Source organism: Pyxidicoccus trucidator (assembly GCF_010894435.1).
In the GTDB taxonomy this organism is placed as follows: Bacteria; Myxococcota; Myxococcia; order Myxococcales; family Myxococcaceae; genus Myxococcus; species Myxococcus trucidator.
The window spans coordinates 402,610-460,142 of sequence record NZ_JAAIXZ010000006.1 but is presented as its reverse complement, the minus strand read 5'-3'; the positions used below and the strand labels follow the sequence as shown (position 1 = coordinate 460,142).

The following is a 57,533-nucleotide window of genomic DNA, read 5'->3' as shown; positions in this document are numbered from 1 at the left end:
GCTGCCCGAGTCCGGGAGCGAGTCGTATGCCGTCTACCCGGTGCAGGGCGCCCTGCGCGTCGGCTGGCGCCCGGCCGTGGCGCAGGTGGCGCAGAGCGCGAAGCAGCAGGTCCGCCCGCCGCTGGAGCCCCGCATCACCGAGGCCACCGCGTCCTGGGTGTCCACGCTGGAAGGCCGCGCCACCCTGCGCGTGAGCTACGCGCTGAGCCTGGACCGCGAGCAGCCGCTGGAGCTGGAGCTGCCGGAGGGCCACCGGCTGGAGCGCATCACCGTCAACTCCATCCCCGTGCCCGTGGAGACGCAGGAGGGCACGCTGAAGCTGAAGGCCGCGCCCGCGCGGCTGGGGGAGACGAGCGGCACGCTGGAGGTGGTGCTGGCGCGCGAGCTGGGCGTCTTCCACCTCTCCGGTCGGCTGACGCTGGCGCTGCCTCGCGTGTCGTGGCCCGTGGCCGAGCTGCGCGCCCGCGCGCACTTCCCCGCGGTGTTCAACTACCGCCGCGAGGGTGGCAGCCTGGAGCAGGTGGAGACCGCGGCGGCGGCGGACGCGGCCTCCGCGGGCCTGCCGGGCAAGGAGCTGAACTTCCGCCAGTACCTGGTGGCCGCCTCGGCGCCCACGTTGGAGCTGGGCTACTCGGTGGACATCTCCAACAGCTACTTCCGCTGAAGCGAGTCCACGGGCGCCGCCACCAGGGCGAAGGCGGCGCCCGGGGCCGGGGCCCCTGTCGCGGGCAGCAGCTCCAGCCCGGCGCCGAAGGCCCGCAGCATGGACTGGGAGATGGTGAGTCCCAGTCCGGTGCCACCCCGCTCGCGCGCGGTGGTGAAGAAGGCGTCGAAGATGCGCGCCCGGTTGGCCTCGGAGATGCCGCGCCCGTTGTCCCGCACCACCACGCGCACCGGGCCAGCGCCGTCCGCCTCCACCGCCAGGTCCACGCGCACGCCCTCACCGCCGTGCTGGCGCGCGTTGGTGACGAGCTGCCAGAGCACGTCGTCCAGCACCTCCGCCGGTAGCGGCAGCTTCAGCCCGACGGGCACCGGCGCCACGTGCACCTCCGTCATGCCCTCCGCGCGGGCGCGGGCGGCGAGCGACTCCAGCAGCGGGCCCAGCTCCGACTGCGCGGGCGTGGCTGTCATCGAGTCCGCGCGCGCCAGCTCCAGCAGCCGCTGCACCAGTCGCGTGAGGCGCCGCGCATCCGCGTCGACGTTGGCGAGGAAGCGCGCCCGCTGCTCCGGCGACATGACGTCCGCGCTGTCCCGCAGCAGCTCCACCGCGCCCTGGATGGAGGCCAGCGGGGTCTTGAACTCGTGCGACACGTTGGCCGCGAACGAGCGGATGTACTGGTTCCTGTCGCGCAGCGCGGTGGCCATGCCCGCGAGCGCCTCGGACAGCTCGGCCAGCTCCGCGACGATGGGGCGCGCCATCGGCTCGAAGCCCGAGGGCGCGCTCGCGGCGATGGCGCGCGTCTGCTTCACCAGCGCCCGCACCGGACGGCCCACCAGCGCGCCCGCGGCCAGCGACATCAGCGCCACCGCCGCCATCAGCACCAGGCCGGTGGCCGTCAGGTTCCACCGGTCCGCGTAGATGGCCTTGGCGAACGTCATCGGCGTGCGCGCCAGCACCACCGCGCCCCAGACGCGGTCCTCCGCCAGCACGGGGATGGCCACCGAGACGCGGATGCCCGTGTCCCGGCTGAGCGAAGCCATGGGCGTGTCCTCGGGCTCGGCGTAGCGGCGGCGCAGCACGCTGGTGGGCTCGCCGCGCAGGGCCCGCTGTACCTCCACGCGGTTCGCCAGCGAAGTGCCGAGCAGGCCCGGGCTGCTGCTGCCCACCACCACGCCCTCGGTGTCCACCACGCGGATGCCGGCCAGGGTGGTGGCCCGCACCTGTTCGAGCAGCGGGCCCATCTTCGCGCCGGCCTCCCGGGCATGGGGCTCCGCGGGCACGCGCGAGGCGGCCGGCGCCTCGTCGGGTGGCAACGACACGTCCGACGCCTTGAGCGAAGGGAGGATGGGCTTGAGCCGCTTGTCGTCGGGGACGGGGAAGGGCCAGCGGGCGATGCGCTCCCGGCCGTAGTCCTGGACGCCCACCGCGTCGCGCAGCCGCTCACGGTAGACGCCGGCCACCACCGCGCCCTGGGCGATGAGCTCCGACTCCGTCTGCCGGATGAGCTGGTCGTCATAGACGCGCACGAAGGACAGGCCCGCGAGCGTGAGCACGAAGCCCGCCACGCCCACCGCGGCGAAGACCATCCACAGGCGCGGTCGCGCCCGGTGGCTAGGGGAGGGCGAGCCGATAGCCAAGGCCATGCACCGTCTCGATGACTTCTCCGCCAGCAACGGCGAACTTCTGCCGCACCCGGCGCACGTGGCTGTCGATGGTGCGGTCGCTCACCACCACATCGTCATAGACGCGCGTCATCAATTCGTCGCGCGTGAACACCTTTCCGGGCACCCGCAGCAGCGTGGCGAGCAGCTGGAACTCGGTGACGGTGAGCACCACCTCGCGCTCGCTCCACCACGCTCGCCAGCGCTCGGCGTCCATGCGCAGCGGGCCGCGCTCCTGCATCCGGGACGCGGGCGGGCCAGGCTCCGGCGGAGCGGTGGGGGAGGGGCGGGCGCGTCGCAGCACCGCCTTCACGCGCGCCACCAGCTCGCGCGGGCTGAAGGGCTTGGTGAGGTAGTCGTCGCCCCCCAGCTCCAGGCCGAGGATGCGGTCCACCTCGTCATCGCGCGACGAGAGGAAGACGATGGGCAGCTCGTGCTTGCGCCGGACCTCGCGGCACACGGCCAGCCCGTCCAGCTCCGGCATCATGATGTCCAGGACGATGAGCGCGGGAACGGCGCGCTCCACCCGTGCGAGCGCGGCGCGGCCGTCCGCGGCCTCGTCCACGTGGAAGCCGCCCTGCTCCAGCGCGAAGCGGACGATTTCCCGCAGGTGCGGATCATCATCGACGACCAGGACGGTGGGACGTTCAGCCACGGAGTCTCGGAGGAGGTGAGGGTGGGGCGGGCGGAGTCTACACCCACCGCGCAACCACTACCTTTGGGGCGCGCTGTGCCTGCCCCGGGGGCTCCTCCGAGCACCCTCGAAAGCGCCCGCTCAGTGAGTGAAGCGGGCGGAAGGGCGGGGCACCTCATCGGGTACCCCGCCGGTGCCTACCACCGCCGGGACCGCCGGCGGGGACGTGGAATCGCCACCGCCGCGGCGAGCAGCAAAATGACTGGAATGAATACGAGCATCGTCTGAGCCATCACCGTCGCCCTCCTTTCAGGAAGTCGCGCACTATGGCGCCCCCCTCTGACGTGCCGTCCGAGGCTTTCCTGAAAACACCGTCAAACGGGGTTGTGACATTCGGGGGCGATGTGGGCCGCCCCCTCCCGTTCGCGGTGGGTACGTCAGCTCTACGACGGTGCCGGCGCCCCATTGCCTGGGGCGTCCTGGCGGGCAGGGCCGGCCCGCTGTCCGGGCCGTGACACCTACAGCAGCTCGCGGGTGATGACCTCGGAGCGCTCCGAGTCGCTCCAGGTCACCTTCCGCGTCTCGCGGCCGTTGAAGTACATGGCCTCCTTGTCGCTGATGAGCTTCCGGATGGTGACGCGGGAGAGGTACTGGCTCTCGTCCAACCCGTGGGTCAGCTCGTAGCGGGGCACATCCGTGGGGGCTTCTCCCAGGCGGACGCGAATCTCGCCCACGGTGTCCACGTAGTCCGCCAGGTACTCCAGCTGCGTCAGCGCCCGCCGCATCACCTTGTCGGCGCGCTTGCTGATGACCTGGTCCCAGAACAGGTAGCCGGCGCCCAACGTGGCCGCGCTGGTGAAGAACATGAAGAAGGTCAGCGCCGGGTCCAGGTACCGGTTGTGGGTGAGGCCCTTGTCGCTCGCGGCCTCGGTGAGGATGTCCTTCATGGACTCCACCGCCGTGCGGTGTGCCATCAGCGTCCACTCGCGCGCGTCCTTCTCCGCGCCGAGCAGCAACCAGCACAGGCCCAGGTGCAGCGCGATGAGGGAGATGCGCGCCTTGTCCCGCTCCATGCCCAGCGCGTCCGTGAAGCTGGCGCGCGCGGCCTTGAGCAGCTCCATCTGGTCGTCGCGCATGCGGTGGGGCTTCAGCGCTGCTTCCAGGTGGATGCGGCCCGCGTGGAAGGGCCCCTCCTGCAGCTGCCGCACGTCCCGGTGAAGTTCGCGCAGCAGCGTGCGCTGCTCCTCCTCCGTGCTCAGGAGCGTCTCCAGCAGCAGCGTCGTGGCCTCGTCCTTCAGCCTGCCGCCCGCGGGCCTGGGCACCGCCATGACGAGGTCATCCCACTTGGCCATGCGCGGACTCCGATGTGCTGTGGCGACCAATGTGCTTGAAACCCCCTGAGGAAGGAGTCTGCCACAACGGACACGCGGACAAGTTTCGCGCGCCCTCGGACGCGCGCCTCACACCGGAGGTGCGGCGCCGAGTGCCGCGAGGAACCTCAAGGCTTTCATGCTCGGCATAAAAAAATACCCGCCTCCCCGCGTGGTCACGAAGCGCCGCAAGTCGGCCACGCACTGGCGTACGGGTTTCTGGGGAATGAGCAGCCTTCCACCCCCATCTCCGGACAGTGGGTCCTCCGCGCCCTCCACCCCTCCAAGCTGGTCGAAGTGGACCCAGCTGCGCTGGATGAACTCGAACTGGCGGCCCAGGCTGGCGTTGAGCGCGAGGAAGAGCAGCCCCTTGCCGCTCGCGTCGTCGTAGTTGAAGCCGCGCCTCACCAGGCGATGCCGTCGCGTCACCTCCAGCGAGACTTCACGCGAAGGGGGCAGGGCGTCGCGCGGGTTGCAGCGCCGCGTGTGCGCCGTCATCGGGCAGCCGTAGCCGTGCGGGTCGTCACGCGCGTAGAGGAAGCTGTTGTCCACGTCCTTCGCGCTGCTCTGGGCCACGAGCGGCGGCTTCGCCTTCTCCCGGCGGAACAGGAAGGGCAGGAAGCGGTGCAGCGGGCAGCGCTTCGCCGACAGCGGCGCGCCATTGCGCCAGCGGCCCACGAGCTTCGCGGCCAGCCACTCGCGCCTGTTTCCCGGCGTGCCCTCCGGCGCGAGCGCGGCATCTCCTTCGAGGAAGCGCTCGAACTCGCCCACGTCCTGCTCCAGCTTGCGCACCACGAGATAGCTCCCGTTGTGGCCCAGGTCCCTCCAGCCGTCGCGGCCCGGGCTGTCAGGCAGCGTGCTCCCGGGGTCGAGCCGTGCCGGCACGCAGGGCGACAGCGGACGCTCCGCGTACTCGTTGAGGTAGCCGAGGATGAACTCGCCGCGCTTCACCGGTCGGTCGTAGTCGCGCGGGTGCCCTTCGGGGTCCTTGAAGCCCTCGATGCGCGGCTGGGACAGTCCGTCCAGGAAGCCGAAGTGGTCCCGGAAGTAGCCGGGTGGGTCCCCAGGGCGGTGCTCGCGCCGGCCTCGCTGCACATGAATCCCCCGCAGGCCCTGCTGGGCCGCGCGCATGCTGTAGTCATGGAGGAGCCGCTCCATTCGCGGGCCATCCACCGCGTAGAGCAGGAGCAGCACGTGGATTTCGTCCTCGTGCTTCGTGCCGCCCAGTTGCCATTCATCCGGGTCATTGGCTTCCACGTCGCGCAGGTGCTCCCGCGCGCGGCGCGCCATGCCCTCGCGCAGCTCGAAGGGAAGGGTGGCCAGCACCTCGTCGGGGATGCCGAGCGCCGCGAGCCCCCGGGGTGTCAGCGCGACGTTGATGCGCGAGTAGCCCTGGCCCTTCTCGCGGGCCCGGCGCTGGTGCTCCAGCGGGTCCGCGGAGGTGATGGCCCCATGCGCCAGCTCTCCGAGCCACTGTCGGCACAGGGCCGCGTCGTCGATGCGCAGGAACAGCAGCGCTATTTCGTGCATCTGCCGGTAGCCGTGCAGCAGCAGGCCCTGCACGTCGCCCAGGTCCAGCTCGGGCCGTGCGTCAGGCGAGGGGCGCCGGCCCGGCGAGGGGAGGCGGCTCGAATCCAGATGGGGTGAGTCCACGGCGGTTCCTCCAGAGGACTCGCCGCCGCCCGCGAAGGGCGGTGGTGAGCCAGGACAGTGAGTGGGTGACGAGGGCAGGCAGCCGGAGCAGCGCGCGGCCCGGGTCGCACGCCCCTCGGGACAGGAACGCGGCGAAGGCCCGGCGCGCGGACCAGTCCCGCAGCGGCCGGTCCAGGTGCTCGCGCACCAGCAACTCCCGCAGCCGGAGCGCGTTGTGCAGCAGGAGGACGGAGTGCCGCTGGCGGGGGCCTCCGTCCAGGGCGGCGCTGTACCAGACGCGGGTGGGCACCTCGTGCCCGCGCAGCCAGGCCTTGAAGGGCTCCACGGACAGCCGCTTCTTCCACCCGCCCCACCAGGTCCGCCGGGGCGCGTGGCCGCGCGTCTTCGCAGGGAAGCCGTCGGTCCGGCTCCAGATGAGCTCCAGGAAGGCGCGCACGTCCGCGTGGTCCACGAACGCGTCGATGTACGCCTCCCAGCTGTCGTCGTAGTTGCTGAAGAAGATGAGGTGGTGGGGCCCGCCGTCCCCGTCCGAGTACAGCAGCCACCGCGCGCAGTGGATGGTCTGGATGTGGTTCATCCCCACCACGTAGCGGCTGAGGCGCTGGTCCACGCTGCGCAGGGCGACCTTCACCAGCTTCACCGCCAGCGGGCCTCCGGTGACTCGCGCCACGTGCACCATGGGGTTCTGCACCAGGGCGTCATGGGGTGCCGGAGGGCTGCGGGTCGCCGACAGCTCCGGCGCGCACGCGCTCCACTCCTTCACGGGCGGCTTCGGTCCGCGCAGGGAGAGCCACGCCTTCAACCCCAGCACCACCGGCAGCGAGCCGAGGTAGCGGGTGAAGGGGTACGCCAGCGTGGCGGAGGCCGCGGCGTCCCGGGCGGCGGACAGCCGCTGCTTCCAGTCGGGGTCGAAGACATGGGACGAGACGGACCTCGCCACGTCGCACAGCTCACGGTGCAGGTACGGCAGCTCGCCCCGACCTCCGCGCCAGGGTGTCTCCGCGAGCAGCCGGGCCCGCGCGTCCAGGTGCTGGTTCACCGCGCGGAGCACGTCCACGGAGTCCCGCAGCTCCTCGGGGTGCGCGAAGCGATAGACGAAGTCCACATGCCGGGTGGTGGCATCCGCGCGGTGCCGCAGCAGGTACGCCTCCACCGCGTCCGGGTCCTCCAGCCCCGCTTCCGGATAGTCGCGGCAGGCGCGGTAGAGGTCATCGAACAGGCTGGCCTCGCGAGCCCCCTGCTCGCGCAGCCCCCACAGCCAGGAGATGAGCCCGTGGAGCAGCCACCGGTCGAGCGCGACAGGGGCTCCATCCCCATCCGGTACGGTGAAGTCGGCGCCGAAGATGAGCCGCTCGTCCCTCGGCCCCTGGGTGTGCTCCGGCGGCGTCAGGTCGATGATGGCCCAGCGCGCGAAGTGCAGGCCGGGCACGCCGGAGAAGAGCGCGGTGCGGAGCCGGGAGGCCTCCGCGAGGGTCGCCTCCAGCGCTTCGCGCTCGCCCGGCAGGACGCGCGTGATGACGGTGGTTGTGCCATGGCGCATGGTCGTCCCCCCTCCGGGCTCGGGGTCCACCGGAGCGAATCCCCGTGCCGTTGATGTGACGCCGGCCCGCGTGGGAGAGAACGGGCGCGGCTCCTGGGACGCGCCTGCTTGTCCAGCCCCGGGGAGCGAGGGCAGGCAGGTGCGGAGATGCCTGTCTCGGCCCCGAGGGTGATGCGAGCCCCCGGGCGTGGGCGGACGACCAGGGCAGGCTCCAGGCGATTCCTTGTTGAGCCCGGGCACCGTTCCTAACGTGAACGCAGGTGGCCGCCGGACGCGCGCCGTGACCGGGGGAGAGTCGGCGATGCCAGATTGGACCGGTGACGAGAAGGGACATGAGGGCTCCGCGCCGGGGGTGGAGCCGGACGTGGAAGCGCTCGACCGGGAGGACTTCGAGGACACGTTCCTAAGGCGCGTGGCACGGGCCTCCGTGCCTCCGCGCCTGCCCGTGCCCGGCATGCGGATGGGGGACCGCGACGGGCGGCGCTACGAGGTGCTCGAGGAGCTTGGCGGCGGTGCCATGGGACAGGTCTTCCGTGCGCGCGACACCGTGCTGCAGCGGCTGGTGGCGCTGAAGTTCCTCATCCCCCACGAGTCCCTGGCCGAGGCGCCGATGATCGAGCTGCTGCGGCAGGAGGGCCGGGCGATTGCCCAGCTGGACCACGAGCACATCGTCCGCATCTTCAACGTGGACGTCTGGAGCAGTGAGCCAGGGGAGCCCCCGGTCCCCTTCCTCGTCATGGAGTGCCTGGAGGGCGAGTCCCTGTCCGCCCTGCTGCGGCGCGGAAGGCCGGGGCCCCGACGGGCCCTGGAGATTCTCGACGCGGTGGCCGCGGGGCTGGCGCACGCGCACGAGCACCACATCGTCCACCGCGACCTCAAGCCCAGCAACGTCTTCATCACCCGCAAGGGCGTGGTGAAGATTCTCGACTTCGGCCTCGCCTGGCTCGCCGCCGCCAGCGCGCCGCCGGACGTGTCGCTGTCCACCGCGGGCACGCCGCCGTACATGTCGCCCGAGCAGTGGCGGGGGGAGGCGCAGGACGCGCGCACCGACCTGTGGTCGGCCGGCGTCCTCCTGTTCGAGCTGCTCACCGGAGAGCCGCCGTACGTGGGCTCGCCAGAGGAGATTCGCGCGCGCGTCATCTCCAAGGCGCCGGCCCCGTCCGCGCGGGAGCGGGTCCCCGCGCTGACGGAGGAGGTGGACCGGCTGCTGATGTCGCTGCTGGCCAAGGCTCCCGAGGAGCGGCTCGGCTCCGCGGTGGAGCTGCGCGAGCGGCTGCGCCAGGTGGAAGAGGGGCCCTCCTCCCGGCGGCAGGTGTCCCGAATCGCGGCACCGCAGCGGCGGCAGGTGACGCTGGTGGCCTGCCGGCTCGCGGACGTGGCCGGGCTGACGTCGCACCTCGACGCGGAGGACGTGGGCGAGCTGGAGGCCGCGTTCCACCGGAGCTGCACGGAGGTCTTCACCGAGCACGGGGGCACCGTCGTCCTGTGCGTGGGGGAGGAGGTGCTCGGCTGCTTCGGGCACCCGGCGGCGAGGGAGGACGACTCGGAGCGCGCGATGAACGCGGGGCTGCGGCTGGCGACCACGGTGGCGCCGGCGCTCCAGGAGTCCCTCCTGCTGGCCCCGGGCCGCGAGCTGGCCCTGCAGGTGGGCATCCACACCGACATGGTGGTGCTGGACGACACGTCCATCCAGGGCGAGGCCCCGCGCATGGTCACCTGGATTGCCCGGCAGGCGAAGCCCGGCACCGTGTACCTCAGCGACTCCACGCTGGCGCTGGTGCGCGGGGCCTTCGTCACCCAGCCCCTGGACTCGATGCGCTTCACCGGGCTGTCGGGCGTGCGCGACGTGAAGCTCCACCAGTTGCTGCGCCCACGCCGCACCGCGAGCCGGTTCGACCGCTCGCTGGTGGCGCGCCCGCTCACCCCGCTGGTGGGGCGGCGCTCGGAGCTGCAGCGGCTGATGGGCTGGTGGCAGGAGGCGCGTGGGGGGCATGGCGTCTGCGGCCTCATCACCGGCGAGGCGGGCATGGGCAAGTCGCGCCTGCTGCGCGAGCTGCGCGAGCGCGTGCCCTCCTTCATGGCCATCCGCCTGCGGTGCCAGTGCTGGCCCCAGGCGACCACCAGCGCCTTCGCCCCCATCATCGACCTGCTGCGCCACCTGCTCCACCTGGACGTGGAAGGCTCGCCGAACCAGCACCGGGCGCGGCTGGAGGCCGGGCTGGGCGCGCTCGGGCTGGGCCACCAGCGCACGTGGGTGCTGTCGAGCCTGGTGGGCCTGTCCGGTGAGGAAGGCGCGCCGCACCTGCGCTACACGCCGGACCGGCTGAAGCAGGACACGCTGGAGGCGCTGACCGCCCTGCTGCTGCGGTTGGGAGAGGACCGGCCGGTGCTGGCCGAGGTGGAGGACCTGCACTGGGCGGACCCGTCCACGCTCCAGCTCCTGGGCGTGCTCCTGGAGCGGCTCCCCCGCACGCGCACGTGCCTGCTGCTGACCGCGCGCCCGGACTTCCGGCCGCCCTGGCCCGTGAGTGGGGACATCCGCCGGCTCGCGCTGGAGCGCCTTCCGGCCGCCATCGCCGGAGAGCTGGTGCGCAGGGCCGCCGGACGTCAGGGACTGCCCTCGGAGCTGGTGGCGCACCTGGTGGCCAAGACGGACGGCGTCCCCCTCTTCGCGGAGGAGCTGACGCGCACGGTGGTGGAGCGTCCTCCCGGCGAGCAGGGGGCGCCCGCCACGCTGGCCCTCTCCGTTCCGCTGTCCCTGCGCGAGCTGCTCATCACCCGGTTGGATCGGCTCCCCGGGCCGCGCAAGGAGCTGGCCCAGCTGTGCGCCGTCGTGGGGCGGAGCTTCTCGTACGCGCTCATCGCCGCGCTGTCCGGCTGGAGTGACACGGCGCTGCGCAATGACCTGGCCGAGCTCGTCTCGGAAGGGCTGCTCCAGCCCGAGGAGGGACTGGAGCCGCGCTTCGGCTTCCGGCACGCCCTCATCCAGGACGTGGCGACGGACTCGCTGCCCAAGCAGCAGCGGCGGCTGTACCACCGGCGCGTGGCCCGCGTGCTGGCGGAGCAGTTCCCCGAGGTGTCCGAGGCGCAGCCGGAGCTGTTGGCCTGGCACTACTCGGGGTCGGGACAGACGGAGGCGGCCTTGCGCTGGTGGGCCCGCGCGGGCGAGCTGGCCAGCCGGCGCTCGGCGAACGTGGAGGCCCTCAGCCACTTCCGGCAGGCGCTGGAGCTGCTGCTCACGCTGCCGCCCTCGCGCGAGCGCTCCGGACAGGAGCTGAAGCTGCTCTGCGCCATGGGGCTGCCGCTGGTGCAGGTGCAGGGCTACCACTCGGCCGAGGGCGAGCAGCTCTACACGCGGATGCTGGCGCTGATGCGCGAGCTGGAGGACGACCTGCCCCGGCTGGAGCCGCCCTACTGGGTGCCCTTCTCGTACGCCTTCGCGCGGGCGCGGTGGAGCGAGGCGCACGAGGTGGCGGAGCGGCTGGTGCGGCTGGGCCGTGGCCACGGCCAGCGGGAGCTGCTGGCGCTGGGCTACCGGATGATGGCCGTCGACTTCTTCACCTGGGGGCAGGTGCCCGCCGCGCTGGAGCATGTGGAGCTGGCGCTCGCGTTCTCCGACTTCGGGCTGGAGCATCACCAGGTGCTGGCGGTGAAGCACTGGGTCAACCCCCGCGTGGCGGCCCTGGCGTACGGGGCGGTGGTGCACGCGGTGGTGGACGCGCCGGAGCGCTCGCGGGAGTACGGGCGCCAGGCGCTCCGGCTGGCCATGGACATCGGCCACCCCAACACGACGGCCTTCGCGCTGCTGTACGTGTCGCTGGCGTGCCAACTCCGCCGCGAGCCGCACGAGGCGCTGGAGCTGTGTGACAGGAACATCGCGCTCTCGCGCGAGCACCACTTCCGACTGTGGCTGGGCTGGGCCTCGCTCATCCGGGGGTGGGCGCAGGCGATGATGGGCAGCGCGCGCGAGGGGCTGGCGCTGATGCAGTCGGCCCTGACGCAGTGGCGGCGCTCCGGCTTCGCGGCGGGGCTGCCCCACTTCCTGGGCATGCTGGCCGAAATCCACCTGCTGCTGGGGCAGGCCGAGGAGGCGCTGGACACCGTGCGCGAGGCGCTGGCGCTGGTGGAGTCGACGGAGGAGCGCTCCTACGAAGCGATGCTGCGGGGACTGGAGGCGGAGGCGCTCGGGGGCCTGGGTCGGGACAGGGAGGCGGAAGCGGCCTTCGCCCGGGCGCTGAGCGTGGCGGAGGCGCAGGGGGCTCTGGGCTACGGCAGGTTGGTGCGGGAGGGGCGCATCGGCCACCCGCGGGTGGAGCTGCCAATGCCCTCCACCACGAGGTTGGAGGACTCGGCGCCTGGCTCCTGAGCGAGCGGGCCTGGAGTGGGCGCGTCACGGCGCGCTCGGGGAGCCTCCTCCCGTCTGGGGAAGGGAGGAGTGTGACGCGATGATATCTCCGACGACGGATGTGGATGGAGCGATGGGAGCGGGGCCACCTGCCGCGCGCGAGCAGGTGGAGGCGCAGCTCCATGTGCTGTGCCAGCGGGAGGAGTATGGCCTGGCGGTGGAGCTGGCGATGCGCGCCTATGGGCCGGAGATACGGCGGCTGATGACCTCCGTGCTCCACCACCCGGAGCTGGCGAAGGACGCCTTCAGCCTCTTCAGCGAGAACCTCCTGAAGGGGCTGCCGGGCTTCCGGTGGGAGAGCTCGTTCCGCACCTGGGCGTACCGGCTGGCGCGCAATGCCTGCTACCACCAGCTCCACATGCCCGCGGCCCGCGAGCAGCCCGTGAGCGAGCCCGCGGCGAACGAGCCGCAGCGCCACCGCACGGACACCCATCCCTGGCAGCGCACCGCCGTGAAGGAGCGCTTCCGCGCGCTGCGGGAGCAGCTGGAGCCCCACGAGCGGATGCTGCTGATGCTGCGCGTGGACCAGCGCCTGCCCTGGACGGAGATTGCCCGGGTGATGGCGGAGCCGGACGAGCCCGTCACCCGTGACGCGCTGAACCGCCGCGCCACGGCGCTGCGCCAGCAGTTCCAGCGCGTGAAGACGCGGCTGCGGGCGCTCGCCATCGAACAGGGCGTCATCTCCGTCGAGAAGCTGGACGCGTAGCTAGCGCGCCGCCACGCTCCGGAGCAGGGGGCGCGCCTTCTCCAGCAGGGAGAGGAACTCCTCCCGCTCGGCGTTGCCGGCGGGCGTGGCCGCGCGGGCGATTTCGCGCACCTGCTCGAAGCTCCAGCGGTCCGCGTGGGGGCTGCGCCGCAGCAGCTCCGCCGCGCCCATCACCGCCGACGCGAAGCGCAGGTCGGCGCTGGCCTCCTTGAACGTGCTCGCGAGCGCCCGGGCAGGGAAGCGATGTGCGCGCTCGGTGGCGGACTCGCCGCGAGGCCGCTTCGCGCGCATCCGCACCGTGGCCAGGCCTTCTCCCGCGCCGGGCTTCAGCTCCAGCTCGTACAGCGCGGTGACGGTGTGCCCGGAGCCAATCTCCCCCGCGTCCACGCGGTCGTTCCGGAAGTCGCGGTCCGCGATGTCCCGGTTCTCGTAGCCCACCAGCCGGTAGCGCGCCACCTGCTCGGGGTCGAACTCCACCTGGAGCTTCACGTCCTGCGCGATGACCTCCAGCGTCCCGCCGAGCTGCTCCTGGAAGATGCGCCGCGCGGCCAGCAGCGAGTCCACGTAGTAGTGGTTGCCGTTCCCCTTGTTCGCGAGCTGCTCCATCATCGTGTCCTGGTAGTTGCCCATGCCGAAGCCCACGGTGGTGAGGGTGACGCCCTCCTTCACGTGGCCCTGGATGGTCTTCAGGATTTCCTGGTGGCTCGTCGCGCCCACGTTGGCGTCGCCGTCCGAGAGGATGATGACGCGGGAAATCGAAGCACCATCCAGCGTCTGCATCGCCTGCTGGTAGGCGAGGTCGATGCCCGACGCCATCGCGGTGGAGCCGCCCGCGGACAGCTCCTCGATGGCGGTGTGGATGCTCGCCTTGTGCTCCATGCCCGTGGGGGGCAGCACGCGCCGCACGTTGCCGGCGTACGTCACCAGCGCCACGGTGTCGCCGTCGCGCAGGTTGTCCACCAGCATCCGCAGCGCGCGCTTCGCCAGCGGCAGCCGGTCCGGGGACTGCATCGAGCCGGACACGTCCACCAGGAAGGTGAGGTGCGCGGGCTTGCGCTCGGACACGCTCAGCCGGCGGCCCTGTACGCCCACGCGCAGCAGGTGGCGTCCCGGCGTGTACGGCGAAGGCGCGGCGTCCAGGTGCACCGCCAGCGGGCCGTCACTCGCGGCGGGCTCCGGGTAGGCGTAGCGGAAGTAGTTGAGGAACTCCTCCACGCGCACGGCCTCCCTCGGAGGCAGCGTGCCTTCCAGCACCTTGCGCCGCGCCAGCGTGTACGAGCCCGTGTCCACGTCCACCGCGAAGGTGGACAGCCGGTCCTCCGCCGCCGTGACGAAGGGATTCACCCCGTAGTCGCGGTAGCCCTCGCCCACGGTGGAGGACGGAGGCTCGGCCTGCGCGGAGCTGTGCATGCGAGTGCTCTTGCCGGCCTTGCCCCCGAAGGACATGGAGCCCTGGCCCTGCGCGACACCGCCGCCACTGCCCGAGCCGTAGAGGGAAACCCCGGCGCCGTAGCTCGCGCCTCCGGCGCCACGGCCCCTGGTGCCGAGGCCGCTGATGCCCTGGCCCATGCCGATACCCCCGCCACCCGCGCCGGTGCCTCGCTGCCCGAGCTTACCCATCAGTCCCTCCGAGGGCTTCGAGGAGGACCCCTGGGCTCCCTCGCTCTGGGCCAGGATCTTCAGCCCCGAGGGCGCGGGTCCAAGGCGCGCCGAGGAAGGCGCGGGTGCGGGTGCGGGCGCGCTCGCGGGGCTGTCGGCCCGCGCCTCCTCCTTCTCAACCTCAACGAGCTTCGCGACGGTGGGCGCTGGTTCCGCTGGCCTCGCTTGGGCCAGGTGGGTGGAGTCGGACTGCCGCGCTGCCGCTGCCTCGGTGTCCTCTCGTGAACGGCAGCCCGACACCGTGCTCCCCAGCAAGAGCGCGCAGACGACTCCCATGACGGCCAGGTGGATCCGCCTCATTCACTGCCTCCGTTGGCTTGGATTCGCGAAGTCATCCGACAACGGCACGTGAAAAAAGGTTCCGGCTACGTCGCGGCGCGGCCTGAAAATAGAAGAGGTCCGCCCTTGTGAGCGGACCTCCTCTCAGTGGCGGCACACGTGCTCGCCTTCGGCCCGCGTGGGGCCGCCTACAGCTCGTTGCCGGGCGCGACGGGCGGGATGCAGTCCAGGCACGCATCACCGCAGTACGTGCTCAGGCCGTCGCACGACGTGCACAGGTACTGGTTCTTCGGGCAGCCGGCGGCGGCCGAGACTTCACCTCCAGGCGCGACGGGCGGGGTGCAGTCCAGGCACGCATCGCCGCAGTACGTGCTCAGGCCATCACACGAGAGGCACAGGTACTGGCCCTTGGGACACCCGGCGGCCTCCTGCACCTGCTGGGTGTCTTGCGGCTCCTGCGTCTCCGGCGCCTGGCTCGGGCCGCAGCCGACAGTCAGGACCAGCGTGAGTGCCGCGGACCAGGCGAGCAACTTGGAGTTCATGGTGTTTCCTCGCTGTTGGGGGGACTTCGCCGTGAACCTAGCTGCTCGCTCCAACAGCGGAGAAGCGTGTGCCGTCTCGCTGCAATCCGACAGGAAGAGCGCGGCTTCCGTGGCAGTGACAGTGGAGCGCGTCTAGGTTCGTGGAATGACGCGCGCGGAATCCGACACGTGGACACTGCCCTGGCGTGGCCTGGGGCTGAGCAGCAACCTGAGCACGGCGGACGTGCCTCAGCCGTACCGGATGCTGGACGAGTCCCCGGGCCTCTTCGACTTCGTCGAGTACAGCGCGCCCCTGTCGCTGGACGAGGCGCGAGCCCAGGCGTCGCTCTTCCCGGAGATGTGGCGGCGGCGCCCGGAAGTGCCCGTGCTCTTCCACCCCGTCCACCTCAACCTCTGGGGCCCGGAGCTGGAGCCGGCGTCGGCGCTGGCCGAGCTGGACGCGCACGCGCGCGCGGTGGGCAGTCCGTGGGTGGGCAACGACGTGGGCTGGTGGCACGTGGGCGGCCAGCCCTTCCCGGGCTACCTCTACTTCACGCCGCCTTTCAACGAGGCGGGCCTCCGCGACAGCGTGGCGCATGCGCTCCACGTGCAGCGGCACCTCTCACTGCCCCTGGTGCTGGAGAACCCCGCCGTGCTGGCGCGGCGTGGGGACTGGCACGTGCTGGACTTCATGGCCCGGCTGCACTCGCGCACCGGGTTGCCGCTGCTGCTGGATTTGGGACACCTCTTCAGCCACCAGCTCTCCGCGGGCCTGCCGCTGGAGACGGGGCTGGACGGCTTCCCGCTGGACAAGGTCGTCGAGCTTCACATCGCTGGCGGCGTGGTGACGCGCCGGGGCCTGCGCCAGTTCTACGTGGACGACCACACCCAGCCGGTGCGCGAGGAGCTCTTCACCCTGCTGGAGTCACTGCTTCCGCGCTGTCCCTCGCTGCGCGCCGTCACCTTCGAGGGAGACGGCCACCCTCCCGAGGTGGCCAGGGTGTCACTGCGCCGCCTGCGCACGCTGGTGCCCGCGGGCGAGCGCCCTCCGCTGACGCTGCGCCCGCCCCGCGACGTCGCCGTGCCCCCGCTGACGGGGGAGGGCCGGCCGTGGGAGCTGTTCGACGCGGGCCATGGCGCCACCGCCGCCGCCACCGTGGACGACGTGGAGGGCACGCTGGCGGAAATGGACTTCCGCCTCGCCGTGGTGGCCGAGGTGCTGGACCGGGAATGGCCGCTCACGCGCCTGCTTGCCGCGGGGACGCGCGAGCAGCTGGCCGCCTTCACCGGGTCGCCCGAGTACCGAGGCCTCTTCGGCGGCACGGGCCGCTCGCTGGGTCAGGTCTTCTCCAAGTGGGCCATGCGGCGCCTGCGTGAGCAGCCCGACGAGGGGGCCTCGGCGGCGCTGGCGCTGGAGATGCTCCTGCCCACCCTGTTCCTCCGCCCGGTGCCGCCGCCGGGGGCAGGGCAGGTGGGGCTGGCGGAGGACGTGCGGCCGGGCTCCCTCCCGGTGGACCTGTCGGAGCTGGTCTACTCCGCGCGCTCGGTGCGCCGCCACCTCACCGCGCGTGCGTGGGCGTGTGGCTCGCTGGAGATGTCCGGCCTGGAGTCGCTGTCCCAGGTGGCGCGTCGGCCGGGCCCGGGCCCCTGGTCCTTCCTCGCCCGCCGCAGGGGAGGGGGGCACGAGGTGCTGACGGCGACGCCAGGGCTGGCGGAGTGGCTGCGCAAGCTGACCTTCCTCCCCATGTCGGTGGAGGAGGCGCCCCCCGCGCTGCTGGCCGAGGCCCAGGGGCGCGGGCTGATCCGCCGGGGATGAAATGTCTGCCAGTGGACCGAAGCCTTGCACTGGCCCGCTCGGTAAGGTACGTCGCGCCCCCATGGCGTCCCCCCTCGTCGTTGGCATTGCGGGCGGCACTGCGTCCGGTAAGACCACCGTTGCCCGCAAGGTCCGCGAGGCGCTGGCTGACTGTCGCGTGGCCTTCATCGATCAGGACTCGTATTACCGAGACTTGAAGGACCTCCCGCTCGCTGACCGGCGCGAGGTGAACTTCGACCATCCGGATGCCTTCGACCGGGACTTGCTCGTGCAGCACCTGCGCGAGCTGAAGTCCGGGCGCCCCATCCAGAAGCCCGTCTACGACTTCGTCACCTCGTCCCGCCAGCCGCGCACCATGACGGTGGACCCCGGCGACATCGTCCTCATCGAGGGCATCCTCGTCCTGCACATGAAGGAGGTGCGGGACGAGATGGACGTGAAGATCTACGTCGACGCGGATGACGACCTGCGCATCCTCCGGCGGCTCACCCGCGACATCAAGGACCGCGGCCGCGACTTCGACCACGTGGTGGGCCAGTACCTGCGCCACGTGCGCCCCATGCACATGGGCTTCGTGGAGCCGTCCAAGCACTTCGCGGACATCATCATCCCGCACGGCGGCAACAACGAGATTGCCATCGGCATGCTGGTGGGCGCGCTGCGCGGGAAGCTCTCCGGCCCGACGCCGCGCGAGTAGTCAGCAGCGCCGCAGGAAGTCGCTCAGCGGGCCGTGCAGGCGGTCCGCGTCCGACAGCAGCGCGCCGTGGTCTCCCGGGCCCGGCAGCTCCAGGAAGCGCGCACTCACGCCCGCGGCGCTCAGCAGGTGGTAGGTGTCCCGCACCCGATTCACCGGCGCCAGCGCGTCCGAGGAGCCCGCCACCAGCAGCACCCGCGCGCGGATGTGCTGGAAGCAGTCCGCCACGTCGCAGCCCGCGTAGGCCGAGCACAGCGTCGCCCAGGACACGGGGTCGAAGGTGTCCGCGAAGGCGTCGGCCTCGGCCTCCAGCGCCTCCCGGGCCGTCTCGGGCGTCGGCCAGTGGGCGGCGAGGTACTCGCGCCCGAAGAGCAGCTTCTGGAAGTCCAGCCGCAGCCGCCGCATCGTCTTGTGGGGCATGCCGTCCGGCCCGTACAGGCCCTCGCGGAAGTCCGGGTCCGCGCGCAGCAATTGCCAGGACAGGCCCAGCTTCTCGCGCACGCCCTCCGGCAGCGCCCGCGCCGCGCCCAGCGTCACCACGCCGCCGGCCAGCTCCGGGAAGAGCGCCGCCAGCCTCAGCGCCACCAGGCCCCCCAGCCCCACGCCCACCAGCGCGCGCACCTTCGTCAGCCCCTGCGCCCTCAGCGCCGCGGACACGCCGCGCGCCATGTCCAGCACGGTGAGCGGCGGCAGGTTCAGGCCCCAGCGCTCACCCGTCGCCGGGTCCGCCGAGGCCGGAGACGTGGTGCCGAAGGGGCTGCCGAGCAGGCCCGGCACCACCACCGGCGTGCTCTCCGGGTCCAACGCCAGGCCCGCGCCCACCAGTGCTCGCGCCCACCCGGAGGGCTGGTACGCCGAGTCCTCCACCGGCCCCAAGGCTCGGTGCGAGTGGGAGAGGTCGTGCAGCAACACCACCGCTTTGCCGTCGGACGGTTCCCCGTAGGCCTCCCAGGCCACCTGGGGGTTGTTCAGCAGCTCTCCCTCCTCCAGAGGAAGCGGCACTGAGAACAGGTGGGTGCTGGTGGCCTGGATCACGTTGGGGAATTTTCATATCACTGCCAGCTCCAACGCACAGGAGCCAGCCTCGTGAAGCGCTACTTCGGAGTCATCGTCATCATCGCGGGGGTGCTGCTGGCCTCGGTCATGAGCTACCGCAGCGCCAGTTCCAAAGCGAAGGAAGCTCAGCGGGAGGCTGACGCCCAGCGCATCCAGGCGGAGTACCTCGAGCGCGTGGGGTGGATGCGCGTCAACCCGAGCGACACCGCGTACCGCGAGGAGCTGAAGCCCTTCTTCCGGACGTACTTCGAGCAGGTGGACACGCACCTGACCCAGTTCGGCGGCAACACGAAGTTCGACGGCTACCTCACGGAGCTGGAGAAGCGCGCCGAGAGCGGCAAGGACGACCGCGTCGACGACAAGAAGGCCTTCTACGAGTACACCCGCAAGCACTTCGACAGCCTGCGCGAGGGCAAGTACAGCCCGGTGTGGACGGCCACGGACAAGGGCATGCGCCTGGACGTGGTGTCGTCGGACGTCGTGATGGTGATGGGCAAGCCCCAGGTCCGCCTGCAGCTGGCGCTGTGGGGCGCGCAGCGCTCCATGAAGGACGAGGGCAAGGTGAAGAAGATGCTCACCAGCGCCTCCTTCGCCACGGTGTGGAAGCTCACCGACGCGAAGGGGAAGCTGCTGGGTGAGATGCGCGGTGGAGACCCGTCCATGAAGGTGGACTTCCCGGAGCGCTACATCCCCCAGTTCCCGCCGCAGATGGTGCTGGGCCACTACGACCTGGACCTGATGCCCAGCGAGGTGGCGAAGGTGGAGATGACCATCAGCGTCTCCTCGCGCTCGGCGTCCGGCGGTGACGCCGCCGCCAACTACGTGTGGAAGCTGGACGTGCCCTCCGACTGGAAGCTGGGCGCCGGCGAGACGTGGGAGGGCGCCACCCAGGAGGAGCGCCCCGAGGACGAGATCGACCCGTCGAAGTCGGCGAAGAACGAGTAGACGCCCGCGAGTATCACTCCACCACGGTGAAGTGGGACGCCAGCCGGTACGCGGACAGCGTGCCGGCGTCGTCCAGGAAGTAGAGGTTGAGGCGCACGTCCGCCTGGAGCGCGACGAGCCCCACCCCCACCCGCACCTCCGCGAGCACCTGTCCGCCGCGAGGGTCCACCGCGCGCACCCGTTCCCCGGGCACCAGCGTCACGCCCCGCGCGGTGCGGGCCGGCAGCGCGCGGATGAGGGGCTCGCCGGCGGCGCCCACGCGCCAGTCCACGGTGCCGGAGGCGGACACCCGGGCGGCGGCCCCGGACGCGCTCGTCACCACCACCGCGCGCGGCAGCGAGGACAGCGCATAGGGGCCCGGCCCCAGGTTCAGCGGCCGCTCCCAGACGCGCTTGCCCTTGGCGTCCAGGCACAGCAGGACGCCCTCGCGCTCGCGCTCCCCGGCGAGGAACACGCGCGAGCCCACCGGCAGTGGCGCGGAGGGGTGGATGAGGTCCGGCTCGTGCGTCCACACGGCCTCGCCGGTGTGCGCGTCCGCGAGCAGCACCGCCCAGTGCGAGCCCCGGCCGAGCATGGAGAGGAAGCGCCGGCCCCACGCCACCGGCGGGCAGTGGAAGGGCATGGGCGCCCGCATCCGGTAGCGCACCTGGCCGTCCTCCAAATCGAGCCCATAGAGGTAGCCCGAGTCGGTGCCCACCAGCGCCCGGTGCCCCTGTGTGGACAGCCAGCTGCGCTGCGTGCGCGGGGGCGCGAGGCGCCACACCTCTCGCCCGGTGGCCTCGGCGAAGGCGACGACGGTGCGGTCCTCGGAGAGGGTGAGCAGCAGCCCGTCCTTGCGCAGCAGCAGCGGGCCCAGGGGGATGCCGTCATGGTCATGCAGCCAGCGCGCGCCCGCGCCCCGGCCGGTGAAGCCGTACACGCGCGTCATGTCCGCCGCCACCGCGTGCCCGTCCGCGGACGCCGCCACGCCCAGCGCCGCCGCGCGCTTCCACAGCAGCGTCCCGTCCTTGCGCGAGAAGGCCGAGGCGAGCTGCGGCGCGCAGTACACCGGCCCGTGCCGCCCCAGGAGCAGCCGGGCCTCCTCCGCGTCCGCCAGCCCGCGCTTCTCCCACAGCGGGTCGAAGCGCAGCCGGCGCAGGCGCCCCGGCACCTTCAGCGGCTTCGAGCTGCCCCGGCCGGGCCGGGCCTTCTTCTCGCGTGCCGCGCCCTGGGCCTCGGGGGGCTGCACCGCGCCGCGCAGGTGCGAGAGGCCCTCGCGGCAGCGCTCCGCCAGCTCCACCAGGTACGGGTTGCCCACCTGCGCGCGGTCCGCCTCCGCGAAGGCCGCGGCCAGGGCCTCGCCCAGGTGGAAGAGGGCGGCGGCCAGCGCCTTTCCGCCCAGCGGGAACGGCGTGCCGGTGCGCCCGGGCTTCGCCTTGCCCGTCTTCAAGTCCAGCACCAGCACCGGCCTCGCGCCCGCGGGGGCCAGCTCGAAGCGCTCCTCGCCCAGCTCCACCGCGCGCGCCAGCTCCACCGCCTGCCGCGACAGCTCCAGCACCGTGAGGAAGGGGGGGCCCGGCACCCGCCACGCCTCGGGCCTGCCCGTCAGCGACAGCCACACCTCGCCCCCGGCCAGCAGGGGCGCCAGGGGGCCGGCGGTGCCGCGCTCGCTCGCACGGCCGGTGGGCACGCCCGCGCCGCGCAGCTCGAAACCGAAGCCGGGCACCTCCTGGGGCTCCAGGCGCTTCGTGGAGGGCTGCGCCGGCGCCTCCTCGGGGGGCCGCGCCGGACGGCGGAGGGCCTTGAGGGGCTCTCCCAGCGCCTGGGCGAGCGGGGTGGAGAGCGCCTTGGGGCCCACCCGGGTGACGTCCGCGAGGAAGCGCTCCCCGCCCTCGCGCGCCGCCGCCGCCAATTCGTCCACGTCCACCCGGACGGGTGGGCGCAGGAGCCGGGCAGGGCGGGCGAGGCTCGCCACCAGCAATTCCACCTCCGGCCCCACCCGGCGGAGCACCAGCTCCAGGTGGGCCTCCGGCAGCGAAACCTGGGCCAGCCGCTGGCGCCCCCCACAGATGGCCGCAACTGAGCGCACCAGGGAAGGCACCACTTCTGCTAGAGACTCCTCCACGGCCCCGGACAGCAGGTCCACCCCGTCCAATTCCAGTGCGATGGAATCGAGCGGGGAAGTCGCGGGTTCGCGTTTCCAACGCTGTCCGATGCGTATGCGGGTCATCTTCTGCGGGTCATCTTCCGTTCGTTGACAAGCCAGTTTAGCGATGGCTAGCATCCGCCACCCATACGGACCTACATTTTTGTAACCGTTCGGAATTCTTGGGGAATACTCGATGACATTCTACGAGGCCGCGCTCCGTGTCCTGGAGAGCGAAGGTCGTCCCCTCCATTTTCTCGAAATCACTGAGAAGTCCATCCAGCAGAGCCTGCTGTCCCACGTGGGCAAGACGCCTGAGGTGACGATGCTGTCGCGCCTCGCTGCCATGGCGCGCCGCACGCGGGATCGCAAGGTGATTGTCACGGCGAAGGACACCTTCGCGCTGGTGGACTGGTCGATTCCCGAGGACGTGGAGGCTTTGGCACAGACTGGCGTAATCGAGCCACATCCGGAAGAGGAGCTGCCGCCGCTGCGTCCGGTGGAGCGCCATCCGGAGCCCCGCACGGACAACGTGCGGGTGGCCGGCCGTGGCAGCGACCGCAAGCGTCGCCGCGACGAGGAGGAGGACCGGGGTGGGCGCCGCAAGCGCTTCCCGCCGCTGCCGGAGGTGGTGTTCGAAATCCTCAGCGAGGAGGGAATCGCCCTTCGCACCGAGCAGCTCATCGAGCGCGCCCGGAGCAAGGAGCTGTGCGCCGAGGAGACGACGGTGGAGGCGGTGCTCACCGCGCTGCTGGAGGACAACCAGCGCCGCATCGACGCCGGCCGCCGCCCGCAGTACGCCTTCAACAAGGAGTCCGGCGAGGTGTCCCTGGAGCGCGCGGGCGCGCCGAGCGAGGCTCCGCCGCTGGAGCTTCAGGCCGCCTTCGCCCAGGCGCTGGGCATCCCCCTGGAGGCCGGGCGCCCGCTGCTGGGCAAGCCGGCCGCCGCGGCCACCGCCGAGCCGCTCGTGGACGCCGCCGCCGCGCTGGCCGTGCTGCGCACCACGCTCAAGGACGCGCGCCGCGCCGTGGCGCGTGGGCTGCGCAAGCGGCTGGGCGAGGCGGACGTCGGCACCTTCGAGAAGTCCGTCGTCAAGATGATGCACGGGCTGGGCTTCCGCGAGCTGAAGGTGGCCAAGCGGTCCAAGGACGGTCCGCTGCTCACCGCCCGCAAGCGCGAGGGCAGCGTGGAGCTGCGCTACGCGGTGCGCATGCTGAAGGGCGCGCCCGCCATCGACCGCAAGAGCGTGCAGGAGCTGCGGCGCGACCTGGGCCACTACTCGGCGCAGGTGGGCCTGCTGGTGAGCGCCGGGGACGTGCGTGCCGACGCGCGCACCGAGGCCCAGGCCAACGGCTCGCTGGTGATGCTCTGGTGCGGCGACGCGCTGGGCGAGAAGTTCCTTGAGGCGGAGACGGCCGTCACCGTCACCCGCGTGGAGCTGTACGAGGTCGACGAGAAGTTCTTCGAGGCCGCGAAGCTGGACGCCGAGGAGGCCCAGAAGCGCCGCGAGGAGCGCCAGCGCGAGAAGCACGCCCGGGGCGAGGGAGAGGAGGCTCCGGCGGAGTCCGCCGCTGCCGCCGCGCCCGAGCGCGAGCGTCCGCGTGACAGGCGCCGCCGGGAGCGCGAGGCCCGCGAGGCCCGTGAGGCCGAGGAGAATGGCGAGGCCGCCGAGGCCACGCCCGCCGCACCGGCCGCCGCCGAGGGCCGCGAGAGCGTGCCCTTCGCCGCGTCCCCCGCCGCGCCCGCCCAGCAGTCGGGCGAGGACGAGGAGGGCGACGACGACGAGGAGGGTGACGACGAGGACCTGGAGGCCGCCAGCGCCTTCGTGGGCGGCGCCCGTCCCGAGGGTGCGTCCGCCGAGGGTGGGGCCGAGTCCGCCGGAGACCGCAAGCGCCGCCGCCGTCGCCGTCGCGGTCGCCGCGGCCGTGGCACCCGCGAGGCCGGTGCCGCGCCGGGAGCCACGCCCACGGCAGAGGGCGCCACGCCCGCGCCGACGGGAGACGCCGCCGCGCCGACCGCGGAGGGCGCCACCGCCGCTCCGGCCGGTGAGGTCACCGCTCCGAGCGCGGAGGCCCCCTCCGCCGCCCCGGCCGGCGAGGCCCCCACCACGCCCCCTTCGGGGCAGGGTGAGGCCACCGCCGCGCCCGTCGAGGCGTCCCCGACTGCCGAGGCGTCCCCGACTGTCGAGGCGTCCCCGACGCCCATGGAGGCCGCGCTGGCCGAGGCGAGCGAGTCGCAGGAGGTGCGAGAGGCCACCGAGCGGCGGGACACGCCTCCGCCTCCGCCCCCTCCGGACTCGTCCGAGGGAGGCCAGGGCTGAGTCGGCGTCCCAGGCGGGCCGGGAATGGCCGGCGGCGTTGCTTCCCGGGTGTTAACCTGGAGGGGCGATGAAGCCGGCCCTGCTGCTCGCCTTCTGCGTCGTTCTCCTCGGTGCCTGCCGTTCGCGGGCGCCGAGCTACCCGGTGGCGCCGGTGGAGGTCTCCGGCTCCACCGTGCGGGACAACGCCCTGCTGGGACTCGCCCCGGAAGGGGTGGCGACGCTGCTGACCGAGGCGCTGAAGACCTCCGGCCGCTTCGTGCAACACGGTGACGACGCGCCTCCGGAAACGCGCCCCTGGCGGCTGACGCTGGACGTGCCCTTCACCCGCGAGGTGCTGAAGGACGGCGACCCGCGCAGCTACGCCGAGGTGGGCGCCACCCTGACGTTGGAGCGCTTCGGCGGGGACCTGCCCCAGCAATATGAGGTGGTGGGCCTGGGCGAGGCCCCCGTGCTGGAGGACTCGCCCACCGGGCGCCAGGAGGCCATGGGCACGGCGCTGCGGAGCGCGCTGCGCCAGGTGACGGACGCCGCCGTCCTGCAGCTCTCCGCGCTGGAGCGCAGCGACGAGGCGCTGGTGCAGGACCTGCGAGCCGCGGACTCGCGCCTGAGTGAGGTTGCCCTGCGCACGCTGGCGGAGCGCCAGCACCCGGCCGCCGCGCCGCTGCTCATCGACCAATTGCAGGATGCCACCGACGCCGACGCCGTGCGGCGGACAATGGGCACGCTGGTGGAGATGAAGGCCCGCGTCGCGGTGCCGGTGCTCATCGACCTGGCGCGGGGCAAGGACCTGGGCTTCGTGCAGGAAATCGTCTTCGCGGTGGGCGAGATTGGTGGCCCCGAGGCGGAGGCCTACCTCTATACGGTGGCCCAGGGCCACGACGCGCCCGCCGTCCAGGCCGCGGCGCAGCAGGCGCTGGACACGCTCTACGCATCACGCAAGCACTCAAACGCGGAGGCGCGTGGCCCGGGCCACGCGGACTGACATCGAGATGAAGCCTTCATTCGGCGTGGGCGGAGTGGCCCTGCTGGCCACCCTGCTGCTGGGCAGCGGCTGCACCAAGAATGTGGAGGCCGCGCCGCGCGCGCCTTCCACCGACAACGTGTCCCAGTACTACCCGCTCGCGGTGGGCAACCGCTGGACGTACCGGCTCAACCGCATCGCCAGCAAGCAGGTCACCGTGGAGGTCCTGAAGGAAGAGGACGGCTACTTCCACGACAACCAGCGCGGGCAACTGGCGGTGGACTCCTACGGGCTCCGGGACGCCAAGCGCTACCTGCTGCGAGGGCCGCTGCAGGTGGGGCACTCGTGGACCAACGTGGTGTCCGTCTCGTCCACGGAGCGCTACCGCATCCTCGAGGTCGGCGTGCCCTGCGAGGCCCCCGCCGGCGCCTTCCAGGGCTGCGTCCAGGTGGAGGCGCGCAACCGGATGGATGCGAACGCCACCATGGTGAACACGATGACCTTCGCCCCCGGCGTGGGCATCGTCCGGGTGGACATCTCCGTGGAGTCCAAGGAGGGCCAGCGCACGCCCCAGGTCCTGATGGAGCTGACGGGCTGGCAGCTGGCCTCCGGGGAAGGGCGCGTACCGCCCGCACCCGAAGCCACTCCGGCCGGCTGAACGCCCGCCCCGTGACAGGGCGGGGGACGGGAGTGACGCGGCGGGTTGAAAGGCCGGCCGCCCCTCCGTACCCTGGGCGCTCTTCCGAGGTGCTCCGTGCCCGTCGATTCTTCCGAGCAGACGCAGGAGGAGCTCATCCTGGGCTTCCTCTCCGAGAGTGGGAGCGACTTCGCCTCTGGAGAGGCGCTCTCCGGCAAGCTGGGCCTGTCCCGCACCGCCGTGTGGAAGCGGGTGGAGGCCCTGCGCGGCAAGGGCTACGTCATCGAGGCGGTGTCCGCCCGGGGCTATCGCCTGGTGGAGGTGCCGGACCGGCTCACCTCGCTGGAGCTGGCCCCGCTGCTGACCACCCGCGAGCTGGGCCGCACGGTGCACCACCATGACTCGGTGGGCTCCACCAACGAGGTGGCCTTCCGGCTGGCGCAGGACGGGGCCGAGCACGGCGAGGTGGTGGTGGCCGAGCAGCAGACGTCCGGCAAGGGCCGCCGGGGCCGCGTCTGGGTGTCCCCGCCGGGCCTCAACCTGTACTTCTCCGCCATCCTCCGCCCGGAATTGCCGCCCCAGCGCGCCCCGGAGCTGACGCTGGTGGCCGCCGTGGCGCTGGCGGAGGCGCTGCGCGACTCGGGGACGGAGGCCGCCATCAAGTGGCCCAACGACGTCCACCTCGACGGGCGCAAGGTGGCGGGCATCCTCACGGAGCTGTCCGCCGAGCCCGAGCGCGTGCACTTCGTGGTGGTGGGCGTGGGCGTCAACCTCAACTCCCGGGTCGAGCACTTCCCCGAGGATTTGCGCGCCACGGCCACCTCCCTGGCCCTGGCCACCGGCGAGCGCGTGCACCGCGCCCGCTTCGCCGCCACCCTCTGGGGCCGGATGGAGGAGTGGTTGGACCGGTACCTGGAAGAGGGCTTCGACGCGGTGCGCACCCGCTGGAAGGCGCTGTCCTCCACGCTGGGCCAGGACGTGCTGGTGCGCACGGACCGCCAGGAGCTGCGCGGGCTGGCCGAGGACATCGACCCCTCCGGCGCCCTCCTGGTCCGGACGGAGGGGGGGACGCTCGAGCGGGTGCTCGCTGGCGATGTCGAGCAGCTGCGCCCCCGGAAGTCGCCCCGCACCCGGTAGGACAGCGCGTGTGGCGTCCCCGGGGCCCGCCTTCGCGATAGAGTGCGCGCCGTGATGCTCCTGGCCATCGACGTTGGCAATACCAACACCGTCCTTGGGGTCTTCGAGGGCCGCCGCCTGCTGGACAACTGGCGCGTGGAGACCAGTACGCGCCGCACCTCGGACGAGTACGGCATCCTCGTCCGCCAGCTCTTCACCCACAGCGGCATCGACGCGGGGAAGGTGGGCGCGGTGGTGGTGTCCAGCGTGGTGCCGCCGCTCCAGTTCAACCTGGAGAAGATGAGCGAGCGCTACTTCCGCACGCGCCCCATGTTCGTCGGGCCGGGCGTGAAGACGGGCATGCCCATCCTCTACGACAACCCGCGCGAGGTGGGCGCCGACCGCATCGTCAACGCGGTGTCCGCCTACGAGAAGCACCACTCCGGCGTCATCGTCGTCGACTTCGGCACCGCCACCACCTTCGACGCGGTGTCGCCGAAGGGCGAGTACCTGGGCGGCGCCATCTGCCCCGGCATCAACATCGCCATGGAGGCGCTGTTCCAGAACGCCTCCAAGCTGCCGCGCGTGGAGTTCGCGCGGCCCCCGCACGTCATCGGCCGCAACACCGTGCACTCCATCCAGTCGGGGCTCGTCTTCGGCTACGTGGGGCTGGTGGACGGCATCTGCGCGCGCATGCAGGCGGACCTGGGCTTCCCGGTGCGGGTGGTTGCCACCGGGGGGCTGGCCGCGCTGGTGGCGACCGAGTCCAAGGCCATCCACGAGGTGGACGAGTTCCTCACGCTCGAGGGCCTGCGCATCATCTACGGAAGGAATCACGCGTCATGACCACCGCCGCACCGAACAATGTCCCGGCGCCGCCTCCCGGCTGCCCCTTCAACGCGGAGTTCCTCCCGCCCAACCTGCGCAAGCACGTGGACCCGGCCGCGCCGGTGCCGCTGCGGATGATGGCCGCCAAGTCGCTGGTGCCGCTCAGCCCCTCGGACATGCTGGGCGCGCTCTACATGCTCACGTTCGACCCGGACGCGGGCGTGCGCGAGACGGCGACGAAGACGGCCGCCGGCCTGCCGGACAGGATTCTCGGCTCCGCTGTGCGCGACGAGGAGGTGCAGCCGCCCGTGCTGGGCTACTTCCTGGGCCTGCTCAAGGCCAAGGAGGCCTACGCGGAGATGCTGGTCCTCAACGCCAGCACGCCGGATGAGGCGGTGGCGGACGTGGCGAAGGACTGCTCCGCGAAGCTGGCGGAGACCATCGGGCAGAACCAGCTCCGCCTGCTGCGCCACGAGGACATCCTCCGCAACCTGTGCGCCAACCCCAACGTCCCCGTGACGCTCACCGACAGCGTCTGCGACTTCGCGGTGCGCAGCGGCCTGGTGATGGTGGACGTGCCGCAGATGAAGACGGCGCGCATCCGCCTCTTCGGCCCCGAGGCCGCCGAGGCCCCTCCGGACCCGGGCCCCACCGCCGAGCAGGTCCTCCAGGAGTTCGCGGAGGTGGCGAAGGAGGACGCCGCGCCGATGGAGGAAGGCAAGCGCCTGACGCTCGCCCAGCGGGTGATGAAGATGTCCATCGCGGAGAAGATCAAGCTGGCCACGCTGGGCAACAAGGAGGCCCGGGGCACGCTCATCCGCGACACCAACAAGCTGGTGGCGGTGGCCGTCATCCGCAGCCCGCGCATCACCGACGGCGAGGTGCTGTCCTGCGCGACCAACAAGGCGATGATGGATGACGTGCTGCGCGTCATCTACAGCAACCGCGAGTGGACGAAGAACCAGAAGGTGAAGCTCGCGCTGGTGAAGAACCCCAAGGTGCCGCTCACCGTCACCATGAAGTTCCTCAACACGTTCCGCGACGCCGAGCTGAAGGACCTCAGCCGCGACAAGAACGTGCCCGCCGCCGTGCAGTCCTTCGCGAAGAAGATGCACGAGAAGAAGACCACTCCGAAGAAGCAGGAGTGAGGGCAGGGGAGGGGCTCCAGCCACGTGGGTGGCGAGCCCCTCCTGCAGTGCCCCGGGCTTCCCCGGGTTCCCCCGGGCCTCCAAGAAGGCCCGGGGCGGACCGTGGTGCTGCTAGGCCGCGGCCTCGGCGTCGTCCGCCACGGAGGAAGCGGGCTCGTCCAGGAGCTGCTGGGCGATGGCGAGCGCCTTCTTCGTCTTCTCGCGCAGCTTCTCGTCGTTCTTGATGCGCGCGTAGAGCTTCGTCACGCGCTCCTCGTCGCGCACGGCGGCGGCCTCCAGCTCGCTGATGCGCTTGCGCAGCTCGTCGGCCTCCTCCGCGGCGCGGGTGCCCTGCTCGGACAGCTGGGCCTGCGTCTCGTCGAGCTGGGCGCGCAGCGTCTCGGCCTCGCGCTGGGCGGCCTCCACCTGGCCGCGCAGCCCCTCCGCCTCTTCCTGGGCGGCCTGCACGTCCGCCTCGAGCTGGCCGGTGCGGCCGCGCAGCTCCTCCACCTCGGCGCCGAGCGCCTGGGCCTGGGCCTGGTGCTGGTCCAGCTCCGTCTGGAGCGCGCTCAGCTGCGCGGTGGCGCCACGGGCCTCTTCCTTGGCGGCGGCGAGCTGCTGGTCCACGCGCTTGCGCTCCGCGCCCAGCGTGTCCGCCTTGCTGGTGAGCGTCTTGATCTGCGCGTCGCGGCGGGCAATCTCGGACTCGGCCGTGCTGGCCTTCTGCTCCAGCTCCAGGTGCTGGTCCTTGAGCTCGACGATCTCCTGGTCCTTCTGGTTCAGCTCCGTCTTGAGGCGGAGGATCTCCTTGTCCCGCTTGTTGACGGCGTCACGCAGGGCGAAGGTGTCCTTGTCGTTCTTCCCGGTGGCCGCGCGCGCCGTCTCCAGCTCGGTGGCCTTGCCCTCCAGCTCGGCCTCCAGCTCGCGCACGCGGTCCTCGGCCTGGGACGACTGGCCGCGGGCGTCTTCCAGCGCGCCCTGCAGCTCGGCCACCTTCGCGCGCAGGTTGCGCAGCTCCGCCGCGTCCGCCGCGGACGTGATTGGGGCCGCCGTGGCGGCGGTCGGGGTGGCGCGCGCGGGCGGGAGCGACATGCGCGGGGTGGCGGCCGCGGGAGGCGGCGTGGCGGCGCGCGCGGGCTCCGGCGCTCGCACCGGCTCCGGCGGGGGACGCACGGGTGCCGGAGGCGCGGACGGGGGCATGAAGCCCACCACCGTCTTCTCCGAGTCATCCAGCGAGTCCAACGCGTCGTCCGCGTCCGAGCCCAGCGAGTCCAGCGAGGCGAAGTCCTCCTCCACGCCCTCCACCACCGTCTCGGGCGGGGCGACGACGGGCTCCTCGTCAATCGAGGGCTCGTTCTCCGGGGCGGACATGTCGCTGAAGGCGGCGTCGAGGTCCAGCTCCTCGCCCTGCACCGCGGCCTCCTCGCCGGTGTCGACGGAGATCTCCTCGCCGAAGTCCGCCGTCATCGGCTCGTCGCCGAGCGCGTCCAGCGTGAGGCTCTCGTCCACCAGGTCCTCGGAGGCGGGCAGCTCCGGGAAGCCGATCAGCGCGCCCACGCGCTCCACCAGGAGGTTGGCGTCCACCGGCATGGCGACGTACTCGTCCGCGTGCGCCTTCAGCTTGCGGTGCTGCGCGAAGCCGTCCGGGTTGCCGACGATGACGATGGGGACGTTCTTGAGGTCGTCGTCCTTCTTCAGCTTGCCGCAGATGAGGTAGCCGTTCTGCCCCGCGGACAGCTCCACGGCGATGACCGCCAGGTCCGGCCGGTCGCGGCGGATCTGCTCCACGCTGCCCTTGCCGTCGGCGGTGTCCTCCACCGTGAAGCCCCGGCCTTCCAGCGCGGGACGCAGCGTGGCGGCGAGTGCGGTGTCGCTCTTTTCGACGATCAGGATTTTCTTGGACATGGAGGGACGGCCCGTCCTGCGGTGCGGCGAGTGCGGCGCGCGTGTGAGCGCCACTCAGGCGGCCGCGCGCGAAGAAAAGCTTCGCTGTCGAGGCTATCGGCCATGCAGTGGACCGTCAATGTTCGGGCCAGACGGAATCCCGGCCGCCCACCGAGCGGGCAGGCGTTTGGCACCGAACGTTTCCGACAGCCCGTCAGGCCGGGCTCAGCGGGGGTACGTCACCGGCTCGATGGAGAGCGGAGGCCGGGAGTACTGCGGGCGCGGCGCGGGCGGATGCGAGAAGAGCGGCTCCTCGGGCTCCAGCGGCTGCGACTTGCGGGCGAGCGTCGCGCCGGTGTTGCGCTCGTCGAGCATGCGGCGGATGTCGTCCTCGTCCATGTCGGTGACCATCTCGTAGACGATTTCGTCGTCCCGCCAGGTCACGACGTTGTAGCCCTGCGCGGAGTCCACCTCGACGGCCTTCAGGGACTGGACCTTCGGGACGCCCGTCTCGTCGTCGGGGACCACGAACACGCTCAGGCGGCGGCTCGGCTCACCCTCGTGCTCCGGCAGCGTCTCGTAGCTGATGAGGGCGACTTCCCTGCCGTTGAGGATGGAGATGCGCCCGCCCAGCGGCTTCGCCTTGGGCAGCTGCGGGACGGTGACGCGCGGGTCCACCTTGTCCTTGAACCACTCCTCCATCTGCTCGGGCGTGGCGGAGGCAATCTCGAAGGGCAGCACCTTGTTGTGGCGCTGGACGACCTCTCGGCGCGCCAGCCGCATGCGCTGCTCGGACTGGTAGGCCACCCAGCCTCCGCCCACCGTCACCACCACCAGGGCCATGGCCCCGGCACGCAGCCACACGCCGTACTGGGCGCGGCGCTGCTCCTGCTTGAGCCCCACCTGGATGCCGGCGCGCAGGGACGCGGGAGCCCGCATCCCCTGCACGGTGTGGCGCGCGGCTCGCCGCAGCGCCAGCTTCATCTGCTGCTCCTCCTCCACTCGGCGCTGACAGGCAGCGCAGCCGGAGAGGTGGGTTTCGAGGTCCACCCGCTCCTCCGGCTGGAATTCGCCGTCGAGGTACGGATAGAGGAGCCGTTCGAGTTCCTGGCAGGTCATGGGCGCGCGGGAGGAACCTGTTTCTACCCTGTCTTCTTCCTGTTCCGGTACTCTTCGAGGTCCGCGGGGGCGCTCACCGGCTCACCATCATGCCGGAATACGCCCTGGCCGACAGCGTACTCGCGCAGGTTCTTCTGCAGGAGCTTGCGGCCGCGGAACAGCCGGCTCATCACCGTGCCCACGGGGCACTCGAGAATCTCGGCGATCTCCTTGTAGGAGAACTCCTGGAGGTCCGCGAGGATGACCACCAGCCGGAAGTCGATGGGCAGCGCGTCGATGGCGCGCAGCACGTCGTCCGACAGGAGCCGGTCGAAGAAGTACTGCTCGGGGTTGGCCGCGAAGTCCGTCGCGTCCCGGCTCACGAAGCGCTCGTGCACCGCCTCGCGCTCCACGCCCTCCACCACCGTGCGCTCCTTCACCTTGCGGCGGTAGCGGTTGATGAAGGTGTTCGTGAGGATCTTGAACAGCCAGGCCTTGATGTTGGTGCCCCGCTCGAACTTGTCGAAGAAGCGATAGGCCCGCATGCAGGTGTCCTGCACGAGGTCCTCCGCGTCACGCTCGTTCTTCGTCAGCCGCAGGGCAGCGGAGTAGAGCGGGTCCAGATGGGCCAGCGCCAGTTCCTCGAATTCCTGCTTCGTTCGGTTGGGTTGCCTGAAGTCCAACATGTCCCGCCTTCCAAGGGCCCGAAACAATTGGGGAATGAGTTGTCGCCTGCCCATCAATGTATGCACGGGAACAGAAGCAGCAACAGCCTCATCCCAACATCACCCGTCCGCACGCCCGCTTCGGGAACACCAGACGCCGGCCGGAGGAACTTATTCCCCACCAGAGATAACGAACGGGGAGGCCGGATGTCGCCATCCGAACCTCCCCGCCGGTTGCTGCCCGGTTGGCTGCCTGCTGGGCCTACTTGCGGCCGAAGGCGTCCATGATGGGCACGTAGTCGTAGCCCATGTCCTTGGCGACGGCCTCGTAGGTGATGTGGCCGTTGTAGGTGTTCATCGCACGCGCCAGGGCGCGGTCGCCCTTCACGGCCTCGATGAGGCCCAGGTCGGCGATCTTCCGCGAGTACGGGCGGGTGGTGTTGGTGAGCGCGTACGTGGACGTCTGGGGCACGGCGCCGGGCATGTTGGCCACGCAGTAGTGGACCACGCCGTGGACGGTGAACGTCGGGTTGTCGTGGGTGGTGGGCTTGCACGTCTCGATGCAGCCGCCCTGGTCCACCGCCACGTCCACCACCACGGAGCCGGGGCTCATCTCGGCGATGAGGGCCTCGGAGACCAGCTTCGGGGCCTTGCCGCCGGGGATGAGCACGCCGCCGACGACGAGGTCGGACTCACGCACCGACTTGGAGATGCTCTCCGTGTCCGAGGCCAGCACGCTGACGCGGCCGAGGAACACGTCGTCCAGGTAGGTGAGGCGCTCCAGATTCACGTCGAGGATGGTGACCTCGGCGCCCATGCCCACCGCCACCTTCGCGGCGCACAGGCCCACCACGCCACCACCGATGATGGTGACGCGGCCGCGGCGCACGCCGGGCACGCCGCCCAGGAGGATGCCCTTGCCGCCGTGGGCCTTCTCCAGGCACGCGGAGCCCACCTGGATGGACATCTTCCCGGCCACCTCGGACATGGGCTTGAGCAGCGGCAGGCTGCCGTCATCCAGCTGCAGCGTCTCGTACGCGACGGCCGCCGCCTTCTTCTTGATCAACGTCTTCGTCAGCTCCGGGTCGACGCCGGCCAGGTGGAAGTACGTGTAGATGATCTGGCCGGGCTGGATGCGCTCGTACTCGGGCGCAATCGGCTCCTTCACCTTGACGATCATCTCCGAGCGCTTCCACACCTCGTCCGCGCTGGCGACGAGCTGCGCGCCCACGCGCTGGTACTCCGAGTCGGGGATGCCGGAGCCGACGCCAGCGTTCATCTCGACCAACACCGTGTGGCCCGCGCTCGTGAGCGCGCGCACGCCCGCCGGAACCATGCCGACGCGGTACTCACGGGTTTTGATCTCCTTGGGAACTCCGACGATCACGACTGCCTCCGAGAGGGGGACCTGAAATCGCGCGGACCCTATACAAAAGCCCGGGGGAATCAAGGCGGGGCTGGAAGCCGGGCGCATGCCTCCGGTGAGACGGAATAACCCCCAACGTATGACGCGAGGCGTTGAATGCGATGCGTCTCGTGCTGCTTGGGCGTCGAACAAAAGCCACACCGGTGGTAGTTGACGAAGGCATGACGTCCGCACCGAAGCTGCTGTTCGCAGACCCCAAGGGCCGGGTGATGGAGCACCCGTACCTGCTCGCCACGCTGCGCAGCGGGGAGGAGCTCGTTCCCCCGCAGGACAAGCCCATCCCCCTGCCGTCCGCCGGGCGCCTCGTGCACCTGCCGGGCCGCCTGCCCGTGGGGCTCCACCCGGAGACGGGGGAGCTGGAGCTGGTGCGGGAGATGAAGGTGGGCAGCAAGACCTTCGTGCCCAACGCGGTGGGCGCGCTGCTGCCGCCGGGCTACACGCGGACCTTCCTCCCCGGCGAGGTGAAGGGGAGCGGGCCGGTGCTGCCGCAGTGGGCGTACACCGCCGCGGCGTGGGTGGGCGAGGGCCCGGTGGCGTGGGCCATCCACACGGATCGCCGCTCGCATTGGGACCCCGAGCGCTACTCCACGCCGGAGATGAAGGCGCTGGTCGACCAGCACCTGGAGCGCTTCCCGAACAACCGCGTGCTGAAGCAGCTGAAGACGTGCGCGCTCCTCTACCGGTGCTTCACGTCGCAGAACACCTTCTATGTGCGCGACGAGGCGGCCATCCCCGCGTCCGTCATGTGCAACGCGCGCTGCGTGGGCTGCATCTCCGACCAGCCCGCGGACGGGCCGCCCGCCTCTCACGAGCGCATGGACGACGGGCCCACCGGCGAGGAGATGGGGCAGATTGGCCTGTTCCACCTCCAGCACGCACCGGGCCGCACCATGGTCAGCTTCGGCCAGGGCTGCGAGGGCGAGCCCCTCACGCGCTGGAAGCAGATTGCCGAGGCCATCCGCTACATGCGCGAGCACAGCGACAAGGGCTCCATCAACATCAACACCAACGCCAGCCTCACCAAGGGGCTGGAGGCCCTGTTCGACGCGGGGCTGGACGCCATCCGCGTGTCGCTCAACTCGGCGGTGAAGGACCTCTACGAGGCCTACTACAAGCCGGTGAAGTACGGCTGGGAGGACGTGGAGGCGTCCATTGCCCTGGCGCGCGAGCGAGGCGCGTACCTGGCGCTGAACCTGCTGCTGTTCCCCGGCGTCACGGACCGCGAGGGCGAGGTGAAGGCCCTGGAGCGGCTGGTGAAGAAGTACCGGGTGGACCAGGTGCAGACGCGCTCGCTGTGCATCGACCCGCTCCAGTACCTGGAGGTGGCGAGGGACAGGGGCGCGGGAGGAGAGCAGGTCGGCATCCGCACGCTGCTGCAGCGGCTGAAGGCGGCGCGGCCGGGGCTCGTCATCGGCAACTTCGCGCGCGGCCTGGACGAGCGCGAGAACGCCGCCAGCCGGGGGTAGGGCAGGGCGGAGGGCTCCGGCCGGGGCTCACGGGGCGTGCCGGGTTCCAGGGGATTGGAACCCGCGCGGCTACTCGTTGCCCGTGGGCAGCAGCTCCTTGGCCACCATGTTGCCCATCACCGCGTCCTTGGGGATGTAGCCGTCGGCGCCCGCCTCGCGGCAGATGCGCTGGAGCTCCTCGACGTTCTCCCCCGAGCACAGCAGCACCTTGATGCCCTTGAAGAGGCTGTTGCTCTTGATGAAGCGGCAGAACTGCTCGCCATTCACGTTGGGCATCCGCACGTCCAGCAGCACCAGGTCCGGACGCGTCTGCTTCTTGAGGATGATCTTCGTGGCCTTGTCCGCGGTGTCGGCCACATGCACCTCGAAGCCCTTGGACACGAGGTCCGCTTCGATGATGCGGGCCGTCATCTCGCTGTCGTCCACGATGAGGATGCGCGGCTTGCGGCCCCCGGTGGCCGCCACCGGCTTGAGGCCGGGCGAGGTGGCGGGGGCAGGAGCCGTGGGCGCGGCGGCGGGAGCCGGGGCCGGCGCGGTGGGCACGGCGGCGGGGACGCCCAGGGCGGGGGGGCCGATAAGACCCATGACGCCCCCCAGCACGGCCTCCAGGCCGCCGCTCTTGAGGATGTAGCCGTCAGCCCCCGAGGCCTTCGTCTTGCCCTCCAGCTCGGCCTCCGTGATGTCGGAGTAGAGCACCAGCTTGGCGGTGACCTTCTTCTGCCGGCGGAGGTACTCGACGACGTCGTCGCCGAACATCTCCGGCATGTTCACGTCCATGAGGATGAGCGCGAACGGCCCCTCGGCGAGCTTCTGGTCGAGGCTGGCCAGGTCCTGCGCGCCGCTCGCCTGGTAGCCAGCGGCGGTGAGTGCCCGTACGGTGAGCTCCACCAGCATCGGGCTGTCGTCAATGACCAGTACGCGCGACATCGTCCTCCTCAAAGGAATCCCGCTAACCCTACACCTTTGAATCAGCGCGGACCATCGAAACGGCGACCGAGCAGCCATGCTGCGACGTCCACTTGACCGCTTTTCGTCCCCTCCGGATACTTTGCCGCCTTGACCGCGACCCAGACACCCCTCCAGCGAGCCCTCCGGATGGCACCGGACCGCGCTGTAGCCGCCCAGGCCCGACCCGAGCAGGAGTTTTTCTGCTTCAGGGTAGGAGACCTGCGGCTCGGCGTGCCCAGCGAGAATGTGCTCGAGGTACTTCGCGCCGGCCTGCTCACCCCCCTGCCGAGGACGCCCTCCTTCATCATGGGCGTCACCGGCCACCGGGGCGAGGTGCTGCCGGTCGTCGACCTGCTGCGCTTCCTCTCCAAGGGAGAGGCCCGCATCGGCCCGCGCACGCGCCTGTTCGTTGGCATCACCGGCAGTTATGTGGCCGGCGTCGTCGCCGACACCGTCCTCGGCCTGCGCCGCATCCCCGTGACGGAGATCCTCCCGCCCCCGCTGGGCGGTGACGCCTCCGCCGAGCACCTGCTGGGCGTGGTGCAGGGCAGCGGCACCCAGGACTCCATCAACCTCATCAACTTCTCCAAGCTGCTGCAGACGGCGCGGCAGCGGGCGGTGGCTCGATGAACGACGAGCAGGCCGTTCAGGAGCGGGACTCGGTGGACATCCTCTTCTTCGACATCGGCGACTCGCTGTACGGCACCGACGCGTCCCAGGTGCTGCGCATCGACCGCTCCCTGCCGGACGACCTCACCCTGCCCGGGCTGGGGCTGCCCCACCGCGGTCACCGCGCCATCGTCTTCGACACGCCGGAGGGCGAGGGCCACCTCAAGGTGGACGCCGTCCATGCCGTGCGCGCCATTCCGCTCAACTCGCTTCGCCGGATGCCCCCCACGGCCGGCGCAGCCCCTTATGCCGTCGGCGTGTGCCTCGAAGAGGCCCGCGCTGTGTTGCTCATCGATCTGGTCGAAACCGCCAGGACCCAAGGAAATCAAGGAAGGCACTGACCGCAATGTCCCTGGACACCCCCAACGACAAGTCCACGTCCAAGGCTCGCTCCGCCCGGAAGGCTCCCGCCTCCAAGGCAGGTGCCAGCTCCAAGGCCAGCGCCACCCCGGCGATGACCCAGGCCCGGTACAAGGCCTTCACCGACACGCTGATGACGGTGCTCTCCGGCAACCTGCAGGCCCGCGTCCCCAAGGAATTGGTGGTCGAGGGCGGCGAGGAGATGGCGCACCTGCTCAACCAGGTGCTCGACAACCTCGCCGAGTCCGAGCACCGCAAGCAGGTGTCGGCGCAGGAAATCGACCAGGCGCTGGATTCGCTCATCAACCTGGTGCGCGAGGGCGACCTGTCCCGGTGGAACACCACCACCGAAGACCCCCAGCTCGGGCCCCTGCTCGAGGGCTTCGGCAAGGTCATCGAGACGCTGCGCACCTTCGTGCGGGAGATCAACGAGGCGGCCCTGCGCCTGTCCTCGTCCGCCAACCAGGTGCTCGCGGCCTCCACCCAGCACGAGACGTCCTCCACGGAGCAGGCGGCGGCCATCCATGAGACGACCGCCACCATGGAGGAGCTGAAGCACGCCTCCGCGCAGATTGCCGAGAACGCCGGCAGCGTGGCTCGCGTGGCCGAAGAGACGCTCGGTGCCGCTCGCGCGGGCCGGGGCGCCATCGGCGAGTTCATCCAGGCCATGCAGCAGATCCGCAGCGACGGCGTGGCGGTGGCGGACTCCATCGCCAAGCTGTCCAAGCGCGTGGAGCGCATCGGCACCGTGGTCGAGGTCATCGACGAGATTGCCGACCGCTCGGACCTGCTGGCGCTGAACGCGGCGCTCGAGGGCAGCCGCGCGGGTGAGGCCGGCAAGGGCTTCTCCATCGTCGCGGCGGAGATGCGGCGCCTGGCGGAGAACGTCCTGGACTCCACCAAGGAGATCAAGAACCTCATCACCGAGATCCGCGAGGCCACGGCCGCGGCGGCCGGTGCGGCGGAGGCCTCCAAGACGGCGACCGAGTCCGGCGAGAAGCTGGGCGCGGTGGCGGCACAGGCGGTGGAGGGCATCCTCGCCGGCGTGCAGGAGACCAGCGACGCGGCCCGCGTCATCAACCTCGCCACGCAGCAGCAGCGCACGGCGACGGAGCAGGTGGTTGCGTCCATGGCGGAGATCGAGGACGTGACGCGCCAGACGACGCAGGCGTCCAAGCAGGCCACGGGTGCCGCGGCGGAGCTCACTCAGCTCGCGGGCCGGCTGGCAGAGCTCATCAAGCGCTTCAAGGCCGACTAGCGCTTCCTGACACGGGAGGGGCGAACGCCGGCCATGGACACCGAGGCACTCAAGAAGTCCCTCCTGAAGAAGTTCCAGGAGGTCACAGCCGACCGCCTCCAGAAGATTCAGCTGGGGGTGTTGGACCTGGAGAAGGAAACCGCGGATCAGGCCGCGGAGGACGTCGCGCGCGAGCTGCACACGATGAAGGGCGAGGCCCGCATGTTGGGGCTGCCCGTCATCGGTCAGCTGGCGCACGCCGCCGAGGACGTCCTGCGCGCCGAGCGCGAGGGCAGGACGGCCACCGAGATCGCCACCGACGTCCTGCTCAGGGCGTGTGACGTCCTCTCGGATCTGAACGAGGACCTGGCGGGCGCCAACACCGGCACTCCCGCCAGCGAGGAGATGGTCAAGGCGCTCGCCGACGTCTCCGGTCAGGCGCCGCCCTCCATCGGGCCCAAGCCGAAGCCGGCCGCACCGCCGCCCGCGCCCGCCGCTCCGGTGGCGAGGCCCGTCGCGGCGGCTCCAGCCCCCGTGGCCGCGGTGGAGGCTCCCGCGCAGCGCGCTCCCGAGGCCCCATCAGCCGCGGCGGCGGGTGGGGAAGACGCCCCGAGCGCGGCGAAGGCCGCCGCCGTGGCCGACCGGACCATCCGCGTCAACGTGGAGGTGCTGGACTCGCTGGGGCTGCTCGCGGGCGACCTGCTCGTGGAGAGCGCCCGTGGCCGGCTGCGCAGCTCGGAGACGGAGGCGCTGTTCGAGCGCTTCAGCCGCCTGGGCGACCGCTTCCTGCGGCTCGCGGAGCAGGTGGAGATTCCAGGCCAGGTGCGCACGGCGTTGGATCGTGTGGAGAGCGACCTCCACATGCTGCGCGACGATGCGTTCCGCTTCGTGCGGCGCAACGACGACGGCATCAACACGCTGCACGGCAACCTGGCGAAGATGGCGGACCACGTGGCCGAGGCCCGGCTGGTGCCGCTGGCCACCGTGTTCGACGCCTTCCCCCGCGCGGTGCGGGAGATGTCGCGCACGCAGGGCAAGGAAGTGGACCTGGTCATCGAGAACGCCGACATCGGCGTGGACCGGTCCATGCTCGCCGACGTGCGCGACGCGCTGGTGCACCTGCTGCGCAACTCCGTGGACCACGGCGTGGAGTCCCCGGACACGCGGCAGAGCCTCGGCAAGCCGCTCACGGGCCGCATCCGCATCCGCGTGCGCGTGGACGGCGACATGCTCCACATCGAGGTGGAGGACGACGGCCGCGGCATCGACCCGGAGCGGCTGCGCCAGGCCGCCGTCAACAAGCGCCTCATCACCCAGGTGCAGGCCACCGCGCTGTCCGAGCGCGAGGCGATTGAGCTCATCTTCCGCCCCGGCTTCTCCACCCGCGACCAGGTCAGCGAGCTGTCCGGCCGTGGCGTGGGCATGGACGTGGTGAAGCGGAAGGTGGAGGCGCTGGGCGGCTCGGTGGGCGTCAACAGCCGCATCGGCCGTGGCAGCACCATCACCCTGCGGCTGCCCCAGTCGCTCGCCCTCATGAAGGTGCTGCTGGTGCGCCTGGGCGACGACGTCTACGGCATGCCCGCCGCGGACGTGGAAGCGGTGATGCGCGTCAAGCCGGATGACCGGCTGGAGATCTTCGGCACGCTGGCCGTCCGGCACCGGGGCAAGCCCACGGCGCTGGTGGCGCTGGGGCCGCTGCTGGGCCTCAACGGCGGCAACCGCTTCGACAAGCCGCCCGCCGTGGTGGTGCGTCACGGTGAGGACCATGCGGCCCTGGTGGTGGACGGCTTCGTGGACGAGCGCGAGGTCGCCGTGAAGCCCTGCGGCGGCGAGTTCCTCAAGGGCGCGCCCTTCATCGCCGGCACCGCGGCGCTGGAGGACGGCCGCATCGCCGTGCTGCTGCACGTGCCGGACATCATGGCCGAGGTACGCCGCATGGCGCGCCCCGTCACCCAGGCCCCCGCGGCCCGACGTCTGCGGGTGCTGCTGGTGGACGACTCGCCCATCGCCCGCGCCACGGAAGGGGCGCTGGTCAAGGCGCTCGGCCACTCCCTGGAAGAGGCCCAGGACGGCGAGGAGGCGTACTCGAAGGTGCAGAACAACACCTACGACCTCATCCTCACCGACGTGCAGATGCCGAAGATGGACGGCTTCACGCTGTCGCGGAAGCTCAAGTCCACGCCCGCGGTGGCTCGCATCCCCGTCATCATCCTGTCGTCGCTGGCCTCGCCGGAAGACAAGCGGCGCGGCCTGGACGCGGGAGCGGACGCCTACCTCGTCAAGGGGGAGCTGGGCGTGGAGGTCCTCGCGCAGGCCATCGACCGGCTGACCTGAGGAACCTCGTTTGGGCGGCCCCCCCGTAGCAGGAATGGCGTACCGGGTGCTCATGGTGGGCAAGGGGCTGCGTGCGCTCGCCGCGCGCGGCCTCTTCGACGGGGAGTCGCTCGTCCCCGTGGGGCCGGTGGAGGTGGACTTCGCCGGCGCGCTGGTGGCCGTGCAGCGCCACTTCCCGGACGTGCTCCTGGTGGACCTGAGTGCCCGCGAGGCGCTGGAGGCCATCGAGCACGTCATGGTGGAGCGGCCGGTGCCGATCCTCGCGCTGCATTCGGGCGTGCTCTCCGGCCAGGACGCCTTCCAGGCAGTGGCCCTGGGCGCGCTGGACGTGGTGGAGCGCCCCGCGTCGCCGGGGGCGGACTACTGGACCCACGTGGCGCGCAAGCTGGTGATGCTCGCGCAGGTGAAGGCGGTGCGGCAGGTGAGCACCCGGCCTCTCAAGGCGTCCCGGGAGGACCAGCCCGCGCCGCCCTTCCCCCTGGTGGCCATCGCCGCGTCGCTGGGCGGCCCCAAGGCGGTGTCCCAGGTGCTGCGGATGATTCCCCGGGGCTTTCCCGCGCCCATCGCCTATTGCCAGCACATCAGCGAGGGCTTTACCGAGGGGCTGACGCACTGGCTGGCCACGGAGACCGCGCTCCAGGTGAAGGAAGCTGAAGACTCTGTGGTGATGGAGCCCGGCACGGTGTACATCGCACCGTCTGGCAGTCACCTGTTGGTCCGACCGGAGGGCAGGCTGGAGCTGGACTCCGGTCCTCCGCTCCGCGGTTTCAGACCTTCATGTGACATGCTGCTCACTTCCGCGGGCGAGGCCTTCGGCTCGCGCTGCATCGGGGTCATCCTGACGGGTATGGGGCGCGACGGCGCGCGAGGGTTGAAGGAGATTCGCGAGCGTGGTGGAAGGACCATCGCGCAGGACGAGGCGTCGTCCGTCGTCTGGGGCATGCCCCGCGAGGCCGTGCTGATGGGCGCCGCGCAGGAGGTGCTGCCCCTGGACCGGATTGGACAGATGTTGCTGCAATGGGTGGACGCGTGCTGACCGCGAGCAACAAGGTGCTCCAGCAACTGGCCGCGCTCCTTCTGGAGCGTGCGGGCCTTAAAATCACCCCGGACGGCTTCCACAGCCTCCGGCTGGCGCTGTCCACCCGCATGCCCGTGCGGGGCGAGGTGGACCCGGAGAAGTACCTCGAGCAACTGGCGGGGCCGGGCGGCGAGGAGGAGCTGCGCTCGTTCCTCCCGCTGGTGACGGTGGGACACACGGAGTTCTTCCGGGACGCCAAGCAGTTCCGCGCCCTGGAGAAGAGCGTGCTGCCGGAGCTGGTGACGCGCGCGCGGCGGGAGATGCGCAAGGTGTCCGTCTGGTCCGCCGGCTGCGCCACCGGGGAAGAGCCCTACAGCGTGGCCATGGTGCTGGCGGAGCTGGGCGCGCTGGCCGTGGAGGTGGACCTGTGGGCCACCGACCTGAACCTCGCCGCCGTGGAGGCCGCGCGGCAGGGCCGCTTCACCTCGCGCCGCTGCATCAGCATCGGCCCGGAGCGGCTGCGGCGCTTCTTCCGTCCCGTGGAGGAGGGCTACGAGGCGCAGCCCACCCTGCGTGAGTACATCCGCTTCGACGGGCAGAACCTCGCCGTCCCCGTGTTCGACAAGGTGGGGCTGTCCTCGCTGGACCTCGTCCTCTGCCGCAACGTCATCATCTACTTCGACCTGCCCACCATTCGCGGGCTGATGGACCGCTTCCTCAGCGTGCTGCGGCCGGGCGGGCTGCTCTTCCTGGGCTACTCGGAGAGCCTCTTCAAGGTCTATGACCGCTTCGAGATGATCGAAGTGGACGGCGCCTTCGTGTACCGCCGCCCGCTGAGCGACAAGGCCTTCCGCCCGCCGCCGCTGCGCATGACGCCGTACCCCGGCGAACCGGAGCTGCCCGAGCGCAAGCCGGAGACGCCCGAGTCCTTCGCCGCGGACCTGCGCAAGCGCATCCAGACGGAGGCCACCGCCAAGGCCGCTGCCGGCGCCACCCGGCCGCAGGGGGCACCCGCTGTGTCCGGTTCCCCGGGGGGCGTGAGGCCCGCTCCGGCCGTGGGGACGCCGCCGCCCCTGGCTCCGGGGCCGGCCCCGCGCCTGACGGACTCGGCGCGGCCGCGCATCACCATGGAGCTGCCGGCGGTGTCTCCCTCGGACTCCGCGCGCCCGCGCATCACCCAGGAACTCCCGGTGGTGGGCTCCCCGCGCACCAGCACGGGCGAGGTGCCGCTGGCCTGGCCCAAGCTGCTGCCGCCCGCGGAGCGGCTGGCCGTGGCCGTGCGGAAGATGGCGCAGGGGGACTTTCCCGCCGCCATCGCCGGTGTGGAGCGCCTGCTCGTGGACGAGCCGACCGACCTGGACGCGCTGCTGACGCTGGGCAACCTCTACTCGCTCACGGGGCGCATCCCCGAGGCGCGCGACACCTTCGCGCTGGCCATCCAGCGCGAGCCGCTGTGCGTGGAGGCGCGGGTGTTCGGCGGGGTGGCGGCGCTGCAGGCGGGGAACCTGAAGGAGGCGCGCTCGGAGCTGAGCAAGGCGCTGTTCCTGGAGCCCACGCTGGCCATCGGCCACTACCTGCTGGCCCAGGTGCACGAGCGCTCCCAGGAGCACGAGGCGGCACGGCGCAGCTATCGCAACGCCATTGCCCAGCTGCGCTTCCCGCAGCGGCCCCTGGCCGGCCACTACCCGGAGATGCCGGACTCGGCGGACGCCATCTCCCGCGCGGCGCGCTATGCGCTCGCCGCGCTGGAGGAGCAGCCCCTGCGCTGAAGGCAGGGGCCGCGAAGTCGGAACGCGGCTCTGAGCCTCAGCCCAGGTTGCTCTTCACCTGGTCCAGGCTCTTCTTGGGGTCCAGCACGGACGCGAACTTGTCCTGCAGGTAGGACTTGGCCTTGCCGCGCAGGAGCATGCCCGGGTCGGTGCCCTCGCCCTGGACCTGGTTGTCGGTGATGACGAAGGACGCATCCATCTGGATGCCCATCACCTTGCCGACGATCTTCGCGCCGTCGCCCACCCAGTCAGACTTCACTCCGTACTTGCCTCCCCAGTACTTCAGCAGCTGCTCGACGCGCTGCTTCACCTCCTCCTTCGGGAGGGAGTGCGGGATATCGAACTTCATCATGCCCATGGCCCGGCTCCTGATGTCGGTGACCCGCCCGTGGCTTTAGTGAGTCGCGAGCGGGAAGGGAACCGCCGTGTCACTTTTGATGGGCCGGATGTCAACAGGCTTGCTCACCGGCCGGCTGTGCCCCGGGGGCGCTTGAGCTTCACCGGCGGGTCCCCGGGCCGGCCCCAGCGCGCCATGTACGGCGCCAGGTCGAACTTCTCCGCCGTGCGCGGCGAGCTCATGGGCCGCACCTTCCCCAGCACCTTCCGCTCCTGGAAGGGCCTGTCGTGCAGCCCCAGCACCCACATGAAGTTGGCCACGCTGGCCGGATCTCTCCCGTCCACCGCGTACTTGTCGTTGAGCAGGGCGATGCGCCGGAGGCCCTCCTCGGGGGTGGTGCTCCACTCCAGCAGCTTCTTCCCCCAGAGCATGCGCAGGTAGTTGTGGATGCGGCCGCGCTCCAGCAGCTCTCGCTGGGCCGCGTTCCACAGCCCGTCTCCGGTGCTCGACGTCTCCAACTGCTCCAGCGTGTAGAGGTGCTCGCGCGGGTCCTTCTGGTGCGTGGCGAGCGTCTCGCGCGCCCAGGCGGGCAGGGAGTCCACGGAGAGCTGCCGGGGCACGGGGGTGTGGAAGCAGAAGTTGAAGGCCAGCTCGCGCCGCACCAGCAGCTCCTCCAGGAAGCTGCGCACGGCGGGGTGGTCCGTGCCGCGCTCGCGGATGACGGCGCGCGCCGCCTCGCCCGCGTAGAGGTTGCCCCAGTGGAAGAACGGGGACAGGCCGGACTGGTGCGCGCGGCCCGGGTCGCTGCGCTCGGTGTCGTAGCCCTCCAGCTTCGCCTGGAGGAAGGCGTTGAGGGCCTTGAGCCCCGCCTTGCGCCCGCCGCGCTCGGGGATGGGGGCCACCGCGTGGTCGATGTCGAAGGAGGCCAGCGCCTCGCGGGCCTCGCGCGCGTCGGCGGTGTCGAAGTCCGGCTCCAGCTTGCGCCCGGCGGCCGCGGCCTTGACGGCGCGGGCGGGGAGGGTGCGGCCCAGGTACTCCGGCCACAGCTTCTGCAGCTTGGGGCGCAGGGTGTACGCGCCGGCCTGCACCGTGGGGATGCGCTGCATGGGCACCACGCACGAGGCATCCACCGCGAACAGCGGCACGTCCAGCGCCTTCGCCGCGCCGCGCAGGTGGCCGGGGATGATGTACGTGGGGAAGAAGTCCGACACGACGGCGGCGGCGCGGCGGCCCAGCTCGGCCAGCCGGGGGCGGTGCTCGCGCGTGCGGCGCGGCAGCTCCAGCCAGTAGGGCAGGCCCCGCGAGGCGCAGCCGGACGCCACGTCACTCATGCCTTCCAGGGCCCAGGCGTGGAACCGGTCCGAGGCATGGGGGTAGTCCGGGCGGAGCGCCTGGTAGACGGCGACGGGCAGGCCCAGGTGGTTGCCCAGGGCGATGGCCACGTCGAGCGCGTGGTTCTCCTCGGCGCGGTGATTCACCATGCACCAGTAGAGGACGAAGTCCCGGCGGCCGGTGGGAAGCGGGGCCTCTTTCACCACCTGCACGCGCGCGGAGTCCACGCCGAGTTCGGACCACGAAAATCCGATGGGCATTTGCATCACGGATGCGCGGGCCGCTTCCGCGTCGCGGAAGAAAATAATTGTGTTTGGAATACATGTTTCGGGCAGGCCCGCACGCCCGTGGCCTGGAAGTGGACGGAAGTACCCAAAAACCGGCACCGCGGCGCAGGTTGTGGTCTTCTCCGCCGCCGGCTGACCCAAGGAGTCGTCGCGTGCCACATCCGAGAACCTGGAGCTGCCTCTCCGTCGCCGCCCTCACCCTGGCGCTCGCCATGCCGGTGACTGTCGGCGCGCAGGCGCCCACTTCGTACCCTTCCACGCCGCCCCCGTCCTACACGCAGCAGCCGTCCGCGCAGCAGCCCGGGTACGCGCAGCCGCAACAGCCGGCGTACCCGCAGGACACGCCGCCGGCCCCCGCGCCCGCGTCCCCCCCGCAGGGGACGCAGCCCGCGGACCCCGCGTACCCTCCGCCGTCACAGCAGCCGGCGTACCCGCCTCCCCAGAATGCCGCGCCACCGCAGCAGCCGGCGTACCCGCCCTCACAGCAGCAGCCCGCGGATCCGGCCTACCCGCCGGCGCAGCAGCCCGCGGACCCCGCGTACCCTCCTTCGCAGAACTCCTACCCGGCGCCGCAGCAGCCCACGTACGCGCCTCCCACCTCCGCGCAGCCGGACCCGGCGCAGCAGCCCTCGCAGGGCACGGACCCCTCCGCGAGTGACGCGCCGAGGGTGCCGCCGGAGCCCGGCTCGCTGCGCACCGAGCCCCAGGCGCCGCTGACGCCGGACGGGATGGATCCGTCGAAGCCGTCCGCCGTGCCCTCGTCGGCCACCGCCTCCGCGCCTCCGCCCGAGGACACCGGGGTGATGCTGGATGGCCGGCCCCGTCAGGGCCCCTTCCTGTCCGGCCCAGGCAGCCTGTCCTTCATGTTGCACCACACGACACTTGGCGCGCTGGGCGGCTTCTTCACCCAGGCCTTCGCCAACGACTTCAGCTTCAACCAGAGCTCGCGCGAGGCGATGCTGGCCGGCACGCTCATCGGCGCGGGCCTGGGCTTCGGCGCCTCCGCGTGGTGGCAGTTCAACAACTGGGTGGACCGGCCCATGGCCACCTTCGGCATCGGCAACTCGGTGGTGGGCGGCATGTTCATGGCCGGGTTCATGGACCTGTTCACCCAGGACCCGGGCGTGCTGACCTGGTCGGCCTTCCTCGGCGCGGAGCTGGGCGCGTGGCTCACCGCGGGGCTTGGCGGCGGGCAGCTCCCGCTCAACGACGGCCTGCTGATCTCCTCCGGCGCGGGCTGGGGCATGGCGTATGCCGCGCTCCTCCTGGCCATCATCCACTTCTCCGGCACCGACGTGTCCGGCAAGACGTGGCGGCACGGGCTGCTGCTGGCCCCCGGCATTGGCGCCGGTGCCATGGCGCTGGCCACCATGCGCTACAACCCGACGCCCTCGCAGATTCTCCGCGCGGACATGTTCGGCGCGGGCGTGGGCGCGGCGGTGCTGCTCATCTCCGGCCTGGTGCTGGGCGGCTTCGACCAGTCGACGCCGTACGTGCTGTCCTTCCTCGGCTCGGCGGGCGCCATCACCACGGTGAGCCTGCTGTGGGAGGAGAGCGTGGACCGCTCGTCCCTCAAGCTGGCGGGCCCGCGCTCGAGGAAGACGCCGCTGTACAAGAACGTCTGGTGGTAGACGGGCTGTAGGGCGGCCGGGCGGGCGCCATGGCACGGCGGGGCAGGAAGCACCACCTTCCCCCCGACATGGCCCGCGTCCATCCCTTCACGGCCCTCATGGCCTCGCTCGAGTCCCGGCTGGAGCCCAGCGACTACGTGCCGCGAAGCAATGCGGCGCCCCAGCCAGCCCATGTGCGCTCTCTGCTGGAGGCCGCCAACCCCACCGCGGAGCTCCGGCGCCTGCGTGAAGCGGGCGCCCTGCTGCGCGACGCGCGGCCGGCGCTGTACCTGGTGGAGATTCACAGCCCCGCGGGGAAGCTGGGCGGGCCGCCCGTGCGCTTCCTGCTGTGCGCGCTGAGCGCGGACGCGGGCCTTCCCCTGGAGCATGACCCGTACCGGCCGCGCGCCTGGGAGGCGGAGCCCGCCGTCACGCTCACCGCGGACGACCATGGCGTCCTGCGCGGACTGCTGGCGGAGGCCTCGGAGCGCGCGATTACCGTGTGGCAGGGAGAGTACGACGGCCACCCGATGTCGCTGCGGCGCATCGAGCCCTCTCCGGTGGCGAAGCGGCTCCAGGCTGCGCTGGACGAGGCGCCCATGCGCCCGCTGGCGGCGCTCGACGAGCGGGGCCCGACGCTGGCGGCGGTGGTGCCCCTGTCGGACCCGGGCCTGGAGTTCCAGCCCATCCACCGCGCGTTGAAAGGCGTGGACACCTTCAAGGAAGAGACCTTCCTCACCCTGGTGACGGCGTACGCGCGCGTCTACGAGTTGGACGAGCCGCTCGACACGCCCCGGGGACTGGCCGCCGCGCGCGAGCGGCTGGCCACGCTCATCAGCGGCCACCACGCGGTGCTGCTGGTGCTTCCGGGAGGGCGGGGCCGCATCCTCCGGTTCCGGCAGGGGCTGGACCTGGCGCACCTGAAGGGCGCGCCCCGGAATCCCACGCTGCGGAGCCTGGACCTGGCGCTGCTCAACGCGCTGGTGCTGCGCACGGTGCTGGGCCTCAAGGACCCGGAGGCGCCGGGCCATCCCCAGGTCTTCCCCGTGCATGGGCTGGATGCGTTGGTGCGGGGCGTGGAGGAGGGGACCTTCCAGGCGGGCTTCGCCCTCAACCCTCCGCCGCTGTGGGAGGTACGGGCCGTGATGGAAGCACAAGCAACACTGCCGTCGAGGACACTGCGAGTGGAACCGCTTCCACCGGCAGGCCTTCTGTTCCTGGATCGTGAAGCCTAACTTCCAGGCGTGAGGGTCCTGACACAAACCCTGCCGGAATGGCCCCGGCGCGTGCGGCTCGAGCTCCAGGCGGGGCCCGGGGAGACCCTCGATGCCATCTGTGGTGGCGAGGTGCAGGTGCTCCAGCGCCGGCTGGGCTATCGCTTCACGTTGGACCCGCTGCTGCTGGCGCACTTCGCGGTGTACGAGACCGGAGCGCTGCGGGGCCGGCTGATGGACCTGGGCACCGGCTGCGGCATCATCCCGCTGGTGCTGGCCCGGAGGCTGGGCCGCAAGGACATCACCGCGCTGGAACTGCAGCCACGGCTGTTCTCCCTGGCCGAGCGCAACCTGTACCTCAACCGCTGTGAGCGCGAGGTGTCGCTGGTGCAGGGCGACTTGCGACGTGTGGGGGAGCAGTTTCCCTCGGGCAGCTTCGCGCACGTGCTGTGCAACCCGCCGTACCGGGCGCGGGCCTCGGGGCGCAGCAGCCTGTCGATTGAGAAGGCCATTGCCCGGCACGAGCTGGCGTGTGAATTGGCCGACGTGGCGCGCGCGGCGGCGCACCTGCTGGTGACGCGGGGCTCGCTGTGCATGGTGTACCCGGCGTCACGCTTCGGCGACCTGGTGTCCATGCTGCGCGACCACCGGCTGGAGCCGCGCACCGCGCGCTGGGTGCACCCGCGCGGAGACAGGCCCGCGAAGTTGGTGCTGCTCCACGCGGTGAAGGGGGGCAGGGCGGACCTGACAGTGCTGCCCCCGCTCGTGGTGCACGCCGACGACGAGCACGCGTTCACCGAAGAGGTGCGCGCGATGATTGTGTGAAGGGCCTCGTCGAGCGCACTGCCGGGGCTCCGGCCGGCGACTCCTGACGGCGGCCATTGCGCGCACCGGGATTGCCCGACTGAGACCTGGGACGTGATGATGCCGGCACCGGCCGCACCTCCCAGGGGTCCGACACCATGCTGCTCCCCGTCACACTCCTGTTGCTCGCCGCCGCGCCCGCCAGCGACACCTCCCTCCGTGTCCAGGAGGGACTGCCTGCGGACTTCGTGGCGGACGGACGGCTCGACGAGTGGACGCAGCCGCCGTCCCTCACCCTGAGCGGGACCGCTGGGGGAGGGACGGCGGCTTCACAAGACGCCGTGTCCGCCAGGCTCTGGCTCGCCATTGATGCCGGGGGGCTCGCCATCGCCGGCGAGGTCCGGGACTCGAAGGCCCAGATCACCGGAGACCCCGTCGAGGTGCGGCTCGCGCTGCCGCCGCCGAAGCTTCCGCCGCTCGCCTATGTCGACCAGTTCCAGGAGCATCTCGTTCCCACCGAGGGCGACTGCCCCCGGAAGCCCCAGAAGAAGGCGGCGGCCTGCGAGGCCTGGTGGCGGCAGCAGACGGCGCTGCGCCAGCAGCTCCAGGACGCGCTGGTGGCGAGGTACGCACTGCGGTCCGACGGCGTGGTCCGCTCCGGCCAGACGGACCCCGCGGGCACCGCGCGCTACGCCTCGTTCCCGGGCGGCTACCGCTTCGAGGCGCGCATCCCTGCCGCGGCCTTCCCCCGCACGGCGGAGGCGCCCTTGCGCCAGCTGAGCGTCCGCGTGGACCTGTTGGACGGCGAGGCCGGCGCGAGCACTCGGACGGCTCGGGCCTCGTCTTACGATTTCCAGACGGTGCGCCTGTCGAAGCCGCTGCGCTACGGCCAGTGGCCCGAGCTGTTGGAGCGGGCCCTGGCGGCGCACCCGGGCGCCTCGTATCAGCCCGGGCCGGGCGCGGACTCGCTCGAGGTGTGGATGAACCCGGCGCGGGCCTACCAGTACTCGCCCAAGGCCCCGAGCCCCGCCGTGGTCCGCGTGGACCTGACGCAGGTGAAGGGCCTGGCGGCCGTGGGGGATATCAGGCTCGTCTCGGTGCCCGTGGAGGCTAATCGCAGGGGCGGTGTGGACCGCTGGCTGGTCTCCGCCCGGGGGCAGGCCATCCTGGACACGCGCAACATCGGTGACGATACGGTTCGCGTGGCGCCGAACGCAACTGGAGTGCAGCTGCTTCAGGTATACGAAGGCCCCTCGAACCCCATGGGGACCGGCACGTGCGGCGAGTGCCCGAGGGTGTCCTTCCAGCACTTCACCATGGACGCGCAGGGGCGCTTCTCCGAAGCCCTTCGCCTGCGGGGCACGGGAGGCCTGTCAGAGCGTCCGGTGGCCTGGTCCGCCAGCGCGGACCTGTCGCTCATCGAGGCCTTTGACGTGCTCCCGGCGCCGCTCGGGAAGCAGCTCGCCGTGAGGCACGTGCTGGACCCGGAAACGGGGCGGTACACAACTTCCGCGGCTTCCCCGCGATAACTCCGGGAAGTCATCAGGAGTCCACGAGAGGAGCTGGCCATGTCGAGTGTTGGAGGCAGTGGAGGAAGTGGCGGAGCCGACAGCGCCAGCAGAGCAGAATCCGCCAGGGCGGAGGCTGCCCGAGCCGACGCCGCGCGCCAGGCCGAGGCTTCGAGGAAGTCCGCCGAGGAGGCCGCCAGGGCCCAGCAGGCCGTGAAGTCGGCGGTGGCCCAGAACCCGTTCGCCAAGGACACCTTCACGGTCGCCGCCGCGAAGGCTCCGGTGGAGCTCAATCCCTCGCCCGTGAGCGGCCCGGTGGCCCAGGCGCAGACGGTCGACGCGGCCCGGGAAGCCCAGGTCACGCAGGAGGCCGAGGTGGCGCAGGCCACGCAGGAGGCCCAGACCACCGAGGCTCAGGCCACCGAGGCGCAGGCCACCGACGAGGCCCAGGCCACCGACGAGGCCCAGGCCACTGAGGAAGCCCAGGCCACCGAAGAGGCGCAGACGCCGACCGTGACGGAGGCGGACCTCGAAGCCGCGAGGGCGGAGCTGCCCGACGTCGAGCTGACCCGCAACCCCGCGGGGACGGATCCGTCGGCGGAGGTCACGGCCCAGAACCAGCAGGTGCAGACCGCGCTTCGTGAGCTGGGCATGGTGGCCGCCTCGCACGTCACCGGCTTCTACGGCTCCATCACCGAGGGCGCCATCAAGTCCTTCCAGCACGAGCAGGGCATGGAAGTCACGGGCAACTACGACGCCGCGACCCGCGAGGCCATGGCCGGGGAGCTGGCCGAGCGCCGCGCGGCCGAGGCCCAGGGCATCACCGCGCCCGCCGTCGACCTCCCGGACGAGTACACCGCCGTCACCGACGAGCAGCTCGCCGACATCATGCCCAATGCCACCGCCGAGCTGCGCGAGCGGTACCTGGAGCCGCTCAACGAGGCGATGGAGGAGTTCAACATCACCACCCCCGAGCGCCAGGCGGCCTTCCTGTCGCAGATCGCGGCGGAGACCGCCGACCTGCAGTTCATGTCCGAGCTCGAGCCCGCCGCGGACCTCGGGGACTACTACGGCCGCGGGCTGATGCAGCTCACCCATGAGGCCAACTACCGCGAGGCGGGCACGGCGCTGGGAGTGGACCTCGTCGGGAACCCCAATCAGGTGGCCACCGACCCGGACCTCGCGGCGCGCACCGCCGGCTGGTACTTCAACGACCGGGGTCTCAACGAGCAGGCGGATGGCAGGCACATCGGCGCCGTCACCCTGGGCGTCAACGGCGGCTACAACGGCATCGACCGGCGCCTGGAGGCCTACGACGCGGCCCTGGATGCGCTGGGCGACTAACCGGCCCGAGTGCGGAGCGGGGAGCCCGGCTGAAGCCGCGCTCCCCGCGCCGGGCTCCTCCACGCGCAGACAGGTCCGCGCGCCTACTTCACCGACGCATCCGCCGACTGCCGCTCCTCCTTGCAGAACGCCAGTCGCTCCTGGAGGGCGGCGAGCGGCACGGCCATCTCCAGCTTGAACGTGTCGCCGCTCGGCTGCACGCGGGCGAAGTCGAGCAGCTGCGCTATTTCCTTCTCGCCCTCGGCCTGCGCCTTCATGCGCGCCAGGGACAGCGCGGCGCCCAGGGACTTGCCCAGGTCCGTCACCTTGTCCGCGTCCGAGCCGCGCACCTCCGCCACCAGCGCCACGTCCGAGCTCGCGTCCACGTGCAGCTCCACGTTCTGCGCCACGTCGCGCAGCCGCTGCGCCAGCTCCGCCTGCTCCGGCGGCAGCAGCTTCGCGAGCTGGTCCACCGACAGCACGCCGTACATCTCGCCGTAGGTGCTGCCCTCCGGAATCACGGACGGCTCATCCGGCCCTCGCCCTTCCACCCGGTCGATGGCCGCCTTTATCTCGTCCGGCGTCTTGCCCACCATGAAGAGCTGGTTGTTCCAGGTGCCCACCGCGGAGTCCCTCCGCCGCGTCACCGTGCCGCCATCCGCCAGGGTGACTGTCCGCTCCCCTGGCTCGTACACCCGCGCGCCCTCGCCGTAGTCCGCTGACACGGCATCGCCCATCAGCTCCTTGAACTTCGCGTTGGTGAAGTTGCCCGACAGCATCATCCCCTCGTCGGTGATGACCAGCCGGTCCAGGTCCTGGAGCGGGTCCACGCCGCTCTTCTCTCGGAACTCGTCCAGCTGCTTCCCGCCGTCGCGCATCAGGCAGTCCAGCAGCAGCTCGCCAATCGGCGAGTGCCTCAGCGCATTGGCCTCGATGACCACGGCCGTGCGGCCCTCGCCCCGGGGCAGCGCCGCGAGCAGCGGATCCCTGGGGCGCTGGGGCTCCCGGACCGCCGTGCCGGCGTCCACCGTCGGCATCACCCACGTCCGGCGCTTGTCGGCGCGCTCGCGCTCCTCGCTGCGCATCCGCCGGGGGAACTCCACCTTGGGGGCCTCGGGAGCCGGCTCGTCGCCCTGGCCGGTGAACATCAGCACCGCGCCCAGCACGAACAGCAGTCCCGCCACCCCGAGCCACACCCGACGCCTTCGGCGGTTGTCCATCTCAGTAGTCCTTTCCTTCGAAGCGCCAGAAGCCCACGGCCAGCGCCCCGAATCCAAACACCAGCACGCCCAGCAACAGCAGCCCCAGCGAGCGCACCTCCAGCGGCGTGGACGCGGCGATGTCTCCCGCCGCCATCGCCAGGGAGGACAGTCGCGGCAGCACCAGCGTCACCGCCTCGAAGGTGCTCCGGCTGAAGCCCGCCTCCAGGAAGTTGGCCACGTCCTTCCGGTACCCCGCGATGATGCCGCCCACCAGGAAGACGAAGCCGGACGCCGCGCAGAGCGCCGCGCTGCGCACCATCGTCGCGGTGGTCAGCATCACCGCGTACACCGCCGCGAAGCCCACGCACGCCATCAGCCCGGCGATGAGCGGCCCCGCCGTCCAGTACCCCGCCTTCACCCCGAAGATGAGCACCAGCCCCGTGGTGCCATACAGCGTGCCGCCCAGCGCCAGCACCATGACGCCCAGGAACGTGCCGGCCAGCAGATGCCAGCGCTGAATCGGCAGCGCCAGCAGGTGCTCGATGCGCCCCGGTGACATCAGCGACGGCGCGAAGTCCGAGCACGCGACGATGCCGAACAGGATGCCCCCGTAGAACACGATGAACGCCGCCGCCGTGTACACGGGGCGCAGCGCCACGTCGACGGAGCGGATGCTCGCGCGAATCTCCTCGCCGAACAGCCGCGAGGCCGCCAGCGCCCCGTCCACCACTTCGATGCGGAGGCTCAGCGCCACCACCGACAGCACCAGGGTGATGCCCACCATGAAGGCGAGGATGAACTTGCGCGACAGCGCCTCGCGCAGCACGTAGCCCGCGATTCCCAGCACCGGATTCAAGCCGCCACCCCCACCGCGCCCGCCGGGGCCACAGTCCCCAGCAGCACGGACTCCAAGTCAGTCCCGTCGCGCCGCAGCTCCACCAGCAGCGCCCCGGCCGAACGCGCCCGGTCCAACGCCGTGTTGAGCGCCGCCGGGTCCTCCGCCTCCACGTGGTACTGGCCCTCGGCGCCGCCGCGCGAGAAGCCCGCCGCCGCCAGCGCCGCCGCGTCCACCCCGGGCGCGAAGCGCACCGCCCACCGGGCCCCGCCGCGCGCCAGCTCCTCCAGGCGCCCCTCACGCACCACCCGCCCGTCCGCGAGGATGGCCACCCTGTCGCAGATCCGCTCCGTCTCCGCCAGCAGGTGCGAGTTGAGGAAGAGGGTGGTGCCCCGCTTCACCTCCTCCAACAGGATGCGGCGCACCTCCAGCCGGCCCATGGGGTCGATGCCGTCCGTGGGCTCGTCCAGCACCAGCAGGGAAGGGGAGCCCACCAGCGCCGCCGCCAGTCCGAGCCGCTGCCGCATGCCCTTGGAGTACCCGCCAATCTTCCGCCCCACGGCGTCCGCCAGGCCCACCCGCTCCAGCAGGCGCAGGTTCCCCGGCGCATCCGCCTTCAGGCCCTTCAGGCGTGCGACGGTGGACAGGAAGGCCGTCGGCGTCCAGGTGCCCGGCAGGTGCAGGCGCTCCGGCAGGTAGCCGATGCGCGCGCGGATGCGCGGGTCCTCCGGCGAGCCGCCCAGCACCTGCACCGTGCCCCCCGTCGGCTGGACGATGCCGAGGATGCTCTTGATGAACGTCGTCTTTCCCGCGCCGTTGGGGCCGATGAGCCCGAAGGCGCACCCCTCGGGCACGCTCAGGTCCATGCCCTTGAGGGCATCGTTTCCTGTCTTGCGGAAGGCGCGGCGGTACGTCTTCCGCAGCCCCCTCACTTCGATGGCTGGCGCTCTGGCTGTCACGGTTGCGACTGTAGACGACTGACGCGGCCGACGATTGCCTGCCCGGCGTTGCCAGGGGGAGGCCAGGCAGGGGAGCGCGCGTTCCATTCACCGCGACGGCACTTTCGCGCACCTGGGAAACGCGTTTCGCACTCCTTCCGTACCTGCCGCGCCGCGACACCCCGTCCTTCCGCGAACTTGGAACCGTTGGGGCTCCATGGTCCGACCCATGCACACCCCGTCGGCCACATTCCCCACCCGCGAAGGAGAAGACCCATGGCGTCCCAGGACCGCTTCGAGCAGCAGCTTCAGGAGGCCCGTCGTGAGCTGGAGTCGGCCGAGCAGGGGCTGACGGCCGGCACCGAGGCGTCGCGCGTGCGCTACGCCCGGGCCCTGCATGAGGCGGACATCGCCGAGCGCCGCGCGCAGCGCCGGGCGCGGGAGGCCCTGCGACATCAGCGCAGCTGGCGGCTCGCCGCAGGCTGAGCAGCCGGGCAGGGAGGCGGAAACGATGAATGCCGGGCGCCGCCGGTTTATACCGGCGTCCGTCATGGCCTATCCCGTCCACAGACCCCGCCGCCTCCGCCGTAACCCCGTCCTGCGCGACATGGTGCGCGAGACGCGCCTCGAGCCGGGTGACTTCATCTACCCGCTCTTCGTCGTGGAGGGCCGGGACGTCCGCCGTCCCATCGGCTCCATGCCGGGCGTCTTCAACCTGTCCGTGGAGCACGCCGTCGCCGAGGCCCGGCACGCGAAGTCCCTGGGCATCCCCTCCGTCCTCCTGTTCGGAATCCCGAACCACAAGGACGCGCGCGGCACCCAGGCGTACGCCCAGGACGGCATCGTCCAGCGCGCCATCCGGGAGATCAAGGCGGCCGACCCGGAGATCCAGGTCATCGCCGACGTGTGCCTCTGCGAGTACACGGACCACGGCCACTGCGGCGTGCTGGAGGAGGGCCACGTCGTCAACGACGCCACCCTGCCGCTGCTGGCCCAGATGGCCGTCACCTGCGCCCAGGCCGGCGCGGACATCATCGCCCCCTCGGACATGATGGACGGGCGCGTGGCCGCCATCCGCCGCTCCCTGGATGAGGTGCGCCTCACCGAGGTGCCCATCCTCTCCTACGCGGCCAAGTACGCCTCCGGCTTCTACGGCCCCTTCCGCGAGGCGGCCCAGAGCGCGCCGAAGTCCGGCGACCGCCGCGGCTACCAGATGGACCCCGGCAACGTGCGCGAAGCTCTCAAGGAGGTCGCGCTGGACGTGGAGGAGGGCGCGGACATGATCATGGTGAAGCCCGCGCTGGCCTACCTGGACATCATCCGCGCCGTGCGCGAGCGCTTCGAACTGCCGGTGGTCAGCTACAACGTGTCCGGCGAGTACTCCATGCTCAAGGCCGCCGGGCAGGCCGGCTGGATTGACTACGAGCGGGTGATGATGGAGACGCTCACCTCCATCAAGCGCGCCGGCTCCGACCTCATCATCACCTACCACGCCCTGGAAGCCGCGAAGCTCCTGTAGACAACAGCCGGACGCACGATGCGCGGGTTGCCGCTTGATCCGCGCGCCGCGTTGCGTCCAAATGAACCGCGCACGATGCCCACCAAGAAGAAGCGGCCCGCACGCAAGTCGGAGAAGCCCCCGCCCCAACGCAGGCGCCGGGCCGGCAAGCGCCCCGGGAGCGGACGCTCCCCGGTCGTCCGCGCGCCGGGACCGTTGCAGTACAAAGTGGTGGAGCTGTCCACGGTGGATGAAGGCACGCTGGAGCGCGCCCTCACCGAATGGACCGGGAAGGGCTGGAACCTCGACGGCGTTCAGTTCGCCATGCGCGAGGCGTCCAAGCGGCCGGCCATGGCCTTCGTCTTCTTCACCCGCGAAGGGGCTCCCGCCGCGCATGACGAGGACGCCGCGCGCGAGCGCCTCCTGCGCATGTCGGACACGGGCAGCCCCACCGCGGCGCTCGCCGCCGGGAGGGCACAGGAGCAGTCCGCCTGGGCCGCTCCGCTGCTGCACCCGCTGAGCGCCCATGAGCGCCTGGCCCGCCTGGCGGGGATGGACGAGCCCGAGTCGCCCGAGGAGGGCCTCACCTTGGAGCCCGAGGAGTGAGCCCCGAGCCTGGACGCGTCTTCATGACGGACAGCCGGGGTGGCAGCCGGGTGCTGCGCATCGTCGCGGACGGCTCGGCGGAGCCCGGCTCGCCGTATCCCAAGGCCTCGCTCTTCCTGCGCCTGGGCGCCCGCCTCGTCGACGTGGCGGTGGCCTGGGGCCTGTACGTGGTGTGCGGCGCGGCGGGCGCGGTGGTGGCGCTGCTCTTCCTGCTGCTGGCCGACGGGATGATTCAGGGCCAGAGCGTGGGCAAGCGCATCTTCGGCGTGAAGGTGATGCACCTGCCCACGCGCTCGGCGGCGCGGCACCGCGACAGCACGCTTCGCAATGCGCCGCTCGCGCTCATCGTGCTGCTGGGGATGATGCCCGCGCCGCTGGGCGCGGTGGCGGCGGCGGCGGGGCTGGTCGTCATCGGCGGCGTGGAGGCGTGGCGCGTGGTGAGGGATCCGCT

47 protein-coding genes (2 of these 47 only partly in view) are annotated in these 57,533 nt (G+C 71.5%); 28 read left to right on the top strand and 19 right to left on the bottom strand.

What is annotated here, in order from left to right; all coding sequences use genetic code 11:
• On the top strand, positions 1–664 hold the 3' portion of the coding sequence (locus G4D85_RS19985) for a hypothetical protein (protein ID WP_164014281.1). The gene continues 530 nt to the left of window position 1, outside the view; the window shows 664 of its 1,194 coding nt (coding positions 531–1,194); its start codon lies off the left edge, out of view; it ends in the stop codon at positions 662–664.
• Here G4D85_RS19985 and G4D85_RS19980 read toward each other — a convergent pair.
• The 5 genes from G4D85_RS19980 to G4D85_RS19960 form a co-directional block, all read right to left on the bottom strand.
• Positions 652–2,304 (bottom strand): sensor histidine kinase, encoded by a 1,653-nt coding sequence (locus G4D85_RS19980; protein ID WP_164014279.1) that lies wholly within the window; start codon positions 2,302–2,304, stop codon positions 652–654. The two genes, G4D85_RS19985 and G4D85_RS19980, sit on opposite strands and share 13 nt — an antisense overlap.
• On the bottom strand, positions 2,273–2,977 hold the full coding sequence (locus tag G4D85_RS19975; RefSeq protein ID WP_164014277.1) for a response regulator transcription factor: 705 nt from the start codon (positions 2,975–2,977) through the stop codon (positions 2,273–2,275). Before G4D85_RS19975 ends, G4D85_RS19980 begins: the two co-directional genes overlap by 32 nt.
• A gap of 497 nt (positions 2,978–3,474) precedes the next feature.
• Positions 3,475–4,308, bottom strand: a complete 834-nt coding sequence (locus G4D85_RS19970) for a hypothetical protein (RefSeq protein WP_164014275.1) — start codon at positions 4,306–4,308, stop codon at positions 3,475–3,477.
• 108 nt (positions 4,309–4,416) lie between these two features.
• Positions 4,417–5,979: a Dyp-type peroxidase gene (locus tag G4D85_RS19965; protein ID WP_164014273.1), complete on the bottom strand. Its 1,563-nt coding sequence runs from the start codon at positions 5,977–5,979 to the stop codon at positions 4,417–4,419.
• Entirely contained in the window at positions 5,918–7,519 is a 1,602-nt protein-coding gene (locus G4D85_RS19960; RefSeq protein WP_164014271.1) for a hypothetical protein, read from the bottom strand. Before G4D85_RS19960 ends, G4D85_RS19965 begins: the two co-directional genes overlap by 62 nt.
• A 301-nt stretch (positions 7,520–7,820) precedes the next feature.
• Between G4D85_RS19960 and G4D85_RS19955 the strand changes: the two genes are divergently transcribed.
• A complete protein-coding gene (locus tag G4D85_RS19955) occupies positions 7,821–11,885 on the top strand; it encodes a protein kinase domain-containing protein (protein ID WP_164014269.1) in 4,065 nt (1,354 codons plus the stop codon).
• Positions 11,886–11,964: 79 nt separating this feature from the next.
• Positions 11,965–12,630, top strand: a complete 666-nt coding sequence (locus tag G4D85_RS19950; RefSeq protein WP_164014267.1) for an RNA polymerase sigma factor — start codon at positions 11,965–11,967, stop codon at positions 12,628–12,630.
• Here G4D85_RS19950 and G4D85_RS19945 read toward each other — a convergent pair whose 3' ends face one another.
• Both G4D85_RS19945 and G4D85_RS19940 read right to left on the bottom strand, forming a co-directional pair.
• Complete coding sequence (locus G4D85_RS19945) at positions 12,631–14,250, bottom strand: vWA domain-containing protein (RefSeq protein ID WP_164014264.1); 1,620 nt, start codon at positions 14,248–14,250, stop codon at positions 12,631–12,633.
• Between the two features lie 506 nt (positions 14,251–14,756).
• The gene (locus G4D85_RS19940) at positions 14,757–15,110 is read right to left on the bottom strand and encodes a hypothetical protein (RefSeq protein ID WP_164014262.1); all 354 of its coding nucleotides are present in this window, start codon (positions 15,108–15,110) and stop codon (positions 14,757–14,759) included.
• A 145-nt stretch (positions 15,111–15,255) separates the two neighbouring features.
• Here G4D85_RS19940 and G4D85_RS19935 point away from each other — a divergent pair, with 145 nt between their 5' ends.
• Complete coding sequence (locus tag G4D85_RS19935; RefSeq protein ID WP_164014260.1) at positions 15,256–16,905, top strand: MbnB/TglH/ChrH family RiPP precursor modification enzyme; 1,650 nt, start codon at positions 15,256–15,258, stop codon at positions 16,903–16,905.
• Between the two features lie 61 nt (positions 16,906–16,966).
• A complete protein-coding gene (udk, locus tag G4D85_RS19930) occupies positions 16,967–17,602 on the top strand; it encodes a uridine kinase (RefSeq protein WP_164014258.1) in 636 nt (211 codons plus the stop codon).
• Here udk and G4D85_RS19925 read toward each other — a convergent pair whose 3' ends face one another.
• Positions 17,603–18,634, bottom strand: coding sequence for an alpha/beta fold hydrolase (locus G4D85_RS19925; protein ID WP_164014256.1), 1,032 nt, complete (start codon positions 18,632–18,634; stop codon positions 17,603–17,605).
• Positions 18,635–18,685: 51 nt separating this feature from the next.
• Between G4D85_RS19925 and G4D85_RS19920 the strand changes: the two genes are divergently transcribed.
• A complete protein-coding gene (locus G4D85_RS19920; protein ID WP_205525615.1) occupies positions 18,686–19,600 on the top strand; it encodes a hypothetical protein in 915 nt (304 codons plus the stop codon).
• A 13-nt stretch (positions 19,601–19,613) separates the two neighbouring features.
• On the opposite strand, the gene G4D85_RS19915 is transcribed toward G4D85_RS19920, so the two are convergent.
• A complete protein-coding gene (locus tag G4D85_RS19915; RefSeq protein ID WP_164014251.1) occupies positions 19,614–21,809 on the bottom strand; it encodes an outer membrane protein assembly factor BamB family protein in 2,196 nt (731 codons plus the stop codon).
• Positions 21,810–21,921: 112 nt separating this feature from the next.
• On the opposite strand from G4D85_RS19915, the gene G4D85_RS19910 reads away from it, so the two are divergent.
• From G4D85_RS19910 to G4D85_RS19885, 6 genes are all read left to right on the top strand, one after another.
• Positions 21,922–24,045, top strand: coding sequence for an HTH domain-containing protein (locus tag G4D85_RS19910; RefSeq protein ID WP_164014249.1), 2,124 nt, complete (start codon positions 21,922–21,924; stop codon positions 24,043–24,045).
• 67 nt (positions 24,046–24,112) lie between these two features.
• Positions 24,113–25,027, top strand: coding sequence for a HEAT repeat domain-containing protein (locus G4D85_RS19905; protein ID WP_164014247.1), 915 nt, complete (start codon positions 24,113–24,115; stop codon positions 25,025–25,027).
• On the top strand, positions 25,005–25,664 hold the full coding sequence (locus G4D85_RS19900) for a hypothetical protein (protein WP_164014245.1): 660 nt from the start codon (positions 25,005–25,007) through the stop codon (positions 25,662–25,664). The genes G4D85_RS19905 and G4D85_RS19900 overlap by 23 nt, the downstream gene beginning before the upstream one ends.
• Before the next feature lie 96 nt (positions 25,665–25,760).
• Positions 25,761–26,780 carry a biotin--[acetyl-CoA-carboxylase] ligase gene (locus G4D85_RS19895; protein WP_164014243.1) on the top strand — a complete coding sequence of 340 codons (1,020 nt, stop codon included), beginning with the start codon at positions 25,761–25,763 and terminating at the stop codon, positions 26,778–26,780.
• 54 nt (positions 26,781–26,834) lie between these two features.
• Entirely contained in the window at positions 26,835–27,605 is a 771-nt protein-coding gene (locus G4D85_RS19890) for a type III pantothenate kinase (protein WP_164014484.1), read from the top strand.
• Positions 27,602–28,735: a hypothetical protein gene (locus tag G4D85_RS19885; RefSeq protein WP_164014241.1), complete on the top strand. Its 1,134-nt coding sequence runs from the start codon at positions 27,602–27,604 to the stop codon at positions 28,733–28,735. Before G4D85_RS19890 ends, G4D85_RS19885 begins: the two co-directional genes overlap by 4 nt.
• Positions 28,736–28,846: 111 nt before the next feature.
• Here G4D85_RS19885 and G4D85_RS19880 read toward each other — a convergent pair whose 3' ends face one another.
• The 4 genes from G4D85_RS19880 to ald form a co-directional block, all read right to left on the bottom strand.
• Positions 28,847–30,619, bottom strand: a complete 1,773-nt coding sequence (locus G4D85_RS19880) for a response regulator (RefSeq protein ID WP_164014238.1) — start codon at positions 30,617–30,619, stop codon at positions 28,847–28,849.
• Between the two features lie 204 nt (positions 30,620–30,823).
• The gene (locus tag G4D85_RS19875; RefSeq protein WP_164014236.1) at positions 30,824–31,717 is read right to left on the bottom strand and encodes an anti-sigma factor family protein; all 894 of its coding nucleotides are present in this window, start codon (positions 31,715–31,717) and stop codon (positions 30,824–30,826) included.
• A gap of 23 nt (positions 31,718–31,740) precedes the next feature.
• On the bottom strand, positions 31,741–32,382 hold the full coding sequence (locus tag G4D85_RS19870) for a sigma-70 family RNA polymerase sigma factor (protein WP_164014234.1): 642 nt from the start codon (positions 32,380–32,382) through the stop codon (positions 31,741–31,743).
• Between the two features lie 241 nt (positions 32,383–32,623).
• Positions 32,624–33,748, bottom strand: a complete 1,125-nt coding sequence (gene ald / locus G4D85_RS19865; RefSeq protein ID WP_164014232.1) for an alanine dehydrogenase — start codon at positions 33,746–33,748, stop codon at positions 32,624–32,626.
• A gap of 200 nt (positions 33,749–33,948) precedes the next feature.
• On the opposite strand from ald, the gene G4D85_RS19860 reads away from it, so the two are divergent.
• Positions 33,949–35,253 (top strand): radical SAM family protein, encoded by a 1,305-nt coding sequence (locus G4D85_RS19860; RefSeq protein ID WP_164014230.1) that lies wholly within the window; start codon positions 33,949–33,951, stop codon positions 35,251–35,253.
• Between the two features lie 69 nt (positions 35,254–35,322).
• Here G4D85_RS19860 and G4D85_RS19855 read toward each other — a convergent pair whose 3' ends face one another.
• Entirely contained in the window at positions 35,323–36,180 is an 858-nt protein-coding gene (locus tag G4D85_RS19855) for a response regulator (protein WP_164014228.1), read from the bottom strand.
• 168 nt (positions 36,181–36,348) lie between these two features.
• Here G4D85_RS19855 and G4D85_RS19850 point away from each other — a divergent pair, with 168 nt between their 5' ends.
• The 6 genes from G4D85_RS19850 to G4D85_RS19825 are packed head-to-tail and all read left to right on the top strand — an operon-like array spanning position 36,349 to position 43,588.
• The gene (locus G4D85_RS19850; RefSeq protein ID WP_164014483.1) at positions 36,349–36,831 is read left to right on the top strand and encodes a chemotaxis protein CheW; all 483 of its coding nucleotides are present in this window, start codon (positions 36,349–36,351) and stop codon (positions 36,829–36,831) included.
• Positions 36,828–37,211, top strand: a complete 384-nt coding sequence (locus G4D85_RS19845) for a Frizzy aggregation protein FrzB (protein ID WP_164014226.1) — start codon at positions 36,828–36,830, stop codon at positions 37,209–37,211. Before G4D85_RS19850 ends, G4D85_RS19845 begins: the two co-directional genes overlap by 4 nt.
• A gap of 5 nt (positions 37,212–37,216) precedes the next feature.
• Entirely contained in the window at positions 37,217–38,488 is a 1,272-nt protein-coding gene (locus G4D85_RS19840; RefSeq protein WP_164014224.1) for a methyl-accepting chemotaxis protein, read from the top strand.
• A 33-nt stretch (positions 38,489–38,521) separates the two neighbouring features.
• Positions 38,522–40,801 carry a hybrid sensor histidine kinase/response regulator gene (locus G4D85_RS19835; RefSeq protein ID WP_164014222.1) on the top strand — a complete coding sequence of 760 codons (2,280 nt, stop codon included), beginning with the start codon at positions 38,522–38,524 and terminating at the stop codon, positions 40,799–40,801.
• A gap of 34 nt (positions 40,802–40,835) precedes the next feature.
• A complete protein-coding gene (locus G4D85_RS19830) occupies positions 40,836–41,837 on the top strand; it encodes a chemotaxis protein CheB (RefSeq protein ID WP_164014480.1) in 1,002 nt (333 codons plus the stop codon).
• Complete coding sequence (locus G4D85_RS19825) at positions 41,831–43,588, top strand: protein-glutamate O-methyltransferase (RefSeq protein ID WP_164014220.1); 1,758 nt, start codon at positions 41,831–41,833, stop codon at positions 43,586–43,588. The genes G4D85_RS19830 and G4D85_RS19825 overlap by 7 nt, the downstream gene beginning before the upstream one ends.
• A gap of 37 nt (positions 43,589–43,625) precedes the next feature.
• Here the strand turns inward: G4D85_RS19825 and G4D85_RS19820 are convergent, their stop codons facing one another.
• Positions 43,626–43,946 carry a polyhydroxyalkanoic acid system family protein gene (locus tag G4D85_RS19820; RefSeq protein ID WP_164014218.1) on the bottom strand — a complete coding sequence of 107 codons (321 nt, stop codon included), beginning with the start codon at positions 43,944–43,946 and terminating at the stop codon, positions 43,626–43,628.
• A 104-nt stretch (positions 43,947–44,050) separates the two neighbouring features.
• The gene (locus G4D85_RS19815) at positions 44,051–45,517 is read right to left on the bottom strand and encodes a cryptochrome/DNA photolyase family protein (RefSeq protein ID WP_164014216.1); all 1,467 of its coding nucleotides are present in this window, start codon (positions 45,515–45,517) and stop codon (positions 44,051–44,053) included.
• 179 nt (positions 45,518–45,696) lie between these two features.
• Here G4D85_RS19815 and G4D85_RS19810 point away from each other — a divergent pair, with 179 nt between their 5' ends.
• The 5 genes from G4D85_RS19810 to G4D85_RS19790 all read left to right on the top strand — a co-directional run bounded on the left by G4D85_RS19810 (position 45,697) and on the right by G4D85_RS19790 (position 52,024).
• Positions 45,697–47,175: a hypothetical protein gene (locus G4D85_RS19810; RefSeq protein ID WP_240359383.1), complete on the top strand. Its 1,479-nt coding sequence runs from the start codon at positions 45,697–45,699 to the stop codon at positions 47,173–47,175.
• Positions 47,176–47,243: 68 nt separating this feature from the next.
• Positions 47,244–48,389, top strand: a complete 1,146-nt coding sequence (locus G4D85_RS19805; protein ID WP_164014213.1) for a DUF1015 family protein — start codon at positions 47,244–47,246, stop codon at positions 48,387–48,389.
• Between the two features lie 51 nt (positions 48,390–48,440).
• Positions 48,441–49,193: a tRNA1(Val) (adenine(37)-N6)-methyltransferase gene (locus tag G4D85_RS19800; protein WP_240359382.1), complete on the top strand. Its 753-nt coding sequence runs from the start codon at positions 48,441–48,443 to the stop codon at positions 49,191–49,193.
• Between the two features lie 137 nt (positions 49,194–49,330).
• Complete coding sequence (locus tag G4D85_RS19795) at positions 49,331–50,701, top strand: hypothetical protein (RefSeq protein WP_164014209.1); 1,371 nt, start codon at positions 49,331–49,333, stop codon at positions 50,699–50,701.
• A gap of 39 nt (positions 50,702–50,740) precedes the next feature.
• Positions 50,741–52,024, top strand: a complete 1,284-nt coding sequence (locus G4D85_RS19790; protein ID WP_164014207.1) for a glycoside hydrolase family 19 protein — start codon at positions 50,741–50,743, stop codon at positions 52,022–52,024.
• Between the two features lie 83 nt (positions 52,025–52,107).
• Here the strand turns inward: G4D85_RS19790 and G4D85_RS19785 are convergent, their stop codons facing one another.
• The 3 genes from G4D85_RS19785 to G4D85_RS19775 are packed head-to-tail and all read right to left on the bottom strand — an operon-like array spanning position 52,108 to position 54,963.
• Positions 52,108–53,223, bottom strand: coding sequence for a hypothetical protein (locus tag G4D85_RS19785; RefSeq protein ID WP_164014205.1), 1,116 nt, complete (start codon positions 53,221–53,223; stop codon positions 52,108–52,110).
• A gap of 1 nt (position 53,224) precedes the next feature.
• On the bottom strand, positions 53,225–54,061 hold the full coding sequence (locus tag G4D85_RS19780; protein ID WP_164014203.1) for an ABC-2 transporter permease: 837 nt from the start codon (positions 54,059–54,061) through the stop codon (positions 53,225–53,227).
• On the bottom strand, positions 54,058–54,963 hold the full coding sequence (locus tag G4D85_RS19775; RefSeq protein ID WP_164014476.1) for an ABC transporter ATP-binding protein: 906 nt from the start codon (positions 54,961–54,963) through the stop codon (positions 54,058–54,060). The genes G4D85_RS19780 and G4D85_RS19775 overlap by 4 nt, the downstream gene beginning before the upstream one ends.
• A gap of 291 nt (positions 54,964–55,254) precedes the next feature.
• Here G4D85_RS19775 and G4D85_RS19770 point away from each other — a divergent pair, with 291 nt between their 5' ends.
• The 4 genes from G4D85_RS19770 to G4D85_RS19755 form a co-directional block, all read left to right on the top strand.
• Positions 55,255–55,464, top strand: coding sequence for a hypothetical protein (locus tag G4D85_RS19770; protein WP_164014201.1), 210 nt, complete (start codon positions 55,255–55,257; stop codon positions 55,462–55,464).
• A gap of 64 nt (positions 55,465–55,528) precedes the next feature.
• Positions 55,529–56,497 carry a porphobilinogen synthase gene (gene hemB / locus G4D85_RS19765; protein WP_240359380.1) on the top strand — a complete coding sequence of 323 codons (969 nt, stop codon included), beginning with the start codon at positions 55,529–55,531 and terminating at the stop codon, positions 56,495–56,497.
• 75 nt (positions 56,498–56,572) lie between these two features.
• Complete coding sequence (locus G4D85_RS19760) at positions 56,573–57,082, top strand: hypothetical protein (protein WP_240359379.1); 510 nt, start codon at positions 56,573–56,575, stop codon at positions 57,080–57,082.
• 23 nt (positions 57,083–57,105) lie between these two features.
• Positions 57,106–57,533, top strand: the 5' portion of a protein-coding gene (locus G4D85_RS19755) for an RDD family protein (protein ID WP_164014473.1). Its footprint extends 190 nt past the window's final position; only the first 428 of its 618 coding nucleotides appear in the window; the start codon lies at positions 57,106–57,108; the stop codon falls past the right edge of the window.

Excerpts from the sequence above, each read along its gene's own strand:
- G4D85_RS19980 (WP_164014279.1), bottom strand. The coding sequence starts at position 2,304 with ATGGCCTTGGCTATCGGCTCGCCCTCCCCTAGCCACCGGGCGCGACCG.
- G4D85_RS19970 (WP_164014275.1), bottom strand. The coding sequence starts at position 4,308 with ATGGCCAAGTGGGATGACCTCGTCATGGCGGTGCCCAGGCCCGCGGGC.
- G4D85_RS19960 (WP_164014271.1), bottom strand. The coding sequence starts at position 7,519 with ATGCGCCATGGCACAACCACCGTCATCACGCGCGTCCTGCCGGGCGAG.
- G4D85_RS19955 (WP_164014269.1), top strand. The coding sequence starts at position 7,821 with ATGCCAGATTGGACCGGTGACGAGAAGGGACATGAGGGCTCCGCGCCG.
- G4D85_RS19950 (WP_164014267.1), top strand. The coding sequence starts at position 11,965 with ATGATATCTCCGACGACGGATGTGGATGGAGCGATGGGAGCGGGGCCA.
- G4D85_RS19945 (WP_164014264.1), bottom strand. The coding sequence starts at position 14,250 with ATGGGTAAGCTCGGGCAGCGAGGCACCGGCGCGGGTGGCGGGGGTATC.
- G4D85_RS19940 (WP_164014262.1), bottom strand. The coding sequence starts at position 15,110 with ATGAACTCCAAGTTGCTCGCCTGGTCCGCGGCACTCACGCTGGTCCTG.
- G4D85_RS19935 (WP_164014260.1), top strand. The coding sequence starts at position 15,256 with ATGACGCGCGCGGAATCCGACACGTGGACACTGCCCTGGCGTGGCCTG.
- udk (WP_164014258.1), top strand. The coding sequence starts at position 16,967 with ATGGCGTCCCCCCTCGTCGTTGGCATTGCGGGCGGCACTGCGTCCGGT.
- G4D85_RS19915 (WP_164014251.1), bottom strand. The coding sequence starts at position 21,809 with ATGACCCGCATACGCATCGGACAGCGTTGGAAACGCGAACCCGCGACT.
- G4D85_RS19910 (WP_164014249.1), top strand. The coding sequence starts at position 21,922 with ATGACATTCTACGAGGCCGCGCTCCGTGTCCTGGAGAGCGAAGGTCGT.
- G4D85_RS19905 (WP_164014247.1), top strand. The coding sequence starts at position 24,113 with ATGAAGCCGGCCCTGCTGCTCGCCTTCTGCGTCGTTCTCCTCGGTGCC.
- G4D85_RS19890 (WP_164014484.1), top strand. The coding sequence starts at position 26,835 with ATGCTCCTGGCCATCGACGTTGGCAATACCAACACCGTCCTTGGGGTC.
- G4D85_RS19885 (WP_164014241.1), top strand. The coding sequence starts at position 27,602 with ATGACCACCGCCGCACCGAACAATGTCCCGGCGCCGCCTCCCGGCTGC.
- G4D85_RS19880 (WP_164014238.1), bottom strand. The coding sequence starts at position 30,619 with ATGTCCAAGAAAATCCTGATCGTCGAAAAGAGCGACACCGCACTCGCC.
- G4D85_RS19875 (WP_164014236.1), bottom strand. The coding sequence starts at position 31,717 with ATGACCTGCCAGGAACTCGAACGGCTCCTCTATCCGTACCTCGACGGC.
- G4D85_RS19870 (WP_164014234.1), bottom strand. The coding sequence starts at position 32,382 with ATGTTGGACTTCAGGCAACCCAACCGAACGAAGCAGGAATTCGAGGAA.
- G4D85_RS19860 (WP_164014230.1), top strand. The coding sequence starts at position 33,949 with ATGACGTCCGCACCGAAGCTGCTGTTCGCAGACCCCAAGGGCCGGGTG.
- G4D85_RS19855 (WP_164014228.1), bottom strand. The coding sequence starts at position 36,180 with ATGTCGCGCGTACTGGTCATTGACGACAGCCCGATGCTGGTGGAGCTC.
- G4D85_RS19850 (WP_164014483.1), top strand. The coding sequence starts at position 36,349 with ATGGCACCGGACCGCGCTGTAGCCGCCCAGGCCCGACCCGAGCAGGAG.
- G4D85_RS19845 (WP_164014226.1), top strand. The coding sequence starts at position 36,828 with ATGAACGACGAGCAGGCCGTTCAGGAGCGGGACTCGGTGGACATCCTC.
- G4D85_RS19840 (WP_164014224.1), top strand. The coding sequence starts at position 37,217 with ATGTCCCTGGACACCCCCAACGACAAGTCCACGTCCAAGGCTCGCTCC.
- G4D85_RS19835 (WP_164014222.1), top strand. The coding sequence starts at position 38,522 with ATGGACACCGAGGCACTCAAGAAGTCCCTCCTGAAGAAGTTCCAGGAG.
- G4D85_RS19830 (WP_164014480.1), top strand. The coding sequence starts at position 40,836 with ATGGCGTACCGGGTGCTCATGGTGGGCAAGGGGCTGCGTGCGCTCGCC.
- G4D85_RS19820 (WP_164014218.1), bottom strand. The coding sequence starts at position 43,946 with ATGGGCATGATGAAGTTCGATATCCCGCACTCCCTCCCGAAGGAGGAG.
- G4D85_RS19815 (WP_164014216.1), bottom strand. The coding sequence starts at position 45,517 with ATGCCCATCGGATTTTCGTGGTCCGAACTCGGCGTGGACTCCGCGCGC.
- G4D85_RS19805 (WP_164014213.1), top strand. The coding sequence starts at position 47,244 with ATGGCCCGCGTCCATCCCTTCACGGCCCTCATGGCCTCGCTCGAGTCC.
- G4D85_RS19795 (WP_164014209.1), top strand. The coding sequence starts at position 49,331 with ATGCTGCTCCCCGTCACACTCCTGTTGCTCGCCGCCGCGCCCGCCAGC.
- G4D85_RS19790 (WP_164014207.1), top strand. The coding sequence starts at position 50,741 with ATGTCGAGTGTTGGAGGCAGTGGAGGAAGTGGCGGAGCCGACAGCGCC.
- G4D85_RS19785 (WP_164014205.1), bottom strand. The coding sequence starts at position 53,223 with ATGGACAACCGCCGAAGGCGTCGGGTGTGGCTCGGGGTGGCGGGACTG.
- G4D85_RS19770 (WP_164014201.1), top strand. The coding sequence starts at position 55,255 with ATGGCGTCCCAGGACCGCTTCGAGCAGCAGCTTCAGGAGGCCCGTCGT.
- hemB (WP_240359380.1), top strand. The coding sequence starts at position 55,529 with ATGGCCTATCCCGTCCACAGACCCCGCCGCCTCCGCCGTAACCCCGTC.
- G4D85_RS19760 (WP_240359379.1), top strand. The coding sequence starts at position 56,573 with ATGCCCACCAAGAAGAAGCGGCCCGCACGCAAGTCGGAGAAGCCCCCG.